This window comes from Enterobacter sp. A103 (assembly GCF_034427535.1).
GTDB classification, from domain to species: Bacteria; Pseudomonadota; Gammaproteobacteria; order Enterobacterales; family Enterobacteriaceae; genus Enterobacter; species Enterobacter asburiae_B.
In genome coordinates this window covers 569099-625282 of sequence record NZ_JAXQPQ010000001.1, presented here as the reverse complement: position 1 = coordinate 625282, position 56184 = coordinate 569099, and the positions used below count along the sequence as shown (strand labels likewise).

Here is a 56184-nt window from a genome sequence, read left to right as displayed (position 1 = left end):
TCGCTGACGTCCTTGCTGGGGGTGGCGCTGCCGGGGTCCGTCGTGACGGCGCAAACGGTCGTGATTGGTGAGCCGGAGCAGATGGCCGCCAGCGCAAAAGCGCTCTATGACGCCGGGGCCACGCTGTTAAAAGTGAAGCTCGACGATCGCCTGATCAGCGAGCGGATGGTCGCCATTCGCTCGGCGGTTCCCTCGGCCACGCTGATTGTTGACGCCAACGAGTCGTGGCATCCCGAGGGGCTTGCAGCGCGATGCCAGCTGCTGGCTGACCTGGGCGTGGCGATGCTGGAGCAGCCTCTGCCAGCGAAGGATGATGCGGCGCTGAAGAATTTTATCCATCCGCTGCCCGTCTGTGCGGATGAAAGCTGTCATACCCGCGAGAATTTGAGCGCGCTTAAGGGCAGCTATGAGATGGTCAATATCAAGCTCGACAAGACCGGCGGGCTGACAGAAGCGCTGGCCCTGGCGGCGGAGGCGCAGGCGCAGGGCTTTTCCCTGATGCTGGGATGCATGCTCTGCACATCCCGGGCGATCGGCGCGGCGCTGCCGCTGGTCAATCAGGTCCGTTTTGCCGATCTGGACGGCCCGACGTGGCTGGCGGTTGACGTTTCACCTGCGCTTAATTTTACCAGCGGCGTGCTTCATCTCTGAGGCTGCCAGCGCAGTAGCTCCATCATCGCGTTTAAGTATTTTTCGCTGGCTTCGTCGGAGGAAATCGGCGGGAATTCAGCGGTGATGCAGGGCAGGCTCAAATCGGCGCACCAGCTACCGAAGGATCCGGGGGTTTCATAGCCCACGCTGGTGACGAGCGGCAGGGCGAAAGCCTGCGCCAGCCACGCGCCCAGTTCGGAGTGACGCGGATCTTCAATGCAGGCCAGCGGATCGTGGAAGGAGACAACCCAGGCGGGGTGGATCTTATGGATAAGCTGGCACAGCGCCTGCGTTTCCGGCTCCGAGCCAGGCTTGTCTCCCGTCAGCAGCACCACGTCCCGCTCCTCGGCGGAGCTGTTCCAGCGATAAACCGTTTCTCCGGCGCGCCAGTTTGCCGCCGGGAAATTACGGTTCAGGTCAACGCCCCTCGCATTCGCCCGTAATCCAAGCTGACAGCCGTCCGGATTGACGGCAAGAATCACGTGGTGACGGCGCAATGAAGGCGTCAGCGTCCGCAGCGCGCAGGAAAGCGTGACGATGGACGAGTTCTCGTCTCCGTGCGTGCCGGCAATGATCAAACCGCTGCTGCGATCGGCATCGGGCGCCGGGAACCAGATCAGCGATGCGCCTAAAAATGAGCGGCCATATTGCTCAGCGCCCGGCGGAAAGGCCCCGCGCTCCGCTCGTGGTCGGGTGATTGCCATACGAAATCCTGATAAAGAAGTCTCTACTGGCAGTGTTGTGCAAAACCCGCTGTTAATCAAATAGTTTCCGTAACGCTTGAGAATTGCCTTAAATCACTATTCAGGCGTAAGGTATTTGCATTTCTCTGTTTCGAAACAAATAATTACGCATCTGCTTGTTACCTGAATTCATCAAAGGGGATCTTATGAAGCATCCTGTTTCGCGTCTTTGCGCTGCACTGTACCTGTGCGGACTCTCTACACTCTCGTACGCTGCTGATGTGCCCCAGGGCACGGTACTGGCGCAAAAACAGGAGCTGGTCAGGCATATCAAAGACGAGCCGGCTTCGCTCGATCCGGCAAAAGCGGTGGGATTACCCGAGATTCAGGTGATTCGCGATCTTTTCGAAGGGCTGGTGAATCAGAACGAGAAAGGGGAGCTGACCCCCGGCGTGGCGACGCGCTGGCAGAGCAACGATAACCGTATCTGGACGTTCACCCTGCGCGATAACGCGAAATGGTCTGACGGTACGCCCGTTACCGCGCAGGATTTTGTCTACAGCTGGCAGCGTCTGGTTGACCCGAAAACCACGTCTCCGTTTGCCTGGTTTGCGGCGCTGGCAGGCATCAACAACGCGCAGGCCATTATCGATGGCAAAGCGGCGCCAGATACCCTGGGCGTGACGGCGGTGGATGCCAGAACCTTACGCGTCCAGCTGGACAAACCGCTCCCGTGGTTTAGCAACCTGACGGCGAACTTTGCCTTCTATCCGGTGCAAAAAGCGAACGTTGAAAGCGGGAAAGAGTGGACGCGTCCGGGCGCTCTGGTGGGTAACGGCGCGTACGTCCTGAACGACCGGGTGGTGAATGAAAAACTGGTTGTCGTGCCGAATACGCACTACTGGGACAATGCGAAAACTGTCCTGAAAAAAGTGACTTTCATTCCGATTAATCAGGAATCCTCCGCCACTAAGCGCTATCTGGCGGGAGATATTGATATCACCGAATCGTTCCCGAAAAACATGTATCAGAAGCTCCTGAAGGACATTCCGGGACAGGTGTATACGCCGCCTCAGCTCGGGACCTATTACTATGCGTTTAACACGCAAAAGGGCCCGACGGCCGATGCCCGGGTGCGTCTTGCGCTGAGCATGACTATCGATCGCCGCATTATGGCGGAAAAGGTATTAGGTACAGGCGAGAAGCCGGCCTGGCATTTCACCCCTGACGTGACGGCGGGCTTCACCCCTGAGCCTTCACCGTTCGAGCAGATGTCCCAGCAGGAGCTGAACGCTCAGGCGAAAACCTTGCTCCAGGCCGCAGGTTACGGCCCGCAGCGTCCGCTGAAGTTGACCCTTCTGTACAACACCTCGGAAAACCATCAGAAAATCGCCATTGCGGTGGCGTCCATGTGGAAGAAAAATCTCGGTGTGGACGTCAAACTGCAAAACCAGGAGTGGAAAACCTATATCGACAGCCGTAATACCGGCAATTTTGACGTGATCCGCGCGTCATGGGTAGGCGATTACAATGAGCCGTCGACCTTCCTGTCCCTGCTGACCTCCACCCACAGCGGCAATATCTCGCGTTTCAACGACCCGGCCTACGATAAAATTATCCACCAGGCGACGCTGGAAACCACGGCGAAAGCGCGTAATACGGACTACAACATGGCGGAGAAAATCCTCCTGGAGAAAGCGCCTATCGCGCCCATTTACCAGTACACCAATGGTCGCCTGATTAAGCCCTGGGTGAAAGGCTACCCCATCAATAACCCGGAAGACGTGGCGTATAGCCGGACCATGTATATCGAGAAGCACTGATGTTTTATGAGGCCTGGCGCATTCTCGCGCCAGGTCTGCAAAACGCGGTACCGCTTCATTCGCTATGCGTGGCCCGATGCCGGGTCTCTGTTATTCTAACAGCGCATTAAACTTCGCCAGCCACTGCGGATGCGCGGGCCATGCGGGAGCCGTCACCAGGTTACCGTCTACATGGGCCTGATCGATGCCGATAGCGGCGTAGTGTCCGCCGCTGAGACGGACTTCAGGCGCGCAGGCCGGGTAGGCGCTACAGGTTCGTCCTTTCAGGATGCCCGCGGCAGCAAGCAGCTGTGGGCCGTGGCACACTGCGGCAATCGGCTTACGCGCGGCGTCAAATGCCTGTACCAGCTTTAAGACGTCCTCATTTAATCGCAGATACTCGGGCGCTCTCCCGCCGGGGATGAGCAGCGCGTCGTAGTCCTGCTCCTTTACGGCTGAAAAATCGGCGTTGAGGGTAAAGCGGTGACCGGGCTTTTCGCTGTAGGTCTGGGCGCCGTCAAAGTCATGGATTGCCGTCATGATGTAATCGCCCTTCGGTTTGTCGGGGCAGACCGCATCCACCTGATGACCAATCATCTGCAACGCCTGAAAAGGCACCATGGTTTCGTAATCTTCGGCGTAATCGCCAACCAGCATCAGGATCTTCTTGCTCATCTTTCCTCACCTCTATCAATAAAGATGATTAAGATATAGCCTGGCGTGGCTGAATTGCCGGAAATAAAAAAGCCCGTCAGAGCACGGGCAACATAAGCAAATGAATAAGTGATTCGTTATCAACGTTGTTGGAGGATAACGCCGCGTATTTTACGCGGCTGTAAGGGAAGCAGATACCTGACATATTCGGTAGGTGAAACAAGTGATTAAACGTGCGTTACGGTGCGTCGAAGGTCGGGTAAAGGCTATTTTCCAGAAACTCGACGAGATACCAGATCTCACCGCTAAAAATAAACCAGAAGCCAAATATAATAAGGAGTAAAATAATTAAGGTGAGTATTATTTCTGTTTTTCCCATTGCGGTTTTTACCCACCTGACGCTAATTGATTCGAGGTGGGCATTGTAGCGGGGCTTTTCCGGATACTCCAGTTTCATGCCGCAAGGACTTTATTGCGTCCGTCATTTTTAGCGCGATACAGCGCATCGTCCACACGCTTAAACAGCTCGTCAATACTTTCACCCTGATTGTGCCGCGCCACGCCAATGCTGACGGTAAACCGCGGCAAGCCTGGAATCGTAATGCGGGCAACGGCTGCACGGACTGACTCGGCAATCTGCATCGCAGTGTCGAGAGAGGTGCGCGGCAGCAGGATAACGAACTCTTCGCCACCCCAGCGGAACACCATATCGCCCTCCCGACTACAGTCTTCCAGCGTCCGGGAAAGGGCGATAAGCACCTCATCGCCTTTCAGATGGCCGAACAGGTCATTAATGTTTTTGAAATGGTCGGTATCCACCAGCAGCAGGCTAAATTGCTGCTGCGCGGGAAGTTTATTCAGATTGCTTTGATCGGTAATCGCGTAGAACTGCCGCCGGTTGAGTAACCCCGTCATGGAGTCACGTAACGCCGCATGTTCCAGCTCCTGCTCCAGCCTTTTTTGCTCGGTGATATCGTGGATGATGCACAGCATCAGCTTGTCACCGTAAATCTCAATGGGCCCGGCATACGTCTGAACGTGGCGGGTGGATCCATCGGCAAGGCGGTGAACAAAATTGAGCGGCTTGTGACCACCGGGCAGCGCGGCAATTGCAGTCATAATGGGCATCACATCTCGCCCCAGCGTATTGATTTCCCAGGTATGCTTACTGCACATGTCATCATGTGAATAACCATAAAAATTGAGCGCGGCCAGATTTGCATCGACGATTTGGCCGTCGCGGGCCGGATCGATTAGCAGCATCGGGGCGCTGTTGGTCAGAAAAAAGCGCGCATAAAAACCCTGTTTTTTCCGACGGTAGGTAGCGGAACGGCTGGCCTTCAATCCTGAGAGTATTTGTTGGGAGATGCCCTCGAAAACAATCACATCGCCCCAGGGCGCGTAGTGGGCAAGCGAGAGGCGACAGCTTAATGGCGTATCCTGTCCATCCCGGCTTGTTGTCCAGATTTCGACGATCTCCTGCTCTGTTTTCAGTTCAGATACATACATCGACAGGACGGTTTGCGCACTGGCTGAATAGATCCCTTTGCGCAGGTCATCGAGCGTTTTATCCCCCATGATCTGCGTTGCGGCCACATTCGCAAAAATGATCTTTTCCAACACGGGTGAAACGAGCCACACGGGTGTTTTAATTACATTCAACGCATCAAAACAAGGTTGCGACATAGGCGTTTCCTGTTCATCGACAACATGTGCCTGACAATCATGACAGAATTGACTCGCGTGTACTCCCTTGAAACATACTCCACTTAACCCCGTCAGGCATGATTTTTTTGAGAAATAAATGCGGGGTCCGTTTGAATTTTATTAATGGGTATAATCTGTTTGTCTGAGTTTATCTGCAGCAGTAGCCACGGTACCTGTTCGGCAGGTAAGGGGCGGGAGAAAAGATATCCCTGCAGGTAATCGCAGCCGAGACGGGTGAGAACCGCCTGCTGTTCTTCCGTCTCGATCCCTTCTGCCACCACATTCATCTCCATGGTCCGGGCGATACTGATAATGGTTTCAACCAGCTTGTAGCTTTTTTCATTTTCCAGCATCGACGTGACAAAGCTTCTGTCGATCTTGAGCTCTTTTGCTGGCAGCACGCTCAGCATCAGAAGGTTGGAATAGCCCGTCCCAAAATCATCAATCGAGACGACGATCCCCGCGTGATTAAACGCATTGAGCAACTCAATGCTGCGGTCGAGATTTTTAAGCGCGGTGCTTTCCGTTACCTCAAGGATCAGCCGGGACGGAGACAAGCTATATTTTTCCAGCATCGACGAGACGATCTGGAAAATATCAGGCTGTTCAAACTGGATGGGGGATAGGTTGAGCGACAGCGTCCACTGGCTGAAACCTTGCTCTGTCCAGAAATGAAGCTGTCGGCATGCCGCTTCAATGGCCCAGTTACCTACCGGAATAATTAAGCCCGTTTGTTCCAGGGAAGGGATAAACAGATTAGGCAGCACAACCCCTTGCTCAGGATGCCGCCAGCGCAGAAGGGCTTCAAAACCGTGAATGGTTTTCTCTCCGGCATGCCAGGTTGGCTGGTACCACAGTTCAAACTGATCGCGCTCAAGCGCCTGAGAAAGCTCCTGCAGGAAACCGGGTTTTGCCGGGATCGCCGTTGACATCTCGGCCCGGTAAATCGCCCAGCCGTTGCGGCCATCTTCCTTGACGCGATGTAATGCTGCATCCGCCTTGAGCTTCAGCTCGTGCAGCGTTTCGCCGTCCTGAGGATAGAGGCTGGCGCCCGCGCTGATCGTCGTGCTTAACGTATGTCCGCAGACGGACAGAGGGCGTCGCACGTCTTCAAGCAGCGCGGTGACCAGGGCGTTGAGTCTGTCGTCGTCACATTCCGGCACCAGCAGGATAAAGGCGTCGCCTCCCAGCCTTGCCAGGGTCATCTCGCGCGTGAGCCGGGCCGTGATGCGCTGCGCGACCGTGATCAATAGCTCATCACCGACGCTGTGACCCCACGTATCGTTAACGCGTTTGAAGTGATCGACGTTCAGGAAAATAACCGCAAATGGCTTCTTGCTCAGCAGCGCGCTGCGCAGACAATCCTGCATGCGGAGATCCATCTGGTGGCGGTTTGCGAGCCCGGTGAGCGCGTCAAAACGCGCCTGTAGCTCAAGCTGGCGGTTGAGCTGATGCAGATTATCCGTCAGCCGGTTGGTGCGCCGGTGGGAATCGATCAGCGAAATGATTAACATCACGCCGAGCAGGCAGAGCGTGGTGACCGACACCCAGATGGATAACCCCAGCTCGCCGATCCCGCCCGGGAGGGTATGCGCCATTTCCTGAAACCGCGCGGCACTCATGCCGGTATAGTGCATCGCACAAATGGCGGCACCCATGACGAAGGCCGCGAGAATGCGATTGATAAAGACGCCTTTGTGTTTATCCCGCAGGCGGAAAGCCAGCCACAGCGCCGTGCCGGAGGCAACAACCGCAATAACCACGGACAACCCCACGAGGCGGCGATCCCAGATGATGCTGCCATCCAGCATCAGGGCCGCCATTCCGATGTAGTGCATCGACACCACGCCAGCGCTCAGGATTGCCGTGGCAAAGATCAGTCGAAAGGGAGAAAGTTTTTTGCCCGCGACGGCAATATTAAGTGCCGTGGCTGATGCAACCACCGCGACGCCCAGTGACGCAAGGGTTAACCAGAGGTCGTAGCTCATCATCATGGGCATTTGCATCGACAGCATGCCGATAAAGTGCATCGACCAAATGCCAATGCCCAGCGTGACCCCACCGGCAATGCGCCAGAACAGGGCAGCCTTTCGGCTGGAGAGGGGGATCTTTCCGGCGCTGTCCAGCGCCACAAAGGAGGCGATAAACGCCACCAGATAAGAGATAGCGATTAACACAGGGTCCCACGATATATTGAGCATTATGCAATCCCACGCCTGAGAGGGTTACCGATTTCGCCTGCCGGATACATCTTTATCGGGCAACGAACATGCGCATTCAAACCATATTAGTTATTTATCGTGAAAAATGACCAGTCATATTAATACTCTAAAACTTATTAAGAATATAAAATATATTCTCTCGTTAATATATTAAGCATTGCTAAACAAGAACGAATAACAGTAGCAAAGCTCCTTAAATATGAAGGCGATCGTATCGTCTCTCCGCGGGCGATACTATCGCTTAACATGGCTGGAGACCAGTATCACAGCATGCTGAGCAAAACATTTTCACTAATACGCTCTTTTTATCTGACTTAACGTAAATCTCAGGATGCTAACGGCGAAACAAAAAACAAGCGTTGTTTGCGATGAAAAACTTCCGGGCCAATGCTATAAGTCTAAGTGCCGACCAAAATATAAAACGTGGGTATTATCATGCTAAAAAATATTAGTGTAAGGACCTTTATTATCGGGTTCCTTTTCTCTCTTTTTTTGGTAAGTGCAGGTGTCGTTGTTCTATTTTCCAGCAATACGTCTCTCTTTATTTCGCTTAATGTTATCAATTTCGTTGCGCTATTTTTGCTCTGGGTCTATATGACGAAGTATCTTGTGACGCCGATCAATACGGTGAAGAGAAGTATTGAGGAGGTGACCGCAGGTAACCTTGGCGTATCTATCCCTGAATTTGGCAATAACTGCGCGGGCCGACTCATCCCCGGGATCAATAGTCTTTCCGGCAATATTGCGACGCTGGTGCGTGAGATCAGGGCGTCATCGCAAACCGCCATGACCTTATCGGACCAACTTTCGGCACGCAGCGCTCAGCTATCGGTGAAAACCGAGCAGCAGTCAGCGTCTTTGGTGCAAACCGCAGCCAGCATGGAGCAAATGGCCGCGAGCACCAAAAACAATGCCGATAACACCCGCCTGGCGAGCGAGCAAGCAAATGTGGCGACGTTACAGGCGCGCAAGGGCGGCGAGCTCATGGGGCAGGTCGCCAGCAATATGCAGTCCATTACCGAATGCGCGCAGCAGATGACGGAGATTATTTCGCTCATTGACGGCATTGCGTTCCAGACGAATATCCTGGCGCTCAACGCGGCCGTGGAGGCGGCAAGGGCGGGCGATCATGGCAAGGGTTTTTCTGTCGTCGCGGAAGAGGTAAGAAACCTGGCACACCGCAGCGCGGAGGCCGCGAAGAATATCAAAACGCTGATTGAAGTCACCAGCAGTAACGTCACGCAGGGAGCCAGCGTTGTGTCACAGGCAGAGAAAAACATGCATGAAATCGTGACCGGCTCGGGAAATGTAAGCCGCTTAATGGACGACATTTCCGCGTCAACCTCAGAGCAGGAGAAAGGCATTTCTCAGATTACCCTGGCGCTATCGGAGCTGGAGCGGGTCACACAAAGTAACGTGGCAATGGCAGAGGAACTCAACGGTTCGTCTGATGTACTGCGTAATCAGGTGATTGAGCTGCAAACCCGGACGTGTAATTTCAGGCTCGATCAGTCATCCTTGTCCTCATCACCTGGCGGTTCGCCATCCTTCCTCCAGCGGCCAGAGCACTCTCTCTGACAGCACCTCAAAGCCTGGCATGCCAGGCTTTTTTCATGCCTCCGCCTGGTATGTACAATTCCTGAGCGATTTCAGCGCGATGGGATACATAGTTGTTGCTTAACACCTGATGAAAGCTAGACTGACACCGAAGAGCTAAAAAGGTGGAGGCGCTGTGGAAAGCATTAAAGGATCTGAACTAAACGTTCCAGACGCAGTTTTTGCGTGGGTGCTGGATGGTCGCGGCGGTGCGCGACCGCTGGAAGATAATGATGTGATCGATAGTGCGCATCCCTGCTGGCTACATCTGAACTACACCCACCCGGACAGCGCTGACTGGCTGGCCTCGACGCCGCTCTTGCCCAATAACGTGCGCGATGCGCTGGCGGGTGAAAGCCTGCGGCCCCGCGTGAGTCGAATGGGTGACGGGACGCTGATCACCCTGCGCTGCATTAACGGCAGCACGGATGAACGCCCGGATCAGCTGGTTGCGATGCGTGTCTACATGGACGATGGGCTCATTGTGTCGACCCGCCAGCGAAAAGTTCTGGCGCTGGATGACATCGTCAACGATCTGAAAGAGGGCACCGGGCCGGTCGACTGCGGCAGCTGGCTGGTGGACGTCTGCGACGCCCTTACCGATCATGCGAGTGAATTTATTGAAGAGCTGCACGACAAAATCATCGACCTGGAAGATAACCTGCTCGATCAGCAGATCCCGCCGCGCGGTTTTCTGGCCTTATTGCGTAAGCAGTTGATTGTGATGCGCCGCTACATGACGCCGCAGCGCGACGTGTATGCGCGTCTTGCCAGCGAAAGGCTCGCCTGGATGAATGACGATCAGCGACGCAGAATGCAGGATATTGCCGACAGGCTGGGGCGCGGGCTGGACGAGATTGATTCCTGTATTGCCAGAACGGCGGTGATGGCGGACGAAATCGCGCAGGTGATGCAGGAGTCGCTGTCGAGAAGAACCTATACGATGTCTCTGATGGCGATGGTGTTTTTACCCAGCACGTTTCTTACCGGGCTGTTTGGCGTGAATCTGGGTGGAATTCCGGGTGGCGCTTATCGCTACGGCTTTACCGCCTTTTGCGTGATGTTAGTTGTTTTGATTGGTGGTGTTGCATGGTGGTTGCATCGTAGTAAATGGCTGTAAATTTACGCTTTTTTCAGCTTTTAACGGGATCAAAACGCTCTTTTAATTGAGCGAAGTCAATAAACATCTACCCCGTAAGGTGCAATATTACTCCCGCAGGTGAATGCAACGTCAAGCGATGGGCGTTGCGCTCCATATTGTCTTACTTCCTTTTTTGAATTACTGCATAGCACAATTGATTCGTACGACGCCGACTTCATAGTCGGCTTTTTTTTGCCTCCTGATTCTCAGCGTCTACCCTAAAAGGGACGACAGCAAATTCTGGAGGGAATGATGAGCATCCTGAACGCTCTGCTACTGCAACAATCGCGTCAATCCGATCCCGTCCCCACCGATCCGGTGCCAATGCCCGATCCCATCCCGCGTCCGCAGCCGATGCCCGACCCGCCGCCAGATCAAGAACCGATTAAATTGTCGCATCGAATCGCGAGATCTGCGAGGATACGCGCCATCTGACCGCAAAGATGACCACGAGAGACTACTGTGACCGCTTTTTCTACCCTGAATGTTCTGCCCGCCGCCCAACTCGATAACCTCAACGAGTTGGGTTACCTCACGATGACGCCTGTTCAGGCGGCCGCGTTGCCCGCCATCCTCGAGGGCCGTGACGTGCGCGTGCAGGCGAAAACGGGCAGCGGGAAAACGGCGGCATTTGGCCTTGGCCTGTTGCAGCACATCGATGCGGCGCTTTTTCAGACCCAGTCTCTGGTGCTGTGCCCGACACGCGAACTGGCAGACCAGGTCGCGGGTGAACTGCGTCGCCTGGCGCGTTTCCTGCCCAACACCAAGATTTTAACTCTCTGCGGCGGACAGCCGTTCGGCGCGCAGCGTGATTCACTCCAGCATGCGCCGCACATTATTGTCGCAACGCCCGGCCGCCTGCTGGATCACCTGCAAAAAGGCACCGTCTCGCTGGATGCGTTACAAACGCTGGTGATGGATGAGGCAGACAGGATGCTGGATATGGGCTTCAGCGATGCAATTGACGAGGTGATCCGTTTCGCCCCGGCCGATCGTCAGACGCTGCTGTTCTCCGCGACCTGGCCGGAGGCCATCGCCGCCATCAGCGGGCGCGTGCAGAAAAATCCGCTCACCATTGAAATCGACAGCGTCGGTGCGCTGCCCGCCATCGAGCAGCAGTTCTTTGAAACTTCGCAGCAGGGGAAAATTTCGCTCCTGCAGAAATTGCTGAGCCAGCATCAGCCTACGTCCTGCGTGGTGTTCTGTAATACCAAAAAAGACTGTCAGTCGGTCTGTGATGCCCTGAATGCCGCCGGCCAGAGCGCATTGTCGCTGCATGGCGATCTGGAACAGCGCGATCGCGATCAGACGCTGGTCCGCTTCGCTAACGGCAGCGCCCGCGTTCTTGTCGCAACCGACGTCGCTGCGCGCGGTCTGGACATTAAATCCCTGGAGCTGGTGGTGAACTTTGAGCTGGCGTGGGATCCTGAAGTGCACGTGCACCGTATTGGCCGTACCGCGCGCGCGGGAAACAGCGGTCTGGCGATCAGCTTCTGCGCACCGGAAGAGGCGCAGCGCGCCAACATTCTCTCTGAGATGTTGCAGATTAAGCTGAACTGGATGAATGCACCGGCCAGCGCCAGCATTGTGCCGCTGGAGGCTGAAATGGCGACGCTGTGCATTGATGGCGGTAAAAAAGCCAAGATGCGTCCAGGTGACGTATTAGGGGCGCTGACCGGGGATGTGGGTCTGGACGGGGCGGATATCGGCAAGATTGCGGTCCATCCGGCGCATGTCTACGTAGCGGTTCGCCAGGCGGTTGCCCATAAGGCATGGAAGCAGCTGCAAAACGGGAAAATTAAGGGTAAAACCTGTCGCGTACGTCTGCTGAAATAAAGAATGAAGCGTCTCAGAAGGTGTTTCTGAGACGCTAATCGCTTACTTCACTTCAAGCACGTTGAGACGCAGCTCTTCAAACTGATTGTCATCTTCTTCCGGCTGCCAGCCCGCTGGCTGCATGGGAATATCTTCCCGATCAAACGCCAGGTCCCCGCCGTTCACAACTTCTGACTCGTGGTTGATGCCTTTAAAGTCGAACAGCTCCACATCCGCGAGATGGGAAGGGACGACGTTCTGCATCGCGCTGAACATGGTTTCGATACGCCCTGGATAACGCTTATCCCAGTCGCGCAGCATGTCTCCAATCACCTGACGCTGCAGGTTCGGCTGAGAGCCGCACAGGTTACATGGAATGATCGGGAAACCTTTAGCCTGAGAAAAACGCTCAATGTCTTTTTCGCGGCAGTAGGCGAGAGGGCGGATCACAATGTGCTTGCCGTCATCGCTCATCAGCTTAGGCGGCATGCCTTTCATCTTGCCGCCGTAGAACATATTGAGGAACAGCGTTTGCAGGATATCGTCGCGGTGATGGCCCAGCGCAATTTTGGTCGCGCCCAGCTCCGTCGCGGTACGATACAGAATGCCGCGGCGCAGACGAGAGCAGAGTGAGCAGGTGGTTTTCCCCTCCGGGATTTTCTCTTTCACAATGCCGTAGGTGTTTTCTTCGACGATTTTGTACTCAACGCCCAGCTTCTCGAGGTATTCCGGCAGAATGTGCTCCGGGAAGCCCGGCTGTTTCTGATCAAGGTTGACCGCCACCAGGGAAAATTTCACCGGTGCGCTTTGCTGAAGATTACGCAGGATCTCCAGCATGGTATAGCTGTCTTTACCCCCTGACAGGCAAACCATGATGCGGTCACCTTCTTCAATCATGTTGAAGTCTGCAATGGCTTCGCCCACGTTACGGCGCAGTCGCTTTTGCAGTTTATTCAGGTTGTATTGCTCTTTTTTGTTAATTTCTTGATTCTGTTGCATTTAGTACTACCTTCGGAGCCAGCAGGGGCAAACATTGTATGCCGCGTATGGTACGGATTCCGGCGACGAATACCAGCACGTTTTACTGCGGGGTTATAACTGGCGCAGCAACGCCGTCAGCGTGCGGTGTGATTTAAGGACCTCATATAGCATTTTACTCGAGTTAGTTTTCCATATTTGTTATATGACCGCAGGGAACTTATATGGAATAAGAGCGTTAAACGAACATCAAAAGGAATGACTTTATGTCGCTTTATGACCTAAAAACCGAAGCACTTGCCTTACCGGAGACCTGGCACTCTCATGTATTGGGCCGCATTGGAACTGCAAATCTCAAAGTTTTACGAATGGATGAACGCTCAGTGATTGAAGAGGTTCATGAGTATGACGAGGGGTTACTTGTCATTGATGGACGTCTGGAGCTGGGCGTGAAAGGGAAAAAAATATCTGTAACGCCTGGACAGCTCTATATCGCTAAAGCTGGCACTCCCCATACTGTAGAAACAGGCAGTTTTGGCACACTGGTTATCATAGATTTGCCAGAAACGGAGGTGGCCTCGCTTTAAGCGGCTTGCGATAAGGTCACAGATTGTCAGGATTGTTCGACGTGCTGATCCAAACTTTAATCAAACTCAACGTTATCAACCCCATCACAACGGCAACAGTGGTTACTACAATATAAGATGTCATAAAATAATCTTTTCTGATAAGGGTCTTCATTTGACTCATTTCTTTTGCATTAGTTCCCGCAAAGAGCCAGATTTTAATGAAAAGAAGTGTCGAGTTTTAGTCTGTGTTGTGTAAATAAAAGTTGGGCGGTGTAGTATTACAGGTTCTATAAAATCGCCTGCATTTAGCAGGCTTTAATTATTAGGCGTTTTGATCATTTTAATTCAAAAAATACAACCTGAAAGCGCTCGCCGCAAATATCGGCGATTTTACTGAGGTTTTATCTTTCCATTTGTGAAGTGGCTGAGATTTTTCCGGAAACGCACATCACAAATGGATTTTTGCGGCATCAAGAATCTTCTGAGAGGTGAGTTCTGTATCAGAGGCAACATAAAGAAAGCTGCGATCTCCGGTTAAAGATGGGAAACCAGCAGACATAATCTGAAGGTGTATTTCTTCACCGTCCGGATATTCTTGTCTTACGGACGTAGTTGCTTGTTGCACTGTGACAACTTTACCAGGTTTCCCATTGAAAAAAACGATTACATTCTTCATAAACCACCCTGTGTTTTTGAGATCTTTCCAAAACTAAAGCAAGCATTTTTTAGCTTTAACGTGTATGGTGGCAGTCCGTAAAATCAGGAGATGCCTATGTCTGGACGTAAAAATACACAATCCCGTCGAAATCATTTAGTCAAATGTCCATGCCCAAATTGCTCTAAAGATTCAGAGCATAGCTTTAATCGCGTACAAAAGGGCGCTCAACTTGTCTGCCCGTACTGCCACGCTTTGTTTAAAACCACTCAACGATTATAAATCAAAGTAGTGGAAAAAATGAGTTAGCTTTGAGTTTAGATTACTTGTGCACCAGTCTGCACTTCATCACATTAGTTAGCGCACTCGTTAAGAAAATATGTCGGCTGTTGATATGAATAACAGTCATATAATCCAGGGCCCGTTTACTCAGAAAACCTTGTTGGTAATCACGGGCCATTGATAAATTTATCTATCTAAAAGAATTACATTTGCAGCAGCAGGACCTTTATCGCCGCTGAGAATCGCAAATTCGACTTTCTGACCTTCAAATAGTGTATTAAAGCTTTCTCCCTGCAGGGCAGAGAAACGAACAAGAACATCTTTACTGCCATCAAGGGGGGAGATAAAGCCAAAGCCTTTATCTTCATTAAACCACTTAACCAGACCTTGAATTCGTGAAGACATAAATACTCCTTTAAAGACTCTTTAAATGATAAGAAATGACTAAAACGTATGGACTCAAAAGGAGGGGATATCAGCGATAGCGCCTGGTTATGAGGACTGCGTGGTAAAATATTGTATTCGGTATTGCATCGAACCAACTAAATCATTAAGGCACGGACTGAGTTGATAAGCAAACGTTATTTTAGCCATCTGGATGGCTTCCGTGGCGCGTTTCCGATCACGTTGAATCTGGTGTCAATTCTCGATAAAAAGTCGTCGGCTTAATGTTCGCCTCTGCGAGTCCGGGGCAGGAAAAAGGGTTGTGCGCATTGACCTTGTGAATATATTTTGATTAGGCTATGTATGTTCAGCACCACGCTTTTTCTTAAAATTTTATCCCATTGGAAGGGTTTAACGTGTTCAAGCTTAGTTCATCTCTACTGGCCATTTTCCTGCTGTCAGGCTGTAGCTCCGATCTGGTTCTCAGTCCACCTAAACAACCCGAATACAAGTCAATGCCTGAAATAACTCAGTCTGTGACGCCAACGCAACAGCGTGCCATCATGGCCGGCGAGCGGCCAGACTGGTCAGAAAGAACCCCGATCAATACAATAAAGTGATATTAATAGACACTTATCCACCAGGGCTGCCGTTCGGCGGCCTTTTGTTTCCCCTGAATCTGGTTTACGAGAACTTTTCTGACGCCTGGCATGGTATTTATTACGTTATCGACCATGCTTAAGACAATGACAATTCAATCACTTCAGCATCCTTGAAGCGGCAACTTCACTTAAATCGAGAGCCCTAAATGCGCCATGCATCTATCCCAGTAGCTGCAGCCACGACAATGTTTTTGCTCGGAGTTTTTATCATCAATTTACAGGTTTGGTATTCTGCACGGGCTGATAGCCTGGCAGAGGCGCACTACGTCGTGCGGAACATGAATGTTATTCTTAAAGAAGCTCGTCATGCGACTGAGATGGCAAAGCAACTTGCCGAGAATGAGTGTGATGCTGAAGGGCAATATCGGCTGGGCACCGAGGCGGCATTACAGCCTCACCTGAGAACGATCGTTATTCTGAAAAATGATGCGGTCTGGTGCTCCTCGTTACCGGGAAACCGCGTATTGTTGGTCAATAGCTCAATCCTGCCTGAGTCATCATTGCTCCTCGTCCCTTCGGCCAGTACCGTCAACGGTCTTCCGGTTCTCTTATACCAGACAATTCACGCCGGAAGCCGAATCATCGTTAGCATCAGCGATAGCCATATCCGGGATGCGCTGGATATGCCATTAAATGGCGTAGAATATTCCCTGAGAGTAGGCAATACCCTTTTAGGTCTGACAGGCGATGTGACGGCGGCAGACCCTACGAAGAAAGAGGTATTAACGGTAAAAGCCTCTAATTATCCTTTCTCGGTACAATTCAACTCTCCACCTCTTTTTAGTCTTAAGAGATTATTCAATCGAGCCGGAGGCGTGGTGTTATTCCTGCTGATAATATCGTCTCTCTCTGCTTATATTCTTCAACGCTATATTTCTAAGGATGTTTCACCCGAAGAGTCACTGCGCATCGCCATTTACAGAAATGAAATTATTCCGTATTACCAACCCGTTGTGAGCGGCAAAGAGGGAACCTTGCGGGGTGTGGAGGTGCTGGCCAGATGGAAACATCCTCAATCAGGGTTTATTTCTCCCGCATCCTTCATTCCTCTTGCTGAGAAATCCGGTTTAATTATTCCTTTGACTCAGAGCTTAATGAGGCAGGTTGCAATACACATGAATGCTATTGCGACATTGCTGCCAGAAGGCTTTCACGTAGGGATTAACTTCAGCGCTTCTCATATCGTTGCGCCCACCTTTGTTGAAGAGTGTCTCCACTACAAGCGCAGCTTCACTCAACAGGATCTTAACCTTGTCGTTGAGGTGACGGAGCGTGAACCACTCGACATTGATGAACATCTCGTTAATACATTGAATGAGTTACATAGCAACGGATTTGCCATTGCGCTGGATGACTTTGGTACGGGTTATTCCGGTCTGTCCTATCTGCAGGATCTGCATATTGACTACATTAAAATCGACCAGAGCTTTGTTGCCAGGGTTAATGCGAATGAGGACTCAACGCGAATCCTTGATTCGGTACTGGAGTTGGCCAAAAAACTCTCAATTAGCATCGTGGCGGAAGGCGTTGAAACAGAAGAGCAACTTGATTACCTCACACGCAATCATATCCGGTTTTTACAGGGTTTTTTCTTTTACAAACCTCTTCCTTTCAAGGAACTGGTTAAAGTTCTCTTGTCGAAGCCAAAAGTTAAGATCAGGGTGGAATAATGTTTATTCGGTTGTTTCTGGGGAAATAAAGAGGGGGGACATCATCCCCCAAAAATGCAGACCATTATTGTTTTAACCACGGTAATATTTTGTTATGCATTGACCGGATGGTCAAATTAATTGTTTTCAACATTCTCTTTGGGATTCTTAAGCAAATGGGTGATTTGGAATATTAGCTGCCTAACGTTTAATTTGACTTTAATCAAAATTGTCGCATCCTCTTAAGATTGATGGATGCAATGATTATTGTTTTGTTAAAACAATGCGCTTACGCTGTGTTTTCGACGTAAGTTGCTTCAGGTTAATTTTTTAAGAAAAAAATGCTAGCGGTCAACGCATAATGAAATAATGCTTACTTATTACCGTAGTTTAAATATTAACCAGTAAAGGCCGGAGCGCAGTTTGCATTTAGAATAGCTGTCTCATTCTGAGATTTTCGTCAGTTAGCGTATAATGCGTCATCCAAAACCGCTAAACACTCCGTGACTCGTGCTATGACCCTTAATCGCTTTTGTTATTTACTCCTGATTATCGCTGCGATCGGCAGCCTTCTTGCTACCCATCCTCTGGTCATGTGGTTTCTGGCGATCAACGTGATGACGTTGGTCATGTATGGCGCCGATAAAATGGCGGCGCGGAAGGGGATGCGCAGGGTTCCGGAAGCGACATTGCTGGTATTTGGCGTGACAGGTGGCTGGCCTGGCGCCATTGTGGGCCAACAACTCTTTCGCCATAAAACCCAAAAGCAGCCCTTTAAAAGCTACTTTTTCATCAGCGTCGTCGTCAGCATCGCCATGATGGCTGCGGTTTACCATTTTTCTTCTTATTCTCTTTTATGAGCGTTGGCTGGGACTGCTGACGGTAAGGCATATCTTTAATTTATTCCTCCGTCACTGCCAATAGTAGTAGGACTATTCTTAAGTGGTTGCTGTTTTTTGCACAATCTGAATAATACGTGCAACAACACGGACGACAACATCCCATGAAAATAGAATCTCTTATCCTGGCAGTGCTGGTGCTCTTTTCTGCGCCTTCCTGGTCTGCTTTTCAGGAGCGGGAATATAATACCTGGTATATAAAAAATGCGGTCCTTTATGATATGACACAGACATCGGAAGGTTTCCCTGTCATGGTGAGCGTCTCCCAGCCTGGGAGAAAATCCGCTAATTTACTGGTGTCATATATTACTGAAGGCCGTTGCGGTGAGAATAACCTGCCGCTAAATGTGAATGGCAAAGTACTGCCCGCCAAATATTATTGCGTTCAGGTAGGACAGAACAGAATTGAACATTTTTCAGTGGTTGATGCGGACAGCGTCAATGGCATGGTGACGCATTTAAAATCCGATTTCACGATCCTCCTGCAAAACGATATCAAGATTTGGGCTGCAAACATCAAAACGCCAAAATATGGACTGGCGCCGAGATTCTAACTATGAAATGCCTGTATTACGAGAGGCATTTTTTTTGGGGATGTAACGCAATCATTTTTAAGTTAATAGTTTTAATGCATTACTATTAAACATTAAAGGTAAATGGCCTTGGTTTTTTACGTATTTAAACGGACTGTATGCTAAACGGTACAAAACCTCATAAATAATCCTTTCTGACGTTATGGATAAAGCTCATTACCAGACTTACGCTTGCTAGCGGCGTTTTAGTTGTTCAACACATCTTTACTGGTAAGGAGCAGAAAATGTCGCAACGTAATAGTCTGGATTTACTAAGCCGTAAAGAAGGAATGTGTCTGTTAGAGCAAAGCATGGGTTTTGTCTGGCAGGCAGCGCTTCGGGCGGTCGCGGTCTTAGGCGTCGCAGATCGTCTGGTTGAAGGAAAAAAATCCGTCAAACAACTGGCGAAGGAGTTGAATGTCGACGCTGAATATCTTCATCGAATCATGCGCTTAGTGTCTTCTCGTGGAGTTTTCAACGAATTATCCGAAGCTGAATACAGTCTTAGCCATTCAGCACAATTCCTCTGTTCTGAGCATGAATTTTCCTTGCGTGCGGCGGTGCTCATGCTGACTGACCAAACATTCTGGCAGCCAGCGGCTAAAATGGATGAGATATTGCAAGGTAAACCTGTTTTTAATGAATTGTTTGGTAAGCCTTTTTACGACTACTGGCAGCATGACGATAGGGGATCTGAAAGCAACGTTTTTCATGCCGGTATGGCCTCTATGTCATCCGTAGAGAATGAGGTCATTGCAGATAGCTATTCGTTCCCTCAAAACGCTGTCGTTGCCGATATCGCCGGTGGGTTGGGTAACTTATTGCTGACCGTTTTACGTCGAAATCCGACCTTAACGGGGATCCTTTTCGATCAAAAAGACGTGCTTGAGCGAAATCGACTGCACCTGTTAAAGGATAATCGTCGATGGGAGACCATTGAGGGCAGCTTTTTTGAAGCCTGTCCTGTAGCGGACATTTACCTGCTTAAATACATTTTGATGGACTGGCCTGATGAGAAGGCCATTCAGATCCTTCAATGCTGCAGAACGGCTATGAAAGAAAACGCCCGACTATTAATTTTTGAGCCGCTTATTAAAAAAGAAAATAATGAGCTGGGACGATTTGAAATTGACCTTCTTCTGTTAACAAGCTTTGATGGCGGACGTACACGAACAGAGTCTGAGTATCAGCACTTGTTTGAGCAGACCAATCTGAAGTTGAACAAAATAATAGACACCCGTTCGTATCTGTCGATTTTAGAAGTCGTACCTGTCTGAACTGTTTAAATAACATTCACAGAGCATGCGTCCCGCATTCCGTTTTACCGTATTCCTGCTACGCTTGTTTGTTGTACCAGGAGCATGAATATGAAAAACAAAGATGAACAAACCGGATTAGTGGGGCTGGCGATTGGGGCCGCCGTTATTGGACTGGTTTCAGCGCAGAAACCGATCCATCGCAACAGCATTGTTGATGAACTGGTCAGGCTCGGCAGGCAAAAAGGCGATGGCGTAGAAGATGAGGTTTTCGTTAAGGCCGCCGAGCTGGTGAGAAAAGGGGTATAGCTCATGGCTGAAAGACGAAACGCGAAGTGCCATTGCGGCGCGGTGGCGTTCACCGTTGAGCTCACTGATGGACTCAATACCGCGCGGCGCTGCAGCTGTTCCTTTTGTCGCATGCGGGGCGCGGTCGTCGTCTCTGCGCCGCTGTCAGGCATTAAGGTAACCAAAGGTGAAGATAAGCTCACCGAGTACCGCTTTAACACGGGAACGGCACGGCATTTCTTCTGCTCGGTATGCGGGATCTACACGTTCCATCAGCGGCGTTCTAACCCAAACGAATATGGCGTTAATGTCGCCTGTTTTGAAAACGTTTCACCTTTTGATTTTCCAGAGGTGAAGGTGATGGACGGCGTTAACCATCCCATGGATGGGGATAGTGGGGTATTAGGTTATCTCTCTTTTCGCGAGAAAGGGGAAGATCAGGCATGATTGCCGCCTGGCCACTCTTTTACTCCTCCGGCTATAGTAGGCAGTGGGTAACTGAAACAGGAGAAACTATGCTCTGTGTTGAAAAAGACGATCCGCGTGAGGCCCCTGAATCAGGTGATAAAAAGCCTCAACCTGTAAAAAAATAACGCGACTTACGCGTTTACCCGCCACCGGCACCGCTGGTGGCTTTTTTATTTCCAGGGACAATAGTTAACTGCCATCCAGATGGTTTAATAGCGCGCCGAGATGCCCGACGATATCACCAAAATCAAAAATTAACGCCATCCACAGCAATGCTAAGAGGGTAAGTAAGGCAAGGGATACACGACCAAACAACGCTGTTATCCTTAGTGACGAAAGGGCTATCACCGCAGTTTAACCAGCTTACTTTCAACTTTCCCTCAACCAACCCCTTTCTTAAACTGTCTTTTGTGACGAACTTCAAAAAAAAAGCGAGCCCGCATGATTATGCGGGCTCTGACAATCAGAACTGGTAAACCAGGCCTAACGCTACAACATCATCGGTGCTGATGCCGTTGTCTTTGTAGAAGTTGTCATCTTCATCCAGCAGGTTGATTTTGTAATCAACGTAGGTGGACATGTTTTTGTTGAAGTAATAGGTGACCCCTACGTCAGCGTATTTAACCAGATCCTGGTCGCCCTGGCCGTTGCCCAGATCCTTACCTTTCGACTGCAGGTAGGAAAGGGACGGACGCAGGCCGAAGTCGAACTGGTACTGCGCGGTCACTTCGAAGTTCTGGGTTTTGTTCGCCACGGCGTCGGTATTATCACCATATGGGGTCATATTGCGGGTTTCAGAATACATTGCCGCCAGATAGATGTTATTGGCGTCATACTTCAGGCCCGCCGTCCAGGCATCCGCTTTGTCTCCACCCGCAGTGGTATTCATGACCTGCTCGTTGGTGCGGTCAGAAGAGGTATACGCGGCCCCCGCAGTAATCCCCATGCCGAAGTCATAGGTAGTAGAAATACCGAAGCCGTCACCGTTCTCGTGACGCGTGTCGCGACCGTTGTTGGTGCCTTCCTGATTGTTGCTGGCGTCTTCATTTTTGCCCTGATACTGCAGCGCAAAGTTCAGGCCCTGCACCAGACCGTAGAAGTCGGTGTTACGGTAGGTTGCCACGCCGTTTGCGCGGCCGGTCATGAAGTTGTCGGCTTTGGTGTAGGAGTCGCCACCGAACTCAGGCAGCATATCGGTCCAGCCTTCCACGTCGTACAGGACACCGTAGTTACGACCGTAATCGAAGGAGCCGTAGTCACCCACTTTTACACCGGCGAAGGCCAGACGCGTCCAGGACTGATTATCAGACCCTTCCGTGTTATTGGCCTGAATGTTGTATTCCCACTGCGCATAGCCGGTCATCGTGTTGTTAATCTGGGTTTCACCCTTGAAACCCAGACGCATATAGGTTTGATCGCCGTCAGCACCTTTGTTATCGGAAAAATAGTGCAGACCATCTACTTTTCCGTACAGATCTAATTTGTTACCGTCTTTATTATAAATTTCTGCTGCATGTGCAGAACCAGCTATTAACAGAGCCGGAATCATCAGAGCCAGTACTTTTCTTTGCATTGTGATATTCCTTTGCAGTTGTTTTTATTTAATTACCTGTTGAACTTTCAGAATGAGAAAGTTGTCTCATGCTAAATCACTCCCGTGTAAGAGTAATAAAATATAATTGTTACGAACTAAGTAAAATCTAAACCGAATAAATCGGCGGAAATGATCATTGGTTTGATGAATGATTTAAAAGTAACTATATTAAATTGAAATTATTAATCAGGCGTTAATTAAGGTAATCTGCCCGGCGTTATATGCCTGTAAAATGATTCATCCATAATTAACGTGAATGCTATTAAGGAAACTAAATAGATATTCAATGATTATCTGGATTCGCCCGGTGTGAATACGCCGGGCTTTTTTTATGGCAAAAAAATGCCCGGACAAGCCGGGCAGGGAACTAGTCGCTGGTCGGTTTTTCGGCTTTACCCGCCATCTGCGCCAGGAAGTCATAGCGTTTTTGCAGGTCAGCAGCGGCATCTTTCCAGAGCTGCTCGGCCACTTCCGGCTGCTGGGCGTTAAGGCGACGGAAGCGCTGTTCCTGCATTAACGTCTCGGCCAGGGCATCCGACGGCGGACGCGAATCCAGCGCCAGCGGTAATTTACCCTCGTCTGCACGACGCGGGTCGAACCGGTACAGTGGCCAGAAGCCGGTCGCAGTCAGCTGACGCATCTGGTCGTGGCTGAGGGCCAGATCGTAGCCATGCTCTTCGCAAGGGCTGTAGGCAATGATCAGCGACGGGCCAGGATACGCTTCCGCTTCCTGAATCGCTTTCACCGTCTGGTTTAGCTGGGCACCCAGCGAGATTTGCGCGACGTAAACATGACCGTACATCATCATGCTCACGCCGAGGTCTTTGCGCGCCTTGCGTTTACCGTGTTCGCCGAATTTCGTTACCGCGCCTAACGGCGTCGCTTTCGATGCCTGGCCGCCGGTATTGGAATAACACTGCGTATCCAGAACCAGGATGTTGACGTTTTCGGTCAGGCTCAACACGTGATCCAGCCCGCCAAAGCCGATATCGTAAGCCCAGCCGTCACCGCCAATAAGCCAGATTGATTTTTCGACCAGAGCGTCAGCGTCGGTCAGCAGTTGTTCAGCCCCCGCAACGCCCTGAAGCGCGCGGCGCAGCTCAGCAACCTGCTCACGACGTTCTTCTGGCGTCGCGTCCGCATGAAGCGCGTCATTGAGCTCAGCGGGGATCTGCCCGGCAAACTGCTCCAGCAGGCGCATCACGCGCGCGCGGTGCTGGTCGACGGTCAGGCGGAAGCCCAGGCCGAATTCGGCGTTGTCCTCGAATAGCGAGTTTGCCCACGCCGGACCGCGCCCATTCGCGTCGGTGGTGTACGGCGTAGAAGGCAAATTGCCCCCGTAGATGGATGAACAGCCGGTTGCGTTGGCAATCAACATCCGGTCACCGTACAGCTGGGTAAGCAGCTTGATATACGGCGTTTCACCGCAGCCGGAGCAGGCGCCAGAGTACTCAAACAGCGGCGTAATCAGCTGTGACGTACGAATATCAATACGTTCCAGTTTGCTGCGATCGATTTCAGGCAGATTCAGGAAGAAGTCATAATTGACCTTCTCCTCTTCAACGTGCTCCAGACGCGACATCATATTGATGGCTTTGATCTCCGGATCCTGCCTGTCTTTCGCCGGACAGACCTCGACGCACAGGTTACAGCCGGTGCAATCTTCCGGCGCGACCTGCAGAACGTATTTCTGTCCGCGCATATCGCGAGATTTCACATCCAGCGAATGCAGGCTGGCAGGCGCGGCTTCCATCTCTTCCGGTGAAACCACTTTGGCACGAATGGCGGAGTGCGGGCAGGCCGCAACGCAGTGGTTGCACTGGGTACACAGCTCTTCTTTCCAGATGGGGATCGCTTCGGCAATGTTACGTTTTTCCCAGCGCGTGGTGCCCATCGGCCAGGTGCCATCCGGCGGTAGCGCGGAGACGGGCAGGGCATCGCCCAGGCCGGCCAGCATCGCCGCCGTCACGGTCTTAACGAAATCGGGCGCCGCATCGGACACCACCGGAGGGCGGTTCGGGCTTGCGGCATTCACCGGCTGCAGCGGTACCTCAAACAGCGATTCGCGCGCCAGCGCCAGCGCCTGCCAGTTTCGTTCGACCAGCTCCTGGCCCTTACTGCTGTAGCTTTTGGCAATCGCACCCTGCAGTTCCACCAGCGCGCTGTCGCCCGGCAGAATATTGGTCAGGTGGAAGAAGGCCATTTGCATTACGGTATTAATACGCGCAGCAAGGCCACATTCGCGGGCAATTTTCGCGGCGTTGACCACGTAGAAACGGGCTTTTTTCTGGTTCAGCACCGCCTGAACTTCCTGCGGCAGCCGCGCCCAGACTTCGTCCGCGCTGTACGGCGTATTGAGGAGGAAAATGCCGCCGGGCTTCAGGCGCTCGGCCATCTGGTATTTATCAATAAACTGCAGCTGGTGGCAACCAACAAAATCAGCCTGAGAAATAAGATACGCGGAGCGAATGGGCTGTTCGCTCACGCGCAGGTGGGAAACGGTCAGGCCGCCTGCTTTTTTGGAGTCGTAGACGAAGTACCCCTGGGCATACCACGGCGTGGAGTTGCCGATGATTTTGATGTTGTTTTTGGTCGCGGAGACGCTGCCGTCGCTGCCCAGACCATAGAACAGCGCCTCAAGTTTGGCGGTCGAGAGCAGGGTGTTTTCCGGCAGAGACAGGGAAAGATTCGTCACATCATCATAAATGCCGACGGTAAAGCGCGGTTTGGGTTTCGCTTCGCTTAACTCGTTGAATACCGCCAGCACGCAGTCCGGCCCAAATTCCTTGGAGGACAAGCCATAACGCCCCCCGATTACGCGCGGCAGCGTTTCACGCTCGCCGTGATTAAAGGCTTCTGCCAGGGCGGTCATCACATCCAGATAGAGGGGTTCCGCCTGCGCGCCCGGCTCTTTGGTACGGTCGAGCACCGCCACAGCGCGGGCGCTTTCAGGGAGAGCCGAAAGCAGATGTTTAGCCGAGAACGGACGATAGAGACGCACCTTAAGCACGCCAACTTTTTCACCGCGCGTCAGTAGCTCGTCTACTACCTCTTCACAGGTCCCAATGGCTGACCCCATCAGCACGATCACCCGTTCCGCCTGCGGATGGCCGTAGTACTCGAACGGTTTGTACTCCCGGCCGGTTGCGGCGGCAAAGTCATTCATTGCCTGTTCAACATGGTCGTAAACCGCGTTATACCAGGGGTTAGTGGCCTCGCGGGACTGGAAATAGGTATCCGGGTTCGCCGATGTCCCGCGAATAACCGGGTGTTCAGGATTCAGAGCCCGGGCGCGATGCGCGTCGATTTCCGCCTGCGGCAGCAGATTCAGGATAGTATCGTCGGCCAGCGGGATGATTTTGTTGATTTCATGAGAGGTGCGGAAACCATCAAAGAAGTGAATAAACGGCACGCGGCTTTTGAGCGTGGCGATATGCGAAATTAAGGCAAAGTCCTGCGCTTCCTGAACGCTGCTGGCGCACAGCATCGCGCAGCCGGTCTGGCGCACGGCCATCACGTCGGAGTGATCGCCAAAGATAGAGAGCGCGTGGGTGGCTACGGTACGCGCGGCAACGTGCAGAACGAAGGGCGTCAGCTGACCGGCGAGTTTGTAAAGCGTAGGGATCATTAACAGCAATCCCTGTGAGGAGGTAAACGACGTGGAAAGCGCGCCGGTCTGAAGCGCACCGTGTACCGTGGCAATCGCACCGGCTTCAGACTGCATCTCAACCACTCTCGGGACATCGCCCCAGACGTTTTTTAACCCGTTACCCGCCCATGCATCCGCCTGCTCGGCCATGGTAGAACTTGGCGTAATCGGGTAGATGGCGATAACTTCACTGGTGCGAAACGCGACTGAGGCAACTGCACCATTACCGTCAATAGTTTGCATAGGACAACACCCTTACATTGCGCAAAAAAATAGGGGTCTGTATTACGGCAACAAACCCTGAATATAATCTGTGTATTCTAGCAAACGGGGGATTTTACGATTTTCGCTTTTGTGTCCTTGGTATTCCTGTCATCAATGAGTAGATCAAACTTTTGGCGAAAAAATTGCGAGAAATTGTTTCCGGAGCGCATAAATACGCACTTCCGCTCTCGACGACACGGGATGTGATGCCTATTATGCATAGGTTTCGCATTATTCATGGGGGAGAGAGCATGCGTTCAGCATTTTGGGTAGGGTGTGCCGCGTTATTGTTGTCGGCATGTAGCAGTGAGCCAGTCCAGCAGGCAACGGCAGCCCACGTGGCGCCGGGAATGAAAGCGGCAATGTCCAGTTCAGGTCAGGCCAACTGCGCGATGATTGGCGGTTCGCTGTCTGTCGCCCGCCAGCTTGATGGTTCTGCTATTGGGATGTGCGCCTTGCCAAACGGCAAACGCTGTAGCGAACAGTCGCTTGCCGTTGGAAGCTGCGGTAACTACTGATTATTCTACACGCTTAAACATCAGCGTCTTATCGGCTGTCGCCAGCGTTAACTGGTCCTCAGTCAGGTCGACCTGCGCCCCTTTGCGCAGCATGTCGCCGATGGTCTGATCCAGCTCATTCAGCTGCGGCTCAGTACAGAGCTTGCGCGTCATGGCCAGCGTTTTAACCTTCAGCTCGCCTTCGGACAATTTCCCCTGTCCGTTGAATCGGTTACACATCTGGCCAGAAATGCTGATGTTATTCACCAGGCTCATATCTGGCAGCGCGCTAAAGCTGAGCTCAGGTTGCGTTGTCGCGGTCTTCACGGCCTTACCGTTTACGTTTTCCAGCACAAAGCGGTGGTTTTTAAGTTGCTCCGGCTGTACGGAGGCTTTGCCCGGATTAACGCACCCGGAAAGGACAAGACTAATAACGCTTAACGCAATGAGCTTTTTCATTTTTCTTCTCAAACTATAAATACCGTGAATCTTTTTCCAGTGTAACGATACTCTGCCGTGCGTTAATGGGGTTTATCTGAAAGTGCGGGGGGAAGTACCGGGCAACGCAGCGGTTGCCAGGAATAACGTTAATGCGATTTAAACCCTGCCGCCGTCATCAGCATGCGGAAGAGCATACTGACAGCAGCCAGCGCCAGTACGCTGCCGCCCCAGATAATGGCCAGCCACAGTAATCTTTTCCAGACCGGTTGTTGCATCAGTGATAACCCTCCCCATGCTGAACTTTGCCGCGAAACACGTAGTAGCTCCAGAAGGTGTAGACCAGAATAACGGGAATGATCAACAGCGCGCCCACCAGCATAAAGCCCTGGCTTTGCGTCGGGGCGGCGGCCTGCCACAGGGTGATCGACGGTGGAATAATATGCGGCCAGATGCTGATCCCAAGCCCGCTAAAGCCGAGGAATATCAGCCCCAGCGTCAGGAGAAACGGACGGCTATGGCTGGCGGGATTATTCAGGCAGCGCCACTGGTACAAGCTAAAAATCACCACCAGAGCAGGGACAGGCAGCAGATAAAACAGATTCGGCAGCGTAAACCAGCGCGCAGCGATGGCCGGTTGCGCCAGCGGCGTCCAGAGGCTGATCGCCGCAATAAACGCCAGCAGCACGATTAACAGCGTTTTCGACACCTCACGCATCCGCTCCTGCAGCGCGTTTTCGCTTTTCATCACCAGCCAGGTAGAACCTAACAGCGCATAGGCCACCACCAGCCCTACGCCGCAAAACAGGTTAAACGCGGTAAACCAGTCAAAGGGGCCACCGGTATAGGCCCGGCCGGTGACGGTAAAGCCGTTAATGACGGCGCCTACCGTCACGCCCTGGGTGAACGTTGCCAGAATTGAACCGCCAATAAACGCCTTATCCCAGAAGGGGCGGTGGGCCGGCGTGGCTTTAAAGCGAAACTCAAATGCCACCCCGCGGAAAATAAGTCCGATCAGCATTAACGTCAGCGGAATGGTCAGGGCATCAACGATCACCGCATAGGCCAGCGGGAATGCGCCGAACAGGGCGGCACCGCCAAGTACCAGCCAGGTTTCGTTTCCGTCCCAGACCGGCGCGACGCTGTTGACCATCACGTCGCGATCGTCGGCGTTCTGCGTGGCCGGGAACAGAATGCCAATTCCCAGATCAAAACCGTCCATCACGATATACATCAGCGTGGCGAAGACGATGATCACAAACCAGATAATGGAAAGATCGATACCCATTATGGCTGCTCCTTATGTTCAGTTGTGACGGCAGAAAGCGGGCGCGCCGGACGTCCGTCGGACTCGGTAGCGAAAGTTTCATGCGGCTGTGGGCCTTTACGGATGAGGCGCACCATATAGCTGTAGCCCACGCCGAACACCGAGGTATAGACGACGAAGAAGGCCAGCAGGCTTACGCTCATATGCAGGTCACCGTGGGCAGAAACCGCATCCTTCGTTCGCTGGAGTCCGTAGACCACCCACGGCTGGCGGCCCACTTCGGTGGTGATCCACCCGGCCAGGATGGCAATCAGCCCGGTTGGCCCCATCAGCAGCGCAAACCACAGGAAAGGGCGCGACGAATACACGCGCTTTTTGTAGCGCAGCCAGAGTGCCGTCACCCCGAGCAGCAGCATCAGCATGCCCAGGCCCGCCATGATGCGGAATGACCAGAACACGATGGTGGAATTCGGACGGTCTTCCTTCGGGAACTCTTTGAGGGCCGGAACCTGTTTATCCAGGCTGTGCGTCAGGATAAGACTCCCCAGCGCCGGGATCTCCAGCCCAAAACGGGTGCGCTCCTGTTCCATATCCGGCCAGCCAAACAGCAGCAGCGGGGTAGGCTCACCCGGCGGATTTTCCCAGTGGCCTTCAATAGCGGCAATCTTGGCGGGCTGGTGCTTTAAGGTGTTCAACCCGTGCATATCGCCAACCATGGCCTGGATGGGGGCGACAATCAGCGTCATCCACAGCGCCATCGAAAACATCGCCCGGATGGCAGGGGTATTATTCCCGCGCAGCAGATGCCATGCCGCGGATGCGCCCACAAACAGGGCGCTGCTCAGGAATGCGGCTATCGACATATGCAGCAGGCGGTATGGGAAGGAGGGGTTAAACACCACGGCGAACCAGTCCACCGGCACGACCTGACCGTTGACGATCTCATAGCCCTGCGGGGTCTGCATCCAGCTGTTCGACGAGAGGATCCAGAAGGTAGAAATAATAGTGCCCAACGCCACCATGCAGGTGGCGAAGAAGTGCAGACCCGGCCCGACTTTGTTCCAGCCGAACAGCATCACGCCGAGGAATCCGGCTTCGAGGAAGAAGGCGGTCAGCACTTCATAGGTCAGCAGCGGGCCGGTAATGCTGCCCGCAAACTGTGAAAATCCGCTCCAGTTAGTGCCGAACTGGTAGGCCATCACCAGCCCGGAGACCACGCCCATACCAAAGTTGACGGCAAAAATCTTCGACCAGAAATGGTACAGCGAGCGCCAGACCGGATTTTTGGTTTTCAGCCACAGCCCTTCGAGTACGGCAAGATAGCTTGCCAGGCCAATGGTGATCGCCGGGAAAATAATGTGAAAGGATACGGTAAAGGCAAACTGTATCCGTGCAAGGTGAAAAGCATCTAAACCAAACATGCACAGCCTCAATGTCAAACGGTGTGCTGTTATGGTATAGGGGCAACGTTCGGACTATCAGACGCAGAAAAGTGATTTTTAACCATAACAGTTGGCTTAAAGCTCATGCTTTAGGCATCTGATATACCTCGCGTGAGGAATAAAAACCGTCTTTTTATGAATTTTACGCATAAAACTGCTTGCCTTGTCGTCTGCGCCGTGCGTTAATGGTCCTCTGGTTTTGAGTCCAAATAAATATCTGACGTAGTTTTATAAAGCAGTTCTCATCACGTTGTGCCTCTCCGCAGCCTCTCTTGGGTCTTTATCTACTTTCCGATTCGTTTTGTTTAAAACCATTATTGCCCAATCGGCCCATTAGTAATTTACGTTTTTACGTTCACAGGAGAATCCTATGACTTCTTATATTCATTTCCGCTGCCCGTGCTGTCATGGCTCGCAGTACCGTACCTCAGTCTTTGATATGTCTGAGAAAAACCCACTCGGCGCGAAATGCATCTTTTGCAAATCGTCGATGATTACGCTCGATCACCTGGCCGCCGCGCGTCAGGCGCAAAGCCACGTTACCGAGTACCGTAAGTAATTCGTTTCACGAACTATAACAGTTAGCTAAATCTTCTCTTTTTCTCCTGCTGATATACACTGTCGGTCACAAGGAGAATTTGATGAAAAAATACCAGCGTCTGGCGCAACAAATTATCTCGCAGATTGAGCTTGGCGTATGGCTGCCGGGCGATAAGCTGCCTTCGCTGCGAGAGCAGGTGGCGAGCAGCGGCATGAGTTTTATGACCGTTGGCCACGCGTATCAGATGCTGGAAAGTCAGGGGCGCATTGTCGCCAGACCGCAGTCGGGCTATTACGTTGCCTCGCGCCCGACCGCCCATCAGCCTGCTCCACCTGCCCAGGTGATGCGTGACGAAGTGGTGGATATCAACACCTACATCTTCGACGTCTTACAGGCCAGCCGCGACCCGTCCGTTGTTCCTTTTGCCTCCGCGTTTCCCGATCCCCGACTTTTCCCGCTGCAGCAGCTCAACCGCTCGCTGGCGAACGTCAGCAAAACCGCGACGGCGATGAGCGTGATTGAGAACCTGCCACCGGGTAACGTCGATCTCCGCCACGCCATTGCCCGTCGCTATGCGCAGCAGGGAATGAACATCTCCCCGGAAGAGATTGTGATCACCGCAGGCGCGCTTGAAGCGCTCAATCTCAGCCTGCAGGCGGTAACCGAGCCGGGCGACTGGGTGATAGTCGAAAACCCGTGTTTCTACGGCGCGCTGCAGGCGCTGGAACGCCTGAAGCTCAAAGCGTTGTCGATTGCGACGGATGTCCGCGAGGGGATTGATCTGAATGCCCTTGAACAGGCGCTGAAGGAGTACCCGGTTAAAGCCTGCTGGATCATGACCAACAGTCAGAACCCGCTTGGCTTCACGCTGAGCGCGGAGAAAAAAGCGCAGCTTGTCGCGCTGTTAACGCAGCACAACGTCACCCTGATTGAAGACGATGTCTACAGCGAGCTCTATTTTGGCCGCGAAAAGCCGCTCCCGGCGAAAGCATGGGATCGCCAGGACATGACGCTTCACTGCTCGTCCTTTTCAAAATGCCTGGTGGCCGGTTTTCGCATCGGCTGGGTTGCGGCAGGAAAACACGCGAGACGCATTCAGCAGCTGCAGCTGATGAGCACGCTCTCCACCAGCTCACCCGTGCAGCTGGCGCTGGTGGATTATCTGGCGACGAAACGCTACGACGCCCATCTGCGCCGCCTGCGGCGTACCCTCGCCGAGCGAAAACAGCAGGCCTGGCAGTCTCTTTTGCGCCATATGCCTGCCGGCGTCAAAATTCACCATAACGACAGCGGCTACTTTTTATGGCTGGAGCTTCCGGCGCAGCTGGATGCGGGTCTGCTCAGCGAAAAAGCCTTAACGCACCACATCAGCATTGCGCCCGGAAAGATGTTTTCCACCTCCGACGCGTGGACACCGTTCTTCCGGTTTAATACCTCCTGGGCCTGGGGAGAGCGAGAAGAGCAGGCGGTCATTCAGTTAGGAAAATTAATTAGCGCGATGCTGGAATAAACTTTTCTCCGTTATTTAAATAATCAATTCTTATCCTGATGACGGCACGGCGAATATTTCGCGGTGCCCGGTCATAGGAAATCTGCATACCGTCTCTCGCGGCTAACTCCTTGTCTATAATCCAGTTAACGGGGAATGCGCCCTCGGTCACACCTTGATGAAATTTCCTGAAGCCGTACGGTGCGGCGCATTTGCGCGGTCTACGTTTAATAAGGGAGATATTTTTACGGCACGGCTGCCGCTAAATTTCATTGCGACAGGAGTAACTCTTATGAGCAAACATTTTGCCCGCAGCAGCCTGTGCGCGCTCGGCATGACTATCATGACAGCGCAAGCCGCAGAACCACCAAAGGCCATCGGCGACGGGGAAGGTCGGCTGGATATTATCGCCTGGCCGGGATACATCGAACGCGGACAGACGGATAAAAATTATGACTGGGTCACCCAGTTTGAAAAAGAGACCGGGTGTGCGGTCAACGTCAAGACGGCGGCCACGTCGGATGAAATGGTCAGCCTGATGGCGAAAGGGGGCTATGACCTGGTCACCGCCTCGGGTGACGCCTCCCTGCGCCTGATCATGGGTAAACGCGTCCAGCCCATTAACCCCGACCTCATCCCCAACTGGAAAACCCTCGACGCTCGGATTGTAAAAGGGGAATGGTTTAACGTCGGCGGGAAAGTCTACGGCACGCCATATCAGTGGGGGCCAAACCTGCTGATGTACAACACCAAAACCTTCCCGACGCCGCCGGACAGCTGGAGCGTGGTCTTTACCAAACAGGATCTGCCGGACGGTAAAACCAATCAGGGACGCGTGCAGGCGTATGACGGCCCGATTTATATCGCCGATGCCGCGCTGTTCGTCAAAGCCACTCAGCCGCAGCTGGGTATCCAGGACCCGTACCAGCTCACCGAAAAACAGTATGCCGCCGTGCTCAAGGTGCTTCGCGACCAGCACGCGCTGATCCACCGCTACTGGCATGACACCACCGTCCAGATGAGCGACTTCAAAAATGAAGGCGTCGTGGCCTCCAGCGCCTGGCCGTATCAGGCGAATGCGCTGAAGGCTGAGAACCAGCCCGTTGCCACCGTCTTCCCGAAAGAGGGGGTGACCGGCTGGGCGGATACCACCATGCTGCACGCGCAGGCAAAACACCCGATGTGCGCCTACAAATGGATGAACTGGTCGCTGACGCCGAAAGTTCAGGGCGATCTGGCGGCCTGGTTTGGCTCCCTGCCCGTGGTTGCAGAAGGGTGTAAGGCCAGCACGCTGCTGGGTGATAAAGGCTGCGAAACAAACGGTTATAACGAGTTCGACAAAATCATGTTCTGGAAAACCCCCATCGCAGAAGGCGGCAAATTTGTCCCTTACAGCCGCTGGACGCAGGATTACATCGCCATCATGGGCGGTCGTTAATTGCCCGGGAGCAGAACATGACGTACGCGGTAGAGTTTAACAACGTTTCCCGTCTGTACGGCGACGTACGGGCGGTGGATGGGGTCACCATTGCTATTCGTGACGGAGAGTTTTTCTCCATGCTGGGGCCTTCGGGCTCCGGCAAAACCACCTGCCTGCGTCTGATCGCGGGTTTTGAACAGCTGTCAGGCGGCACGATTTCTATCTTCGGCAAAGAGGCGAGCGAACTGCCTCCCTGGGAGCGGGATGTGAACACCGTCTTTCAGGACTACGCGCTGTTCCCGCATATGTCGATTCTCGACAATGTTGCCTACGGGCTGATGGTCAAAGGCATCGACAGGAAAAAACGCCATGCGCAGGCCCGTGATGCCCTGGAAAAAGTGGGCCTGAGCTTTGCCGTTGCCCGCAAACCCTCGCAACTTTCCGGCGGCCAGCGGCAGCGTGTCGCCATCGCCCGGGCGCTGGTCAATGAGCCGCGCGTCCTGCTGCTGGATGAGCCCTTAGGTGCGCTCGATCTCAAACTGCGTGAACAGATGCAGTTCGAGCTGAAGAAGCTTCAGCAGGAACTCGGCATCACCTTTATTTTTGTCACCCACGATCAGGGCGAGGCCCTTTCCATGTCAGACCGGGTGGCGGTGTTCAATAACGGGCGCATCGAGCAGGTGGATACCCCGCGCGATCTCTACATGCGTCCGCGCACGCCGTTTGTCGCCGGTTTTGTCGGCACGTCCAACGTCTTTGATGCGGGCCTTGCGCAGAAAATATGCGGCATGGAAGGTAGCTATTCCCTGCGCCCGGAACATATTCGCCTTAATGAGGTGGGAGAGGTTCAGGTTCAGGGCATCGTGCAGGCCGTTCAGTATCAGGGAGCAGCCACGCGGCTGGAGCTGAAGCTCGCCGATGGCGCCAAACTGCTGGTGAGCCAGGCCAATCTCAGTGAAACCTCGCCGCTGAGCGGCATTGCGCCGGGGCAGGCGGTGATGGCGTCGTGGTCACGCGAGGCGATGATTCGCCTGCACGAGGAGAGGTGAAATGTCTATGAGCGTTGCGCATCCTCCCGCCTCGCATGGGCGCTTAAGCCGCATGACGGCGCTGTTCTGGCGTAAACCGTCGCTCGGCCTGTTCCTGCTTCTGCTCGCGCCGCTCATGTGGTTTGGCATCGTCTATTTAGGATCGCTTCTGACCCTGCTGTGGCAAGGTTTTTACACCTTTGACGATTTCACCATGGCCGTCACGCCGGATCTGACCCTGGCGAACATTCAGGCGCTTTTTAACCCGGCAAACTACGACATCATCCTGCGCACGTTAACCATGGCGATTGCGGTGACGATTGCCAGCGCCATTCTGGCCTTCCCGATGGCCTGGTACATGGCGCGATACACCCGCGGCAAGTGGAAAGCATTTTTCTATATCGCCGTGATGCTGCCAATGTGGGCGAGCTACATCGTCAAAGCCTACGCCTGGACGCTGCTGCTGGCGAAGGACGGGGTGGCGCAGTGGTTTCTCAACCATATGGGGCTGGAGCCGATCCTGACCTCACTCCTTACGCTCCCGGCGATTGGCGGCAACACCTTGTCCACCTCCGGGCTGGGACGGTTTCTGGTCTTCGTCTACATCTGGCTGCCGTTTATGATCCTGCCCGTCCAGGCGGCGCTGGAACGCCTGCCTGCCTCGCTACTGCAGGCCTCAGCCGACCTCGGCGCGCGCCCTCGTCAGACCTTTCGCTACGTCGTTCTGCCGCTGGCGATCCCGGGTATTGCCGCGGGCTCAATATTCACCTTTTCCCTGACGCTGGGGGATTTCATCGTTCCACAGCTGGTGGGGCCGCCGGGCTACTTCATCGGTAATATGGTCTACTCGCAGCAGGGTGCCATTGGCAATATGCCCATGGCCGCCGCGTTCACGCTGGTGCCCATCGTGCTGATTTCACTCTATCTGGCGTTCGTGAAACGTCTGGGAGCATTCGATGCACTCTGAACGCGCACCGCTGTTCCTGAAAGTGGCAGCGTGGGGAGGCGTTATCTTCCTGCACTTCCCGCTGCTGATTATCGCGACCTATGCCTTTAATACCGAAGACGCGGCCTTCAGCTTTCCGCCGCAGGGGCTGACGCTGAAGTGGTTCAGCGTGGCGGCGGGGCGCGGCGATATTATTGAATCCGTGACGTTGTCACTTCAGATTGCCGCGCTCTCCACCGCGATTGCCCTTGTGCTTGGCACGCTTGCTGCAGCGGCGCTGTGGCGAAGCGAGTTTTTTGGCAAGAATGCGATCTCGCTGTTGCTGCTGTTGCCGATTGCGTTACCGGGGATCATCACCGGTCTGGCGCTGCTGACGGCATTCAAAACGATTGACCTTGAGCCGGGTTTTTTCACCATCGTGGTGGGACACGCCACCTTTTGCGTGGTGGTGGTGTTTAACAACGTGATTGCCCGGTTCAGACGCACCTCCTGGAGCCTGGTGGAAGCGTCGATGGATCTCGGGGCCGACGGATGGCAAACCTTCCGCTATGTGGTGCTGCCCAATCTGGGTTCCGCGCTGCTGGCCGGGGGAATGCTGGCGTTTGCCCTGTCGTTTGACGAGATAATCGTCACAACGTTTACGGCGGGACACGAGCGCACGTTACCGCTGTGGTTGCTCAATCAGCTCGGTCGTCCGCGCGACGTGCCGGTCACCAACGTCGTAGCACTGCTGGTGATGCTGGTGACAACTATTCCCATTCTGGGAGCCTGGTGGCTAACCCGCGACGGCGAGAATATCGCCGGCAGCGGGAAATAACAGTGAATTCAACAGGAAAATGCTATGCAAACACAACTGCTGATAGAGGGAAAACTGGTAACCGGAGAGGGAGAAAAACAGCCGGTCTATAACCCGGCCACTGGAGAACTCCTGCTGGAGATTGCCGAGGCGTCAGCGGCTCAGGTCGACGCGGCGGTTCAGGCGGCCGACCGTGCTTTTGGTGAGTGGGGGCAAACCACGCCGAAAACCCGTGCCGAGTGCCTGCTGAAGCTGGCGGATGCGATTGAAGCGCATGGGGAGGACTTTGCCCGGCTCGAATCCCTCAACTGCGGCAAGCCGCTGCACTGTGCTCTGGGAGATGAAATTCCGGCGGTGGTCGACGTTTTCCGTTTCTTTGCCGGGGCCGCCCGGTGTCTGAACGGGCTGGCCGCCGGGGAGTACCTTGACGGTCACACGTCGATGATCCGCCGCGATCCGGTGGGCGTGGTTGCCTCTATTGCCCCCTGGAACTATCCGCTGATGATGGCGGCCTGGAAGCTGGCACCCGCGCTGGCGGCTGGGAACTGCGTGGTGATTAAGCCCTCAGAGATCACGCCCCTGACCGCGCTGAAGCTGGGGGAGCTGGCAAAAGATATCTTCCCGGCAGGCGTTCTGAACGTCCTGTTTGGCCGGGGTAAAACGGTCGGTGACCCGCTTACCGGGCATGAAAAAGTCCGTATGGTCTCGCTGACCGGTTCGATTGCTACCGGGGAACATATCATCGGCCATACCGCGTCCTCCATTAAACGCACCCACATGGAGCTGGGCGGTAAAGCGCCGGTTATCGTCTTTGATGATGCCGACCTGGATGCGGTTGTCGAAGGGGTGCGGACGTTTGGTTTCTACAATGCCGGACAGGACTGTACGGCGGCCTGCCGTATTTATGCCCAGAAGGGCATTTATGCCGCGCTGGTGGAAAAGCTGGGTGCAGCGGTCGCTACCCTCAAAATGGGTGCGCCGGAGGATGCCTCAACCGAACTGGGACCGCTCAGCTCGGCGGCCCATCTTTCACGCGTCTGTCAGGCCGTCGATGAGGCGAAAGCGCTCGGCCACATCCGCGTTGTCACCGGCGGGAGCAAAAAAGAGGGGGCAGGCTACTACTTCCAGCCAACCCTGCTGGCGGGGGCAAAGCAGGACGACGCTATCGTTCAGCGCGAGGTGTTTGGCCCGGTGGTGAGCGTCACCGAGTTTGACGACGAGACGCAGGTGCTGGCCTGGGCGAACGATTCGCAGTATGGCCTGGCGTCATCGGTCTGGACCAAAGACGTGGGCCGCGCCCATCGCCTGAGCGCGCGGCTGCAATACGGCTGCACTTGGGTGAATACCCATTTTATGCTGGTGAGCGAAATGCCGCACGGCGGCATGAAATTATCCGGCTACGGCAAAGATATGTCGGTCTACGGGCTTGAGGATTATACGGTCGTGCGGCATGTCATGATCAAACACTAAGCCCGCTATGCCTGGCCGCATGCGCGGCCAGGCGTTTCCCACGCCCGCCATGAGTGTTACGCAAGATACTCAATTGTTATTATCCGTAATATTTAAGTGGTTATTCTGTAACGAAAAAACTTGATCTGTATCAACATATGACGCATATTGCGTGCGGTTATTTTTTCGGCTCTGGTATACAGAATGACGTTGTATCAAAAGATGTTGGTTTTCTACGCAATCATGGCTTCCATCTGCGCATTAATTACCTGGTTCCTCTCCAAAGACCGCAAACGTATCCGCCTGCTCAGCGCTTTTCTGGTGGGGTCAACCTGGCCAATGAGCTTTCCCGTTGCGCTGCTGATCTCGCTTTTCTGAAGCACGCTTCCATTTTTAAAAGATGAATATGGCATTCCCGATACGGTAACTGTATAAATACACAGTGCATCGTAAAAGGAGTGCTTATGAACAGTTTTTACTCGCAGCAGGCCGGCTGTACCGTGCGCTGGCATGACCTGCCCGGCACCGGCGATCCCGTGGTGTTCCTTCACGGGCTGGGCTGCGCCTCTTCCTATGAATATCCCCGTGTCGTTCATGACCCGCTGTTTGGCGCGCGCAGAGCGATTCTCATCGACTTGCCCGGCAGCGGCTACAGCGACAAGCCTGAACGCTACAGCTATAAAACCACCGACCAGGCCCACGTTGTGGCGGAGCTGATTGACCACCTAAATCTGGATGCCTTCTGGTTATACGGCCACAGCATGGGCGGCAGCATTGCTATCGAAACGGCCGGGCTGCTGGCGTCGCGCGTGAAGGGGCTGATGGTGTCAGAGCCCAATTTTCATGCGGGTGGGGGGGGGGTTAGCCGGTCTATTGCAGCGCAAACCGAGCAGCAGTTTCTGACGCAGGGCTATGACGCCATGCTCAGCGCGGAAAAAACGGCGTGGGCGGGATGTCTGCAGAGCAATGCGCCATATGCCGTCTGGCGGGGCGCATCGAGCCTGGTGGCGGGCGTTGAGCCCGAATGGGAAGCGCAGTTCCTGTCACTTCCTTGCCCGGTAACGTTGATTTTCGGCGAGCTGTCTCTGCCGGATGACGATGTGGACGATCTGAAGCAAAAGGGCGTTGAGGTAAAAATTATCCCAGCGGCGGGGCATTCGATGTCGTGGGAAAACCCGTCTGCGCTGGCACAGACGTTAGCCGGGTGTATGACGATGTGATTATTGTGCAATTTATCATCGTTGCGAAATGTAGGCCGGGTAAGCGCAGCGCCACCCGGCAACAAAGGCGGCTACTTTATCAAAGCCCGTAGTGCCTGACGTGCGTCAGGCTGAACATCATGCGGATGCTGGTAATCAATGTTCTCTATCGCGCGGCTATAGAGTGCGACCAGCCAGTCGTAAACGTACGCGGTGGCCGCATGCACAGGCTGTTCCCCCAGGCGCGTCAATCGAGGCTCCGCGCTGCTGACCACCGGCGTAACGAAGATTGCCTGCCCCTTGCGGATGCGGCTTGCCGGACGTGTAGCCACGGGCGTCTGGTCATAACCCAGCCAGCCAATGAAATTGCCCATCACGGCATGCAGCTGTGCCGCGCTGCTTTTATCCGCTTCGACAATGCGCTGAAGCTGTTGTGGCAGATTAAGCCGGTAGCTGGTGACCACCAGCACATCCGCGATTTGCTGTAATACCGAAGGCTCCAGCCCGAGGCGCGCGGCCGTGGCCTCATTGCGGCTCCACTGACGCAGATGATTTATCCAGACTCTGTGCGCCAGACGCGCTTTGTCTTTTGTCTGGAACAGGCCGCTGCTTTCCTGGGTATTCTCGGCAAACAGGTCAATAGTGTCCGTAAACAGCCCGTTCACCTGCTCCTCGCGCGGCTGCTGAACGGCGAGCAGCGTTTCAAAGGCTTTCAGCGGCGGCAGCAGGCCTTCAAGCAGTTCGCCGTGGCGGGCGGCGCTGTTTTGCAGCGTGCGCACCATGCTTTCGGCCTGAGCGCGTCTTGTCCCCGGCTCTTCAACCAGCGGTGCCAGATAACTTTGCATCAGCGATGAGAGCTCCTGTCGCAGCAAGCCTTTCAGCATGCCGAGACGCTTCTGTCGCTGGGCGGGTAACGTGGCCTGAGACAGCCATTCGATGACGCGCTGCATGCTGTGACTGTCCAGCGCCTGCAGCGTGCCCCAGCGTAAACCCGGCTTTCCGAGCAGATGCTGTACGGCTTCATCGAGATTCTGTCGGGTGGTAAAGCGGGCGTCGTGTGGCGTAATCGCCCATACCAGCCCCGGCAGGGCAGATTCTTCAGCAGGCTGCGTCTCCTTGACCCAGTTCATCAGCACTTTTGCTTTTTTGGCCGTCTGCTCGTGCTGCGCCGTCGCATTACAAATCACCAGCACATCCGGCTGAAGCTGTTGACGGTAATGCTCGAGCAGCCACTGGGACTTCGCCTGGCGTAGCGGGTCGGCACGGTTATCTTCAAAAACAGGAATATCAATAATATCGACGTTATCCAGCGCGCCGTTCTCAACCGGCAGCACCAGCTCGCGGGTCAGGAAGGCCAGCACGTCGACGGGGATGCTGATGGCGTTAAGCATTTCACCGCTATTTAGCGGATGAAGCAGCGTCTCCTGCGCGTCCTGAAGATCTAACGTGCCGTCGTGCGTCAGGAACCCTTCACCCGGCAGGCCAAAGCTGTCCACCAGCAGGCTAAGCGGGGCAGCAAGCTCGCCGGCATGGCTGGTCTGGTGCAGCACATGGGCCAGTTTTAACCACTGCTGGGTCAACTCCTGCTGCTCGCCCCACAGCAGCGACCAGACGCTGGCTCGCGTGCTGAGATCGAGAGAAGGCACCAGCCGGGCGAACTCATGCCACAGGGCATCATCAATTTGCTGCTTAGCGGCGGGTACGGTGCTTTGCCAGAAGCGGGCTATCGCACCCACTTCCTGAGCCGTGATGCCGGGCACGCCCTGCGGCTGGCGCAGCCCGCGCCATTTCTCCAGACGTGTCTCAATGACCGCCTTATCCACCGCGCGCATCTGCGGATGCAGCGTCGTGCGGGCAATAAACAGCTGTACCAGCTCGGCCTCGGTGACCAGGCTCAGACGCAGCGGGAACGCCTCATCCGCCACCTCCGGGCTTTCCGGCGTGAAGCGGACGGCCATGTTGGTCAGGGCATGTCCCGGATTGATATGCGAAAAATAGTCAAAGGTGCGCTGGCCCGGCGTCACGTTCAGGCGTCCATTACCGCTGCCGCACAGGGATAACAGCAGATGGGCTTTCGCGCTCTGTGAATGACCGTAAAGCCCAATGCTGCTCTGGCGGGTCATGGCGCGTTCAATGGCCTGCTCCCGCGCCTGCGCCGCGTTGATGCGAGCAAGCAGGGCGTCAGCATCGTTATCCAGCACAGGGGCGTTCAGGCGCGTCTCATTAATCCACCCGATTAAGGCCTGAGTGGTTGTCGTCGTCGCTGTCATTTCAGGTATACGCTCCCGCTGTCGATCCAGTAGTGGCTACCGCTGTGTCGGCGATCGGCCAAGGTATTCAGTTTGAAGGTTAATGCGTCAGGCGCAACCGGCGTGCCGTCCTGCAGCCAGGCATCGCTCAGCTCGAAGGCCTCAGGGCCTTCCTGCTTGCTGCCGCCGCAGAGCTTCAGCCGCACGTTCAGCACGCCGTCACCGGCAATGGCTTTCGCCAGTTCAGCCGAGTTGATGCTGAGCGTGTAGAGCGGCGTGGCGGGCCAGCGCGCGTTCGCCAGCTGGCGGAAGCCGAGGGTGACGTTACCGCGCAGCGGGAAGTGCAGACGCGCGTCGAGCTTCGCGCCCGGCTTATCGAGGTCGATATCCTGATACCAGACGTTTTCTTCGCGCAGGGTATTGACGGTGTTATCCAGCACGCCGAGATACCGCACGGTGGAATACGCGCCAATGTCCGCGGCTTTAAAGTTGAAGCGCGGCAGACGCAGGTCGAGCGCCAGGCTGCAGAGCATGGCTCCCACGGCGGCCGTCGATTTCGGGTTGCCAATGCGCCCCTGCTGGCTGAACGGATACCACTCGTGCACCTGGTATTTATCCAGCCAGACGATGCGGTTGACCGGCACCGGCTGCAGATGGCGAATCAGCGCCTGAACGCCCGGCAGGCAGCCGGGGCGTCCGGTGATCAGCAGAATATCGCAGCTGTAATGGGATATCGCCTCGCACACCGCGTGAAGCGGCGAGGCCAGCGTAAACTGCCCGGCCAGCATCGCATCCTGCATTTCGCGGAAATTCACGTGCAGCGGCACCGCGAACAGGTCAAACGCGTCTGAACCCGCAGGCAGGGCATGGTCGATCGCCTGCTGCAGATAATTCATGACGTTGCGGGTCGGTTTCTGCGGCAGGAGATCGCCAAAGGTGGCATGCAGACCGGCCAACGGATCGTCAACGTCGCTCGATTCCCACGCGGCAAGAATAGCGTGGCCAATCGGCATAAACAGCTGAAGCGCCGTCTGCTGGCGGAGTACGGCCTGGGTGTCTATGCGCCCGGAGTCACCGAAGAGTGACGCCATCAGCAGCGAGGCGTCCGCGATACCGGATTTTTGCAGCTGCGTTTGCAGGGCAGGCAACACGTAGCGCTGAATCACGTCCAGAAGCGTATCGTCGCCCGCGACCTTAAAGCCTTCACGGAACAGCAGCTGCGGGGTGATTTTGACGTTATTGCCGGAACCGTCATCCAGCTGATAATGGGTAATCGCCATATCCGTTGTGCCGCCGCCGATGTCGATGGACGCGACGCGCAGCGCGCGGCCTGGCTGGCTACCCGGCTCAGGCTCACGGTCCGGGCGGGCCAGGGAGGCGAAGAAGGCTTCGGTCTGACCGCCAAAGCGGGAGATCGCTTCGTTATACAGCCAGACCAGCTGACCGCAGCTGGCTTCATCCCACTCCATCTGGATTTCAGGAACCGGCACCACGCTTTTATCCTGCTGTTTGCGGGTGACAAAATCCTCATCCTGCGGGTGCCAGCCCATCGCTTTCCAGACGATGGCGATGGCTTCAAACATGCGGCGACGGAAAATCTCGCGCTCCTGCTTTGGCATGGCCGAGGGCAGGGTCAGGATCAGGGTGCGCAGCTGGCGCGGCGATGCCGGGAAGCCCAGACGCAGGCGCGTGGCGACGCTGTTGATCTGCCCCAGCGCCTGCGCCAGCAGCTCGCACAGCATGTGCGTCATCAGCGTACTGCGGCTGTACTGCGGCGAGAAGACCGGCAGCCGCTCGTCCTGCGGCAGCGTGAAGAGCGGTTCGCCGTCATCGTTCATCAGGTTCATCAGCGGAAACGCGGTGGCAAGCGGCTCACGCTGGGTTTTGCTGTTCATCTGGCTAAAGCGCCAGTCCTGCACGACCGGCGTTTCATCCCACAGGTAGCGACGCGGGCTGGAGATGCCGCTGTTGCCTTCGGTCCCCAGACGCTGCATCGCCAGCTTGCGGGCTTCATCGCCCACGCGAACAATCGACGGCCAGACAAAGGCATCTTCGCGACCGCTCTCAACCGAGAAGTGCTGCTTGCCAAAACGCGCTTCCGAAAACTCAAGACGGCTGGTGAACAGCGGCGCATTCAGGAACTGCGGCTCGCTTAATGAGCGTACCTGCAGCTCGGCGGTCTGGCGCAGGCCATCGTTCGCATCGCCGTGGTCTTCGATAATGACGCCGCAGGTGTGGGTATTGCCCACGTCGAGGATCAGGTCGACCGGAATGGCAGGCGTGCTGAGCGTATGGGTAACAAATTTCACTTCCGGCACGGTGAGCTGTTCACCGAGCATGGTCAGCAGGTTAAGCCAGTGGGCCTGATATTCAAACCCGCGCATCGCCTGCTGGAGATCGCGTTCTGAGCGGTTTTCAACGCCGTCGGCATACTGGGTAAAGGCCTCGCGCAGCCAGCCGTCAATCCAGGTCTGGTCGAGGAAACTTTCAACTTCGTTGTCTCGCCAGGCCAGCGCGAATCGGGTCCCGTTCAGAATATCGTTTTCAACCGGGGACAGGGCGGACGTGGCGTGTTCTGCAATCTGGCTGTCAAGGGCGAGCGTGACGCGGTGCGTATTGCCTGCCGTATCGGGTGTATCCAGCCTGCGCACCTGAACGCGGGCCCAGTTATCCGGCCCCTCAACGAAGGTTCGCGGCGGGTTGAAGCGCAGGAACGGAACCGGAAGCCAGACGCCGTCCAGCACCGCCAGGGACTGATGCAGCGGGATGGTGGTTTCCGGCTTAACCACTTCAGGCTGCCCGCCGTTCGTTCCCGGCACGGTATAGCGCCCGTTAACCAGGTCGAAATCGAGCCGCAGAAGCGGGCCGTTCGCGGTTTTACGTACGAAGCGCCCGTTGCTGGCGGTGTCCTGCGGCGTCAGACCGAAATCAAGGAACTGCACGCCGCTGTTGGCAATAAGCGTGACGCTTTGTTTATAGTCGCAAAGATTAACCAGCATAGGATCAGGCACCTGCTTTCTTGAACGTCAGGGGAACGACGGTATTGGCATCATAACGGGCGCGACATTCTGCGATATCGCTGGCGCCTGCTTTACAGGCAACCTCCGGCATCGGGTAGCGGGAGCCGTCGGTGCAGCGGGCAGTACCGCGACTTTTAATCATCAGCTCGCCGTTGCTGTGCAGGCCGGAGAAGACCTCCGCGCGGCAGACAACGTTGTCGCCATGGACAACCCGGGCGAAGCCCTTATTGTTCTGGATCTGATAGCGCATTGACGGCGGCTTGCCGGTAACCGGATCTTTCACGTCGAGAACCGCACGCCAGGTGCCGTTCAGGAAACGCGTCGATCCCGCTTTCACCTGATTCGCTTCCATCACCATGGCATCTTTCGGGATGGCGACAATCACCACCGGGGCAGGCTGTGGCGCAGGCGCAGGCTCTTTTTCTTTGCTTGCCAGGACCTCTGCCTGATGCAGCGGTAATTTCATGGCCAGCGGCTCAACCGCTTTGATCGGCTTTGGCGCAATCTCAACGGGCTGAGGTGCGGGCACAGGGGCGGGCTCAGCGGAAGGCGACTGTTTTGGCCACAGCAGCGGTGCGGCAATGGCGGCAACGATTACTGCGGCAACCGGCAGCGTCCACAGGGGAACGCGGCGCTTTTTCGCGACGATCGGCACAGCCGGTTCCTGAACGGGTTGCGCAACGGCCGGGGCCGGCTCTGGCTCATACAGATCTTCCGGCGTGATGCGCACCACCGTGGAAGGGGCGATCAGCGGCTCGTCGGCGTGTTCAAAGGCTACAACCGGTTCTGGCTCAGGCTCGGGTTCAGGATCTTCAATCACAACGGGGGCGGGCTCAGGGACCAGCGATTCACGCAGGCAGTCGAGAACATCGTCGCGCGCATTTTCGTTGAGGTTTACAAACCCCCAGAAGCTGATGACCGGCTTTCCGTCCACCAGGAAGAGGAAGTTTTCACCCGGGAACTGAAACGCCTTCGACAGCAGAGAACCAAAAAGCTGCTGCGCGGTTTTGGGCGACAGGAGGCATTTCTTGCTTAACGACTCAACGCTGGCTAGCGTGTTTTCCAGGTAGCGCAGGGCGCGATAACGGTCATCTTCATCGGCCGCTTTCCAGCTGGTTACGCTCCCTTCAACGGGGGAATACCAGTCCACGCGGTCACCGCTGTCGTTGACCTGCGGAATAGCCAGACAGTCGACGATGGCCTGTTGTTTGCGCAACCGGAGCGCTTCCCGGATTTGTAACGCTGATTCAAAAACGGCTTGTCCGCCGCCGCCCACGGCCTGAAAGTCATCCAGGTTACCGCTGCGTAAAAGAGTTTTTGCCACGATTTGATCCCATATACTTCTTCACACCGTTACTTTAACGAAACGAGGAAGCAACCAAACGGGGGAAGAGACGCTAAAAGGACCGATTTCTTGCGGCATAGAAAGTGACGGTTGTGCTTGACGAATAATGGCCCTTAAGGCAAATCACCTTTTCGGGCGCTGGCTGTTAAAACAGCAAAAAACGCGGCTTTAGAATAACCTGATAGTGTTTCGTTATTTGCCAGGTCATATCGCCTGTGCTGTTATTACTGTCTTATATAATAAAACTGTCAGGGTTATAACCATGTCTACAGGGAAAACACTGCTCGCCCTTGCGCTGAGCGCGCTGTTACCAGCCGGTGCCGCATGGGCGGCAAACAACGACACCCTTATTTACTGTTCTGAAGCGTCCCCCGAGTCCTTCAACCCGCAAATCGCCAGCTCTGGCCCGTCTTTTGTGGCCAGCTCTCAGGTACTGTACAATCGCCTGATCAACTTTGACCCGGTGAAAAACACCCCGGTCCCGTCGCTGGCGGAGTCCTGGACGATTTCGCCGGACGGCAAGACCTATACCTTTGCCCTGCGCAAAGGGGTGAAGTTCAACAGCAATAAATACTTCAAACCGACGCGCGACTTTAACGCCGATGACGTTATTTTCTCGGTTCTGCGTCAGAAAGACCCTAAACACCCGTATCACAACGTGTCACAGGGCAACTACGAATACTTTAACGACGTCGGGCTCGATAAGCTGATTCAGGACGTGAAAAAGGTCGACGACTATCACGTTCAGTTCACCCTCAGCGAGCCTAACGCCGCGTTTCTTGCCGACTGGGGGATGGATTTCGCCTCGATTCTTTCCGCCGAATACGCCGACGCGATGCTGAAAAAAGGCACGCCTGAAAACGTGGACACCTGGCCGATTGGTACCGGGCCTTATGTCCTGCAGCAGTACAAGGTGGATTCGCTGATTCGCTACGTTGCTAACCCGAACTACTGGGAAGGCGAGGTGCCGACGAAGCATCTCATCTTCTCCATCACGCCGAACGTGGAAACCCGTCTGGCGAAGCTGCAGACCAACGAGTGCCAGATTATTCCTGCACCGTCCCCGGTTCAGTTTGACGCCATCAAGAACAACAAAGACCTGACGCTGCACTCGGTCGATGCGCTGAACGTCGGCTATCTGGCGTTTAACACCGAGAAAAAACCGTTTGATAACGTGCTGGTGCGTCAGGCGCTTAACTACGCGACCGACAAGAAGGCTATCGTCAATGCGGTCTTTATGGGTTCCGGTACGGTGGCAAAATCGCCGATCCCGCCAAATATGCTGGGCTTTAATAAAGACCTGAAGGACTACAGCTACGATCCTGAAAAAGCGAAAGCGCTGCTGAAGCAGGCGGGGCTGGAGAAGGGGGCGGAAGTCACGCTGTGGTCAATGCCGGTTCAGCGTCCGTACAACCCGAACTCGCGTCGTATCGCGGAGATGATCCAGAGCGACTGGGCGAAAGTCGGCGTGAAGGCCAAAATTGTCTCTTACGAGTGGGGCGAATATCTCTCCGGGATGCGTAAAGGCGAACATGACTCCGCGCTGTTTGGCTGGATGTCCGATAACGGCGACCCTGACAACTTTGCCGACGTGCTGCTGGGCTGCAACAGCATTAAAACCGGATCAAACGCCGCGCGCTGGTGCGATAAGGGTTATGATGATCTGGTGCAAAAAGCGAAGCTGACCAGCAGCCCGGCCGAGCGTGCGAAACTCTACGGTCAGGCGCAGGAGATTTTCTACCAGCAGGCGCCGTGGATCGCACTGGCAAACGGGAAAACGTTCTATGCGACCCGCAGCAACGTCACCGGATACAGCGTGAGCCTGATGGGCAGCGATTTCTCTAAGGCGAAGCTGAACTAAGCGTTTTATTGCCCGGTAAGGCGTAGCCGCCACCGGGCACATAACAAGGAGTGACAATGTCACATTTAAATGAAGTTACCGCCCGTGTCGATGCCGCCATCGAAGAGAGCGTGATTACCCACATGAATGAACTGCTGATCGAATTAAGCGATGACGCAGAGCTCAGCCGTGAAGAACGCTACACCCAGCAGCAGCGTCTGCGTACCGCGATTTCGCACCACGGTAAGCAGCATAAAGAGGAGTTGGACGCGCGTGAGGAACAGCTGACCAAAGGCGGCACCATACTGTAACGTTCAAAACTGGCGTCGCGCCACCAGCCAGGCCCCGACGACCAGCATCACCGCGCCGCATACCGGGCCAATCAGGGCGCGCAGCGGAATGCCGTTGCTTCTCAGCACGTCCATCACCAGCCCGCCAATCAGCTGGCTTGCTACCAGCACGGCGATAGTCGTCGCCGCGCCAACGTTCTGATATCCGCTGATGCTGGCAAACACGAAAAATGACCCCAGCAGCCCCGGGATAAGCGTCCACCAGCGCACCGTTGCGGCCAGCTCGCTGAATCCGGCTGCGCCCTGTTTCAGCAGCAGAATGCTGACAAACAGCACAATGCCGACCAGGGAGTTCAGCAGCATCGCGATAAGGATCGTGGAGGAGGACTGGGTGATGCGCACCATTAAGGTATTTTGCACCACCAGACCTATTCCCGCCGCCACCAGAAACGCCAGGGTCAGGGATTGATTCATGGGATGGCGTCCGGATCGCTGCGCTCGTCCAGCTGCAGCTGCATAAAGGTCAAGTCCAGCCAGCGGCCAAACTTGGTTCCCACCTGCGGCATCTGCCCCGTGGTGACAAAACCAAGCGTTTCGTGGAGATGAATCGAGGCATGGTTTTGCGCTTCAATACCGGCCACCATCACGTGTTTGCCGATGGCGCGGGCCTCGTTAATCAGCGCGATCATCAGCGTGCGGCCAATGCCTTTTCCCTGATGGTCCGGGTGGACGTAGACCGAATGCTCAACCGTATGACGGAAACCGTCGAAGGCGCGCCAGTCGCCGAAAGAGGCGTAACCGGTGATAACGCCGTCTTCCTCACTCACCAGAACCGGGTAACCCGCGAGCGTGCGCGCCTCAAACCAGGCGATTCGGTTATCGGTATCGACGGTTTTATCGTTCCAGATCGCGGCAGTATGCAGCACCGCGTGGTTGTAGATTTCGCCTATCGCAGCGCAGTCTTCCTTGCAGGCATGACGAACGATCATGATTAACCCTCTGTGTGTTGTTTACTATAGTATTACGTTATTCCTACGATATTACACAATCGTATCGCCCGATCGCTACGGCATAAGCCATATTTTTTTGTTATCAAAAGCCCATTGAAATGCCGTTCATACACTATAGTATGACGTCATGAACACCATAACAGACACAATGAATCAACGGATTAGCGCAAGAATTCGCCTTGAACGCGAGTCTCGCGGATGGTCCCTGAGCGAGCTTGCTGACCGGGCCGGGGTCTCGCGCGCGATGATCCATAAGATAGAACGCGGAGACAGCAGCCCGACAGCCACCTTGCTGGCCCGTCTGTCCGGCGCGTTTGGCATCAGCATGTCCACGCTCATTGCCCGGGCCGAAATGCAGGAGGGCAAGCTGCTGCGCCTTGCAAACCAGCCCGTCTGGCGCGACCCACAGACGCACTACCTCCGCCGCCATGTTTCTCCCCGCACCGATCTGCCCATCGACCTTGTTCAGGTTGAACTGCCCGCGGGCAGCGATGTTCCGATGCCTGCATCTTCTTACGCGCTGGCACGTCAGCTTATCTGGCTCCAGTCCGGCGAGCTGGTGTTTCAGGAGGGCGATACGCGCCACGAAATGCACGCCGGAGACTGCCTCGAGCTGGGGCCGCCAAATGACTGCCGGTTCATCAACGAAACGAATGAAACCTGCATCTATCTGGTCGTACGGCTTAACCAGTCTGCCTCGTAATGCTAATGCGATAACGCCGATCGTGAGCCAGGCTGTAATGACATTTGTACCAGAAGGAGATCCCGATGAATCAACCTGTTTCGCAAAATCGCCGCTGGGTACTGGCCTCTCGTCCACAGGGTGCGCCGGTCGCGGAAAATTTTCGTCTCGAAACGCAGCCTGTTGCCGCCCCTGCTGAGGGACAGCTTTTGCTGCGCACCGTCTGGCTGTCGCTGGACCCGTACATGCGGGGGCGCATGAGCGATGCGCCATCCTATTCCCCTCCGGTTGAGATTGGCGCGGTAATGGTGGGGGGAACGGTCAGCCGCGTTGAGCAGTCGAATCATCCCGATTTCAAACCGGGTGAGTGGGTGCTGGGCTACAGCGGCTGGCAGGAATATGAACTCTCAGACGGCAGCGGCCTGGTGAAGCTGGGCGAAAATCCGTCTCATCCTTCCTGGTCACTGGGTATTCTGGGCATGCCGGGCTTTACCGCCTATATGGGATTGCTGGATATCGGGCAGCCAAAAGCGGGCGAAACGCTGGTGGTCGCCGCGGCGACAGGCCCGGTTGGCGCGACCGTCGGGCAGATCGGTAAAATCAAAGGTTGCCGGGTGGTCGGGGTCGCCGGTGGGGCTGAAAAATGCCGCCATGCCGTTGAGGTCCTCGGGTTTGATCTGTGTCTGGATCACCACGCGGCCGACTTTGCCGAACAGCTGAAACGCGCCTGCCCGAACGGGATTGACGTCTATTATGAAAACGTCGGCGGGAAAGTATTTGACGCCGTGCTGCCGTTACTGAATACCTCCGCGCGCGTGCCGGTGTGCGGCCTGGTGAGCGGCTACAATGCGACGGGCCTGCCCGAGGGGCCGGATCGCCTGCCGCTCCTGATGGCGACCATCCTGAAGAAACGCATTCGTATGCAGGGCTTTATCATCGGCCAGGATTACGGTCACCGCATTAAAGAGTTCCAGGAAGCAATGGGACGCTGGGTGCAGGAGGGCAAAATCCACTATCGTGAACAGATAACGGACGGGCTGGAGAACGCGCCCGAGGCGCTGATTGGCCTGCTCGAAGGGCGTAACTTCGGCAAAGTCGTGATTCGCGTCGCGGGTGACAATAAATAAACAGCACTATGGCGGGGTTTCCCGCCATATTTATTTGTGAAGATACGATATATTGTCTTTAATTAATGGACATGGCATTTCGCGCCCGCATCCCGGATGGGCCCGGAACCAATAAAAAAAACAAACTTTGCTTTTTTGATGTTTTTACGTACTTCCCACCACCAGGCATGACGATACAGGATATATCGGACCAGCGTCGTTTTATTAAAAATGGCGTTTAAAAATAGCATTAAGTTTTAGCTACAGGAATTGAACATGCTTGATTTGGACCACTTAGAAAAAGCCCAAAGGGTCAGTCTTACCATGCAAGTTGAACACAGTTTGAAAGGAGCGTTAATTACAGGCTCACTCAAACCTGGGGCACGACTGATTACGAAAGAGATTGCCGATAAATTAGGAACCAGTATTACCCCTGTTCGCGAGGCGCTTTTGCGCCTGGTGTCATCAGGGGCGTTACACGCCACGCCGGCGCAGGCATTTCTGGTTCCGGAGGTCACGCTGGAGCGCTATAACGAGATTAACGCCATTCGCAAGCAGCTTGAGCCGATGGCGGTCGCCGCAGCCTGTCAGAATATGTCTGATAGCAAACTGGAGGCGTTGCGCAAATTGTCGGATGCCTTTCATGAGGCCATGCGCAACGGGAACGTCCAGCAGGCATTGCATGCGAATCGCGTCTTCCGGTTTACGCTTTATCAGTATGCGGAAATGCCTACGCTTAATGCATTAATTGAGCAGCTGTGGGTACGCATCGGGCCCTGTATGAACTATCTGCATCAGGAGCTTAACGACATCAAAGCCTCGACATATCACTATGACGAACTGCTTTCCGCCCTGGAGCGAAGAGATGTTGTTGCCTGTCAGAAGGCGATTGATAAGGTGATTGATGAAGCGAATTTGCTTTTACAGCGACAATATTTTAACTAAGAGATTATTTAGCAGAGCGACTATATTTCGCCCCTAATTATTTATCTGGTGAATAACTCCTGATGGTTTATTGCCATCAGGAGCGTTATTTCATTAATTAAATAAACTTTTCTTATCGCTTACTCGAAGCGATAAGAGACCGACAGCCCGACCCCGTAGTTACGGCCTGGTGCAGGCTCGTAATAACGACCGTTAGACTCGTTGACAATAACCGAGCCCGCGTACTCTTTATCGAACAGGTTATCGACGCGGCCAAAGACGTCCATGCCCCAGCTGCCGTAGTTGAATTTGTACCCGGTGTTCAGCCCGACCACCGTATACGATGGCGCTTTCGCCGTATTCTCGTCGTCGGCCATGATGTCGCTCATGTAGCGCACGTCTGAACCCGCGTACCAGCCTTCCTCCGGCTGCCAGCCAAACGAGGCGTAACCCATGTTGCGTGCAATGCCCGGCATCCGGTTACCGTTACAGTCTGCATCGCTGCAGACGTTAGTCCGGTAGGTGGCATCCAGGTAAGTCCATGCCATCTTCAGCTTCCAGTTCTCGGCAAACTGCTGGTCGAGGGAGACTTCCACCCCCTGACGACGGGTTTTACCGGCATTTTTATAGCTGGTACGCCCGCCAGAGCTGGCATCCACCACGATCTCATCATCCGTATCGGTGCGGAACAGCGCCGCGGTCAGCAGGCCATTGCCGATGCGGGTTTTGCTGCCCACTTCATACGTGTTGTTGGTGGACGGCTGCAGGCCGATGTTCAGGCCGCCCTGGTTATCGGCACGATAGGAGAGCTCGTTGATGGTTGGCGTTTCGAATCCACGCCCTGCGGCAGCGTAGAGGTTCCATGCGTCCGTTACCGCATACTTCACGGAACCGGCCGGGAGCCACTTGTGATAGCTCGCGTCACCGCTGTCATCGCCGTTGCCCGGCGTAACGTAATGGTCGTTGGAATCAAACCACACCGAGCTGTAGCGCACCCCCGCATCCACCGACAGTTTCTGCGTCAGCTGCCAGCTGGTTTGCAGGTAAGGGTCAACGTTCCACATCAGGTTACGTTCGTTTCGACGCTTGTCACCCTTCACGCCGTAATCCGGCACGCCGTTGTTCATCACGAAGTTTTCGTATCCGCGGCGATCTTCGCTCAGGTTTTCGTAGTTCAGACCGGTGGTAAAGGTCACCGGCACCAGCAGCTCGCCACGGTGCGTCCAGCGGGTATCCACGCCCTGATAGTGTCGCTGCATATCGATCACGCCGCCGGAGTGGGAGGCTTTCAGCTGCGGCTGATACGGAATCGACTGGTACTGCGTCATTTCACGCTCGCCGGCGTACATCATCACGCTGAGATCGTCCTGGGTGCTGAGCTGACGATCGTAGCGCAGACCGGCCTGGGTCTGCTTGATGGTCTTGCGGGTGTTGTACTGATCGCCGCGCGGAGACTGACGCGGATTGTTCTGCCACTCCTGATAGCTCAGCCCGCCCGGATCGTTGGCCTTCATGTCCACGCTGTTGAAAATCAGCGTCAGCTTGCTGACGTCGTCAATGCGCACGCCCAGTTTGGCGTTAGCGAGGTTTTTCCGCGCGCCGCTGTGGTCGCGGTAGCCTTTGGTGGTGAAGCGGGTGGTGGAAACGGTGTAATCCACATCGCCCGCGTGGGTGCCGTCACCCATCGCGCCGGTGGCTTTCATGCCGTAGCGCCAGGTACCGTAGCTGCCGTAATAGCTGCTGGCTTCAATGGTCGGCGGCTGCTGCCCGGTCTGGGTGTTGATGTTAATCACGCCGCCGGAGGCGTTGCCGTACAGGGCAGAGAAGGGGCCGCGCAGCACTTCAACGCTCTCCACGCTGGAGAGATCGATGTTAGAGGTCTGGCCCTGTCCGTCCGGCATGGTGGCAGGGATACCGTCGACATACATACGGATACCGCGCACGCCAAACGTTGAGCGGGCACCAAACCCACGCATTGAAAGCTGGAGATCCTGGGCATAGTTCTGGCGGTTCTGAATTTGCAGTCCCGGGACGCTTCCAAGAGATTCAGACAGGTTGATGCGCGGCGCGGCGTGGCGCATGTCATCGCCATTGACGACGCTGACCGCGGCCGGGGTATCCAGTTCCGATACGGTTTGCGGCGAGGCGCTGACGATCATGGTCTGTTCCTCCGCGCTCATTGCGGTTAGCGGCGCGAAAATAACGGGAACCAGCAGCAGCGGGAGAGAAGCCTTACGGGCAGAAATGATTTTCATGAATAAAACCGGTTGTGGTGTATAAACGAACCAAATGGAACATGTCCATACATGTTAAAGGTTTTGTAAATGTTTTGAAAACTATAACCGCACATTGCGTTAATGAAAGGCGAAGCGCGAAAGAAAAACTCCACATTCAGTTCATTAATGATTACTATTCTCATTATCAAAAGGCAATGCCATGACGTTGCCTGCCGGAAGTGATGTCAGCCCAACCCCTCTTTTCAGAAAAGGAATTGTTATGTCTTTACGTCATCTGTGCTCGCCGCGTCTGAGCCTGTCACTGCTGTCTGCCACTTTACTGCTTGCCGGGACGTTCCAGGTGCATGCCGCCGAAGAGGTGCTGCGTAAAGCGGTGGGCAAAGGGGCGTATGAAATGGCGGTCAGCCAGCAGGAGAATGCGCTGTGGGTGGCGACCTCGCAAAGCCGCAAAACCGATAAGGGCGGGGTTATCTATCGCCTTGACCCGGTCACGCTGGACGTGACGCAGGCGATTCATAGCGATCTCAAACCCTTTGGCGCCACGCTCGACGGCGCGACGCAAACCCTGTGGTTTGGCAACACCATCAACGGCGCGGTGACGGCCATCGATGCGAAAACGGGCGACGTGAAAGGGCGTCTGGTGCTTGATAAACGCCAGCGCAGTGAAACCGTGAAACCGCTGCAGCCGCGCCAGCTGGTGGCGGATGACGCGAGTAACACGATTTACATCACCGGCGTCGGCAAAGAGAGCGTGATTTGGGTAGTGGATGGCGCAACGCTGAAGCTGAAAGAGACCATTGCCAATACCGGTACGTACAGCACCGGTCTGGCGCTGGATGCGCAGGCAAAACGTCTGTACACCACGAATGCGGACGGCGAGCTGGTAACCATTGATACGGCCACCAATAAAATCCTGAGCCGCAAAAAGGTGCAGGATGACGGTAAAGAGCACTTCTACCTGAACCTCAGCCTCGATACCGCCGGCCAGCGCGCGTTCCTGACCGATTCAAAACAGCCGGAAGTGCTGGTGGTGAACCTGAAAGACGGCAGCGTGATCGAGAAAATCGCCGCGCCGGAGTCACTGGCGGTCCTGTTTAACCCGGCCCGCAATGAAGCCTATGTGACGCATCGTGAAGCCGGTAAGGTGAGCGTGATTGACGCGAAAACGTATAAGGTCACAAAAACCTTCGACACGCCGGTCTACCCGAACAGCCTGGCGCTCTCTGCGGATGGCAAAACCCTGTACGTGACGGTGAAACAAAAATCGACTCGCCAGCAGGAAGCCACCCAGCCTGACGACGTCATTCGTATCGCGCTGTAAATAAAAAAGGGAAGGCATTTGCCTTCCCTTTTTGATGCTTACGGACGCTTAACGCGAGGTTTCTTCCACCAGCGGTGCGTCGTGTTTTTCATCGTCGTGATGAACCGGCGCGGTGCTGTGAATTTCGTGAACGCGCTTACGCACGCCGAACCAGCCGGCAATCAGCAGTACCGCCAGCAGCGGAATGGTCGCGATGGTGTAAGTACCGTTCGGGTAGTCAAACGCCATCAGCACCAGCACGCTGAACAGGAACAGCAGGGTGAGCCAGGAGGTCACCGGTGCGCCCGGCATCTTGAAGCTCACATCAGCCGCTTTGCCTTCTTTGATCGCTTTGCGCAGACGCATCTGGCAGACCACAATAAAGGCCCAGGATGCGATAATCCCCAGTGCAGCGACGTTCAGAACGATCTCAAATACGCGGGACGGCACCAGATAGTTCAGGAACACGCCAAAGACGTAAACCACCAGCGTTGCCAGAATCCCCGCATAGGGAACCTGCTGCTTGCTCATCTTTGACATGAACTTCGGCGCAGAACCGCCCATCGACATGGAGCGCAGGATACGACCGGTAGAGTAAAGACCGGAGTTCAGGCTGGAGAGCGCCGCCGTCAGGACCACGATGTTCATGATGCTGCCAACGTAAGGCACGCCGAGCTTAGAGAAGAAGGTCACAAACGGACTCTGACCTGCCTGATAGGCAGTCCACGGGAGCAGCAGAACCAGCAGCACCACGGAACCGACGTAGAACAGACCGATACGCCAGATCACGCTGTTAATGGCTTTTGGCACCATGGTCTGCGGATCTTTACATTCACCTGCTGCGGTACCCACCAGTTCGATGGAAGCGAAGGCGAACACCACGCCCTGAACCAGGACCAGCGCAGGCAGCAGACCGTGCGGGAAGAATCCGCCGTTATCGGTTATCAGGTGGAAGCCGGTGGCATTGCCGTCCAGCGGTTTACCGCTGCCGAGGAAGACGGTACCCACGACCAGGAACACCACGATGGCCAGCACTTTTACCAGCGCAAACCAGAACTCCATCTCCGCGAACCACTTCACGCCGATCATGTTCATGGTGCCGACAATCGCCAGCGCGCCAAGCGCAAAGACCCACTGCGGCACATCGCCAAACGCGCCCCAGTAGTGCATATACAGCGCAACGGCGGTGATATCGACAATACCGGTCATCGCCCAGTTGACGAAGTACA

The 56184-nt window shown here is 54.7% G+C and carries 53 protein-coding genes and 1 pseudogene (2 of these 54 only partly in view); 31 read left to right on the top strand and 23 right to left on the bottom strand.

The genetic code is table 11. The features are described from left to right. Positions 1-651 carry the 3' portion of an L-Ala-D/L-Glu epimerase gene (gene ycjG, locus SPH27_RS03000; RefSeq protein WP_182071725.1) on the top strand. The gene continues 315 nt to the left of window position 1, outside the view, so 651 of the gene's 966 nt are visible here — the last part of the coding sequence; the start codon falls outside the window, past its left edge; it ends in the stop codon at positions 649-651. On the opposite strand, the gene mpaA is transcribed toward ycjG, so the two are convergent. Further along, on the bottom strand, positions 642-1355 hold the full coding sequence (gene mpaA / locus SPH27_RS02995) for a murein tripeptide amidase MpaA (protein ID WP_045889286.1): 714 nt from the start codon (positions 1353-1355) through the stop codon (positions 642-644). The genes ycjG and mpaA overlap by 10 nt on opposite strands. Positions 1356-1540: 185 nt before the next feature. Here mpaA and SPH27_RS02990 point away from each other — a divergent pair, with 185 nt between their 5' ends. Beyond that, on the top strand, positions 1541-3157 hold the full coding sequence (locus SPH27_RS02990; protein WP_182071724.1) for a peptide ABC transporter substrate-binding protein: 1617 nt from the start codon (positions 1541-1543) through the stop codon (positions 3155-3157). A 90-nt stretch (positions 3158-3247) separates the two neighbouring features. On the opposite strand, the gene SPH27_RS02985 is transcribed toward SPH27_RS02990, so the two are convergent. The 4 genes from SPH27_RS02985 to SPH27_RS02970 form a co-directional block, all read right to left on the bottom strand. Continuing rightward, complete coding sequence (locus SPH27_RS02985) at positions 3248-3811, bottom strand: DJ-1/PfpI family protein (RefSeq protein WP_033145709.1); 564 nt, start codon at positions 3809-3811, stop codon at positions 3248-3250. Positions 3812-4028: 217 nt separating this feature from the next. After that, complete coding sequence (locus tag SPH27_RS02980; RefSeq protein WP_021240268.1) at positions 4029-4169, bottom strand: Ecr family regulatory small membrane protein; 141 nt, start codon at positions 4167-4169, stop codon at positions 4029-4031. Positions 4170-4243: 74 nt separating this feature from the next. Then, positions 4244-5476 (bottom strand): sensor domain-containing diguanylate cyclase, encoded by a 1233-nt coding sequence (locus tag SPH27_RS02975; protein ID WP_182071723.1) that lies wholly within the window; start codon positions 5474-5476, stop codon positions 4244-4246. A gap of 92 nt (positions 5477-5568) precedes the next feature. Further along, positions 5569-7698 carry a putative bifunctional diguanylate cyclase/phosphodiesterase gene (locus tag SPH27_RS02970; RefSeq protein ID WP_182071722.1) on the bottom strand — a complete coding sequence of 710 codons (2130 nt, stop codon included), beginning with the start codon at positions 7696-7698 and terminating at the stop codon, positions 5569-5571. 456 nt (positions 7699-8154) lie between these two features. Between SPH27_RS02970 and SPH27_RS02965 the strand changes: the two genes are divergently transcribed. The 4 genes from SPH27_RS02965 to dbpA all read left to right on the top strand — a co-directional run bounded on the left by SPH27_RS02965 (position 8155) and on the right by dbpA (position 12292). Next, positions 8155-9297: a methyl-accepting chemotaxis protein gene (locus SPH27_RS02965; RefSeq protein ID WP_182071721.1), complete on the top strand. Its 1143-nt coding sequence runs from the start codon at positions 8155-8157 to the stop codon at positions 9295-9297. A 154-nt stretch (positions 9298-9451) separates the two neighbouring features. Continuing rightward, entirely contained in the window at positions 9452-10435 is a 984-nt protein-coding gene (gene zntB, locus SPH27_RS02960; RefSeq protein ID WP_033145705.1) for a zinc transporter ZntB, read from the top strand. A 282-nt stretch (positions 10436-10717) separates the two neighbouring features. Next, positions 10718-10891, top strand: coding sequence for a hypothetical protein (locus SPH27_RS02955; RefSeq protein ID WP_305144443.1), 174 nt, complete (start codon positions 10718-10720; stop codon positions 10889-10891). Between the two features lie 27 nt (positions 10892-10918). Then, positions 10919-12292 (top strand): ATP-dependent RNA helicase DbpA, encoded by a 1374-nt coding sequence (gene dbpA / locus SPH27_RS02950; protein WP_182071720.1) that lies wholly within the window; start codon positions 10919-10921, stop codon positions 12290-12292. Positions 12293-12334: 42 nt separating this feature from the next. Here the strand turns inward: dbpA and ttcA are convergent, their stop codons facing one another. Further along, entirely contained in the window at positions 12335-13270 is a 936-nt protein-coding gene (ttcA, locus tag SPH27_RS02945) for a tRNA 2-thiocytidine(32) synthetase TtcA (RefSeq protein ID WP_033145703.1), read from the bottom strand. Positions 13271-13305: 35 nt separating this feature from the next. Continuing rightward, positions 13306-13374: pseudogene (locus SPH27_RS02940) on the bottom strand (hypothetical protein); the annotation flags it as partial. Positions 13375-13515: 141 nt separating this feature from the next. On the opposite strand from SPH27_RS02940, the gene SPH27_RS02935 reads away from it, so the two are divergent. Beyond that, a complete protein-coding gene (locus SPH27_RS02935) occupies positions 13516-13836 on the top strand; it encodes a cupin domain-containing protein (RefSeq protein ID WP_182071719.1) in 321 nt (106 codons plus the stop codon). Positions 13837-13852: 16 nt separating this feature from the next. Here the strand turns inward: SPH27_RS02935 and SPH27_RS23085 are convergent, their stop codons facing one another. Further along, a complete protein-coding gene (locus SPH27_RS23085; RefSeq protein ID WP_353511636.1) occupies positions 13853-13960 on the bottom strand; it encodes a YnaM/YnfT family protein in 108 nt (35 codons plus the stop codon). Positions 13961-14266: 306 nt separating this feature from the next. Continuing rightward, positions 14267-14494, bottom strand: coding sequence for a hypothetical protein (locus SPH27_RS02930; protein WP_048976582.1), 228 nt, complete (start codon positions 14492-14494; stop codon positions 14267-14269). 90 nt (positions 14495-14584) lie between these two features. Between SPH27_RS02930 and SPH27_RS02925 the strand changes: the two genes are divergently transcribed. Further along, positions 14585-14755 carry a YnfU family zinc-binding protein gene (locus tag SPH27_RS02925; RefSeq protein WP_320205348.1) on the top strand — a complete coding sequence of 57 codons (171 nt, stop codon included), beginning with the start codon at positions 14585-14587 and terminating at the stop codon, positions 14753-14755. Positions 14756-14941: 186 nt separating this feature from the next. Here the strand turns inward: SPH27_RS02925 and SPH27_RS02920 are convergent, their stop codons facing one another. Further along, positions 14942-15160, bottom strand: coding sequence for a cold shock domain-containing protein (locus SPH27_RS02920; protein ID WP_032656808.1), 219 nt, complete (start codon positions 15158-15160; stop codon positions 14942-14944). A 787-nt stretch (positions 15161-15947) separates the two neighbouring features. Between SPH27_RS02920 and SPH27_RS02915 the strand changes: the two genes are divergently transcribed. The 7 genes from SPH27_RS02915 (at position 15948) to SPH27_RS02885 (ending at position 21058) form a co-directional block, all read left to right on the top strand. Further along, a complete protein-coding gene (locus tag SPH27_RS02915) occupies positions 15948-17471 on the top strand; it encodes a cyclic diguanylate phosphodiesterase (protein WP_207167509.1) in 1524 nt (507 codons plus the stop codon). Positions 17472-17965: 494 nt separating this feature from the next. Further along, a complete protein-coding gene (locus SPH27_RS02910) occupies positions 17966-18310 on the top strand; it encodes a DUF1294 domain-containing protein (RefSeq protein ID WP_048979167.1) in 345 nt (114 codons plus the stop codon). 143 nt (positions 18311-18453) lie between these two features. Continuing rightward, a complete protein-coding gene (locus SPH27_RS02905; RefSeq protein WP_047060986.1) occupies positions 18454-18903 on the top strand; it encodes a hypothetical protein in 450 nt (149 codons plus the stop codon). Positions 18904-19166: 263 nt separating this feature from the next. Further along, on the top strand, positions 19167-20198 hold the full coding sequence (locus tag SPH27_RS02900; RefSeq protein ID WP_048979168.1) for a methyltransferase: 1032 nt from the start codon (positions 19167-19169) through the stop codon (positions 20196-20198). Positions 20199-20288: 90 nt separating this feature from the next. After that, positions 20289-20486 carry a hypothetical protein gene (locus SPH27_RS02895; RefSeq protein WP_023312007.1) on the top strand — a complete coding sequence of 66 codons (198 nt, stop codon included), beginning with the start codon at positions 20289-20291 and terminating at the stop codon, positions 20484-20486. Between the two features lie 3 nt (positions 20487-20489). Next, positions 20490-20912, top strand: a complete 423-nt coding sequence (locus SPH27_RS02890; RefSeq protein WP_045888983.1) for a GFA family protein — start codon at positions 20490-20492, stop codon at positions 20910-20912. 68 nt (positions 20913-20980) lie between these two features. Further along, complete coding sequence (locus tag SPH27_RS02885) at positions 20981-21058, top strand: hypothetical protein (RefSeq protein WP_223239581.1); 78 nt, start codon at positions 20981-20983, stop codon at positions 21056-21058. 338 nt (positions 21059-21396) lie between these two features. On the opposite strand, the gene ompC is transcribed toward SPH27_RS02885, so the two are convergent. Together ompC and nifJ are read right to left on the bottom strand one after the other, a co-directional pair. Continuing rightward, positions 21397-22506 carry a porin OmpC gene (ompC, locus tag SPH27_RS02880; protein WP_059346843.1) on the bottom strand — a complete coding sequence of 370 codons (1110 nt, stop codon included), beginning with the start codon at positions 22504-22506 and terminating at the stop codon, positions 21397-21399. Positions 22507-22894: 388 nt separating this feature from the next. After that, positions 22895-26419 (bottom strand): pyruvate:ferredoxin (flavodoxin) oxidoreductase, encoded by a 3525-nt coding sequence (gene nifJ / locus SPH27_RS02875; protein ID WP_096151126.1) that lies wholly within the window; start codon positions 26417-26419, stop codon positions 22895-22897. A 272-nt stretch (positions 26420-26691) separates the two neighbouring features. Here nifJ and SPH27_RS02870 point away from each other — a divergent pair, with 272 nt between their 5' ends. Further along, positions 26692-26958, top strand: a complete 267-nt coding sequence (locus SPH27_RS02870) for a DUF333 domain-containing protein (protein WP_023312003.1) — start codon at positions 26692-26694, stop codon at positions 26956-26958. Here the strand turns inward: SPH27_RS02870 and hslJ are convergent, their stop codons facing one another. From hslJ to SPH27_RS02850, 4 genes are all read right to left on the bottom strand, one after another. After that, positions 26959-27396 carry a heat shock protein HslJ gene (hslJ, locus tag SPH27_RS02865; protein ID WP_182071717.1) on the bottom strand — a complete coding sequence of 146 codons (438 nt, stop codon included), beginning with the start codon at positions 27394-27396 and terminating at the stop codon, positions 26959-26961. Positions 27397-27524: 128 nt separating this feature from the next. Further along, on the bottom strand, positions 27525-27653 hold the full coding sequence (locus SPH27_RS02860; protein ID WP_008501283.1) for a DUF2474 domain-containing protein: 129 nt from the start codon (positions 27651-27653) through the stop codon (positions 27525-27527). Further along, complete coding sequence (gene cydB / locus SPH27_RS02855) at positions 27653-28663, bottom strand: cytochrome d ubiquinol oxidase subunit II (RefSeq protein ID WP_182071716.1); 1011 nt, start codon at positions 28661-28663, stop codon at positions 27653-27655. Before cydB ends, SPH27_RS02860 begins: the two co-directional genes overlap by 1 nt. Then, entirely contained in the window at positions 28663-30063 is a 1401-nt protein-coding gene (locus tag SPH27_RS02850; RefSeq protein WP_029741510.1) for a cytochrome ubiquinol oxidase subunit I, read from the bottom strand. The genes cydB and SPH27_RS02850 overlap by 1 nt, the downstream gene beginning before the upstream one ends. Positions 30064-30454: 391 nt before the next feature. On the opposite strand from SPH27_RS02850, the gene SPH27_RS02845 reads away from it, so the two are divergent. The 9 genes from SPH27_RS02845 (at position 30455) to SPH27_RS02805 (ending at position 38973) form a co-directional block, all read left to right on the top strand. Continuing rightward, complete coding sequence (locus tag SPH27_RS02845; RefSeq protein ID WP_023335881.1) at positions 30455-30643, top strand: hypothetical protein; 189 nt, start codon at positions 30455-30457, stop codon at positions 30641-30643. An 82-nt stretch (positions 30644-30725) separates the two neighbouring features. Beyond that, positions 30726-32135, top strand: coding sequence for a PLP-dependent aminotransferase family protein (locus SPH27_RS02840; RefSeq protein WP_182071715.1), 1410 nt, complete (start codon positions 30726-30728; stop codon positions 32133-32135). A 271-nt stretch (positions 32136-32406) separates the two neighbouring features. Then, complete coding sequence (gene ydcS, locus SPH27_RS02835; RefSeq protein WP_048977287.1) at positions 32407-33552, top strand: putative ABC transporter substrate-binding protein YdcS; 1146 nt, start codon at positions 32407-32409, stop codon at positions 33550-33552. A 17-nt stretch (positions 33553-33569) separates the two neighbouring features. Further along, complete coding sequence (locus SPH27_RS02830) at positions 33570-34583, top strand: ABC transporter ATP-binding protein (protein ID WP_096151124.1); 1014 nt, start codon at positions 33570-33572, stop codon at positions 34581-34583. 1 nt (position 34584) lies between these two features. Beyond that, positions 34585-35529, top strand: a complete 945-nt coding sequence (locus SPH27_RS02825; RefSeq protein WP_023311994.1) for an ABC transporter permease — start codon at positions 34585-34587, stop codon at positions 35527-35529. Further along, positions 35519-36325 carry an ABC transporter permease gene (locus tag SPH27_RS02820; RefSeq protein WP_029741505.1) on the top strand — a complete coding sequence of 269 codons (807 nt, stop codon included), beginning with the start codon at positions 35519-35521 and terminating at the stop codon, positions 36323-36325. Before SPH27_RS02825 ends, SPH27_RS02820 begins: the two co-directional genes overlap by 11 nt. 24 nt (positions 36326-36349) lie before the next feature. Beyond that, complete coding sequence (patD, locus tag SPH27_RS02815; RefSeq protein ID WP_182071714.1) at positions 36350-37774, top strand: aminobutyraldehyde dehydrogenase; 1425 nt, start codon at positions 36350-36352, stop codon at positions 37772-37774. Positions 37775-37957: 183 nt separating this feature from the next. Further along, positions 37958-38131 carry a GhoT/OrtT family toxin gene (locus tag SPH27_RS02810; RefSeq protein WP_003856960.1) on the top strand — a complete coding sequence of 58 codons (174 nt, stop codon included), beginning with the start codon at positions 37958-37960 and terminating at the stop codon, positions 38129-38131. Positions 38132-38217: 86 nt separating this feature from the next. Then, complete coding sequence (locus tag SPH27_RS02805) at positions 38218-38973, top strand: alpha/beta fold hydrolase (protein WP_182071713.1); 756 nt, start codon at positions 38218-38220, stop codon at positions 38971-38973. Positions 38974-39044: 71 nt separating this feature from the next. On the opposite strand, the gene SPH27_RS02800 is transcribed toward SPH27_RS02805, so the two are convergent. Genes SPH27_RS02800 through SPH27_RS02790 form a run of 3 tightly spaced genes read right to left on the bottom strand, consistent with a single transcriptional unit; the run spans position 39045 to position 45545 of the window. Next, entirely contained in the window at positions 39045-41222 is a 2178-nt protein-coding gene (locus tag SPH27_RS02800) for a virulence factor SrfC family protein (protein WP_182071712.1), read from the bottom strand. Next, on the bottom strand, positions 41219-44200 hold the full coding sequence (locus SPH27_RS02795) for a virulence factor SrfB (RefSeq protein ID WP_048977278.1): 2982 nt from the start codon (positions 44198-44200) through the stop codon (positions 41219-41221). The genes SPH27_RS02800 and SPH27_RS02795 overlap by 4 nt, the downstream gene beginning before the upstream one ends. Before the next feature lie 4 nt (positions 44201-44204). Then, positions 44205-45545, bottom strand: a complete 1341-nt coding sequence (locus tag SPH27_RS02790; protein WP_207167501.1) for an SrfA family protein — start codon at positions 45543-45545, stop codon at positions 44205-44207. A gap of 283 nt (positions 45546-45828) precedes the next feature. Here SPH27_RS02790 and SPH27_RS02785 point away from each other — a divergent pair, with 283 nt between their 5' ends. Beyond that, positions 45829-47427 carry an ABC transporter substrate-binding protein gene (locus SPH27_RS02785; RefSeq protein WP_032656839.1) on the top strand — a complete coding sequence of 533 codons (1599 nt, stop codon included), beginning with the start codon at positions 45829-45831 and terminating at the stop codon, positions 47425-47427. A gap of 56 nt (positions 47428-47483) precedes the next feature. Further along, entirely contained in the window at positions 47484-47717 is a 234-nt protein-coding gene (locus SPH27_RS02780) for a YdcY family protein (protein WP_047647612.1), read from the top strand. A 3-nt stretch (positions 47718-47720) separates the two neighbouring features. Here SPH27_RS02780 and SPH27_RS02775 read toward each other — a convergent pair whose 3' ends face one another. Both SPH27_RS02775 and SPH27_RS02770 read right to left on the bottom strand, forming a co-directional pair. Further along, positions 47721-48170, bottom strand: coding sequence for a DMT family transporter (locus tag SPH27_RS02775; protein WP_033145681.1), 450 nt, complete (start codon positions 48168-48170; stop codon positions 47721-47723). Continuing rightward, positions 48167-48685 (bottom strand): GNAT family N-acetyltransferase, encoded by a 519-nt coding sequence (locus SPH27_RS02770; RefSeq protein ID WP_033145680.1) that lies wholly within the window; start codon positions 48683-48685, stop codon positions 48167-48169. The genes SPH27_RS02775 and SPH27_RS02770 overlap by 4 nt, the downstream gene beginning before the upstream one ends. Positions 48686-48833: 148 nt before the next feature. Here SPH27_RS02770 and SPH27_RS02765 point away from each other — a divergent pair, with 148 nt between their 5' ends. From SPH27_RS02765 to SPH27_RS02755, 3 genes are all read left to right on the top strand, one after another. Then, positions 48834-49409: a helix-turn-helix domain-containing protein gene (locus SPH27_RS02765; RefSeq protein WP_023311983.1), complete on the top strand. Its 576-nt coding sequence runs from the start codon at positions 48834-48836 to the stop codon at positions 49407-49409. A gap of 65 nt (positions 49410-49474) precedes the next feature. After that, positions 49475-50515 (top strand): NADP-dependent oxidoreductase, encoded by a 1041-nt coding sequence (locus tag SPH27_RS02760; protein WP_182071710.1) that lies wholly within the window; start codon positions 49475-49477, stop codon positions 50513-50515. Positions 50516-50770: 255 nt separating this feature from the next. Continuing rightward, a complete protein-coding gene (locus tag SPH27_RS02755) occupies positions 50771-51439 on the top strand; it encodes a GntR family transcriptional regulator (RefSeq protein ID WP_023311981.1) in 669 nt (222 codons plus the stop codon). Positions 51440-51558: 119 nt separating this feature from the next. Here SPH27_RS02755 and pqqU read toward each other — a convergent pair whose 3' ends face one another. After that, a complete protein-coding gene (gene pqqU / locus SPH27_RS02750) occupies positions 51559-53673 on the bottom strand; it encodes a TonB-dependent receptor PqqU (protein ID WP_182071709.1) in 2115 nt (704 codons plus the stop codon). Positions 53674-53914: 241 nt separating this feature from the next. Between pqqU and SPH27_RS02745 the strand changes: the two genes are divergently transcribed. Further along, the gene (locus SPH27_RS02745; protein ID WP_182071708.1) at positions 53915-54976 is read left to right on the top strand and encodes a YncE family protein; all 1062 of its coding nucleotides are present in this window, start codon (positions 53915-53917) and stop codon (positions 54974-54976) included. A gap of 48 nt (positions 54977-55024) precedes the next feature. On the opposite strand, the gene ansP is transcribed toward SPH27_RS02745, so the two are convergent. Then, positions 55025-56184: the 3' portion of an L-asparagine permease gene (gene ansP, locus SPH27_RS02740; RefSeq protein ID WP_023311978.1), read on the bottom strand. It continues 337 nt past the right edge of the window; 1160 of the gene's 1497 nt are visible here — the last part of the coding sequence; its start codon lies off the right edge, out of view; the stop codon is at positions 55025-55027.

What these genes read in the sequence shown, in the direction of transcription:
- SPH27_RS02760 (WP_182071710.1), top strand. Translation starts at nt 49,475, where the DNA reads ATGAATCAACCTGTTTCGCAAAATCGCCGCTGGGTACTGGCCTCTCGT.
- SPH27_RS02900 (WP_048979168.1), top strand. Translation starts at nt 19,167, where the DNA reads ATGTCGCAACGTAATAGTCTGGATTTACTAAGCCGTAAAGAAGGAATG.
- SPH27_RS02800 (WP_182071712.1), bottom strand. Translation starts at nt 41,222, where the DNA reads ATGACAGCGACGACGACAACCACTCAGGCCTTAATCGGGTGGATTAAT.
- SPH27_RS02805 (WP_182071713.1), top strand. Translation starts at nt 38,218, where the DNA reads ATGAACAGTTTTTACTCGCAGCAGGCCGGCTGTACCGTGCGCTGGCAT.
- mpaA (WP_045889286.1), bottom strand. Translation starts at nt 1,355, where the DNA reads ATGGCAATCACCCGACCACGAGCGGAGCGCGGGGCCTTTCCGCCGGGC.
- SPH27_RS02845 (WP_023335881.1), top strand. Translation starts at nt 30,455, where the DNA reads ATGACTTCTTATATTCATTTCCGCTGCCCGTGCTGTCATGGCTCGCAG.
- SPH27_RS02765 (WP_023311983.1), top strand. Translation starts at nt 48,834, where the DNA reads ATGAACACCATAACAGACACAATGAATCAACGGATTAGCGCAAGAATT.
- SPH27_RS02860 (WP_008501283.1), bottom strand. Translation starts at nt 27,653, where the DNA reads ATGCAACAACCGGTCTGGAAAAGATTACTGTGGCTGGCCATTATCTGG.
- SPH27_RS02990 (WP_182071724.1), top strand. Translation starts at nt 1,541, where the DNA reads ATGAAGCATCCTGTTTCGCGTCTTTGCGCTGCACTGTACCTGTGCGGA.
- SPH27_RS02885 (WP_223239581.1), top strand. Translation starts at nt 20,981, where the DNA reads ATGCTCTGTGTTGAAAAAGACGATCCGCGTGAGGCCCCTGAATCAGGT.
- patD (WP_182071714.1), top strand. Translation starts at nt 36,350, where the DNA reads ATGCAAACACAACTGCTGATAGAGGGAAAACTGGTAACCGGAGAGGGA.
- SPH27_RS02925 (WP_320205348.1), top strand. Translation starts at nt 14,585, where the DNA reads ATGCCTATGTCTGGACGTAAAAATACACAATCCCGTCGAAATCATTTA.
- ompC (WP_059346843.1), bottom strand. Translation starts at nt 22,506, where the DNA reads ATGCAAAGAAAAGTACTGGCTCTGATGATTCCGGCTCTGTTAATAGCT.
- SPH27_RS02810 (WP_003856960.1), top strand. Translation starts at nt 37,958, where the DNA reads ATGACGTTGTATCAAAAGATGTTGGTTTTCTACGCAATCATGGCTTCC.
- SPH27_RS23085 (WP_353511636.1), bottom strand. Translation starts at nt 13,960, where the DNA reads ATGACATCTTATATTGTAGTAACCACTGTTGCCGTTGTGATGGGGTTG.
- SPH27_RS02785 (WP_032656839.1), top strand. Translation starts at nt 45,829, where the DNA reads ATGTCTACAGGGAAAACACTGCTCGCCCTTGCGCTGAGCGCGCTGTTA.
- ttcA (WP_033145703.1), bottom strand. Translation starts at nt 13,270, where the DNA reads ATGCAACAGAATCAAGAAATTAACAAAAAAGAGCAATACAACCTGAAT.
- SPH27_RS02820 (WP_029741505.1), top strand. Translation starts at nt 35,519, where the DNA reads ATGCACTCTGAACGCGCACCGCTGTTCCTGAAAGTGGCAGCGTGGGGA.
- SPH27_RS02905 (WP_047060986.1), top strand. Translation starts at nt 18,454, where the DNA reads ATGAAAATAGAATCTCTTATCCTGGCAGTGCTGGTGCTCTTTTCTGCG.
- SPH27_RS02825 (WP_023311994.1), top strand. Translation starts at nt 34,585, where the DNA reads ATGTCTATGAGCGTTGCGCATCCTCCCGCCTCGCATGGGCGCTTAAGC.
- SPH27_RS02775 (WP_033145681.1), bottom strand. Translation starts at nt 48,170, where the DNA reads ATGAATCAATCCCTGACCCTGGCGTTTCTGGTGGCGGCGGGAATAGGT.
- SPH27_RS02975 (WP_182071723.1), bottom strand. Translation starts at nt 5,476, where the DNA reads ATGTCGCAACCTTGTTTTGATGCGTTGAATGTAATTAAAACACCCGTG.
- SPH27_RS02745 (WP_182071708.1), top strand. Translation starts at nt 53,915, where the DNA reads ATGTCTTTACGTCATCTGTGCTCGCCGCGTCTGAGCCTGTCACTGCTG.
- SPH27_RS02755 (WP_023311981.1), top strand. Translation starts at nt 50,771, where the DNA reads ATGCTTGATTTGGACCACTTAGAAAAAGCCCAAAGGGTCAGTCTTACC.
- pqqU (WP_182071709.1), bottom strand. Translation starts at nt 53,673, where the DNA reads ATGAAAATCATTTCTGCCCGTAAGGCTTCTCTCCCGCTGCTGCTGGTT.
- SPH27_RS02770 (WP_033145680.1), bottom strand. Translation starts at nt 48,685, where the DNA reads ATGATCGTTCGTCATGCCTGCAAGGAAGACTGCGCTGCGATAGGCGAA.
- SPH27_RS02935 (WP_182071719.1), top strand. Translation starts at nt 13,516, where the DNA reads ATGTCGCTTTATGACCTAAAAACCGAAGCACTTGCCTTACCGGAGACC.
- SPH27_RS02970 (WP_182071722.1), bottom strand. Translation starts at nt 7,698, where the DNA reads ATGCTCAATATATCGTGGGACCCTGTGTTAATCGCTATCTCTTATCTG.
- SPH27_RS02965 (WP_182071721.1), top strand. Translation starts at nt 8,155, where the DNA reads ATGCTAAAAAATATTAGTGTAAGGACCTTTATTATCGGGTTCCTTTTC.
- SPH27_RS02870 (WP_023312003.1), top strand. Translation starts at nt 26,692, where the DNA reads ATGCGTTCAGCATTTTGGGTAGGGTGTGCCGCGTTATTGTTGTCGGCA.
- hslJ (WP_182071717.1), bottom strand. Translation starts at nt 27,396, where the DNA reads ATGAAAAAGCTCATTGCGTTAAGCGTTATTAGTCTTGTCCTTTCCGGG.
- SPH27_RS02920 (WP_032656808.1), bottom strand. Translation starts at nt 15,160, where the DNA reads ATGTCTTCACGAATTCAAGGTCTGGTTAAGTGGTTTAATGAAGATAAA.
- SPH27_RS02915 (WP_207167509.1), top strand. Translation starts at nt 15,948, where the DNA reads ATGCGCCATGCATCTATCCCAGTAGCTGCAGCCACGACAATGTTTTTG.
- SPH27_RS02910 (WP_048979167.1), top strand. Translation starts at nt 17,966, where the DNA reads ATGACCCTTAATCGCTTTTGTTATTTACTCCTGATTATCGCTGCGATC.
- SPH27_RS02780 (WP_047647612.1), top strand. Translation starts at nt 47,484, where the DNA reads ATGTCACATTTAAATGAAGTTACCGCCCGTGTCGATGCCGCCATCGAA.
- SPH27_RS02830 (WP_096151124.1), top strand. Translation starts at nt 33,570, where the DNA reads ATGACGTACGCGGTAGAGTTTAACAACGTTTCCCGTCTGTACGGCGAC.
- nifJ (WP_096151126.1), bottom strand. Translation starts at nt 26,419, where the DNA reads ATGCAAACTATTGACGGTAATGGTGCAGTTGCCTCAGTCGCGTTTCGC.
- SPH27_RS02985 (WP_033145709.1), bottom strand. Translation starts at nt 3,811, where the DNA reads ATGAGCAAGAAGATCCTGATGCTGGTTGGCGATTACGCCGAAGATTAC.
- cydB (WP_182071716.1), bottom strand. Translation starts at nt 28,663, where the DNA reads ATGGGTATCGATCTTTCCATTATCTGGTTTGTGATCATCGTCTTCGCC.
- SPH27_RS02895 (WP_023312007.1), top strand. Translation starts at nt 20,289, where the DNA reads ATGAAAAACAAAGATGAACAAACCGGATTAGTGGGGCTGGCGATTGGG.
- SPH27_RS02795 (WP_048977278.1), bottom strand. Translation starts at nt 44,200, where the DNA reads ATGCTGGTTAATCTTTGCGACTATAAACAAAGCGTCACGCTTATTGCC.
- SPH27_RS02850 (WP_029741510.1), bottom strand. Translation starts at nt 30,063, where the DNA reads ATGTTTGGTTTAGATGCTTTTCACCTTGCACGGATACAGTTTGCCTTT.
- SPH27_RS02840 (WP_182071715.1), top strand. Translation starts at nt 30,726, where the DNA reads ATGAAAAAATACCAGCGTCTGGCGCAACAAATTATCTCGCAGATTGAG.
- SPH27_RS02930 (WP_048976582.1), bottom strand. Translation starts at nt 14,494, where the DNA reads ATGAAGAATGTAATCGTTTTTTTCAATGGGAAACCTGGTAAAGTTGTC.
- SPH27_RS02980 (WP_021240268.1), bottom strand. Translation starts at nt 4,169, where the DNA reads ATGGGAAAAACAGAAATAATACTCACCTTAATTATTTTACTCCTTATT.
- ydcS (WP_048977287.1), top strand. Translation starts at nt 32,407, where the DNA reads ATGAGCAAACATTTTGCCCGCAGCAGCCTGTGCGCGCTCGGCATGACT.
- SPH27_RS02890 (WP_045888983.1), top strand. Translation starts at nt 20,490, where the DNA reads ATGGCTGAAAGACGAAACGCGAAGTGCCATTGCGGCGCGGTGGCGTTC.